42 protein-coding genes (1 of these 42 running past the window's edge) are annotated in these 57,671 nt (G+C 59.2%); 13 read left to right on the plus strand and 29 right to left on the minus strand.

The genetic code is table 11. The annotated features are described in order from the left end of the window. From BV034_RS31795 to vccB, 6 genes are all read right to left on the minus strand, one after another. Positions 1 to 2,415: autotransporter-associated beta strand repeat-containing protein (locus tag BV034_RS31795; protein ID WP_265593693.1), on the minus strand; the 2,415-nt coding region annotated here is incomplete at its 3' end. Positions 2,416 to 2,496: 81 nt separating this feature from the next. Then, on the minus strand, positions 2,497 to 10,557 hold the full coding sequence (locus BV034_RS31800; protein WP_050030969.1) for an autotransporter-associated beta strand repeat-containing protein: 8,061 nt from the start codon (positions 10,555 to 10,557) through the stop codon (positions 2,497 to 2,499). A gap of 69 nt (positions 10,558 to 10,626) precedes the next feature. Continuing rightward, positions 10,627 to 14,925, minus strand: coding sequence for a Verru_Chthon cassette protein A (vccA, locus tag BV034_RS31805; protein ID WP_050030970.1), 4,299 nt, complete (start codon positions 14,923 to 14,925; stop codon positions 10,627 to 10,629). Between the two features lie 42 nt (positions 14,926 to 14,967). Next, positions 14,968 to 15,711, minus strand: coding sequence for a Verru_Chthon cassette protein D (gene vccD, locus BV034_RS31810; protein ID WP_050030971.1), 744 nt, complete (start codon positions 15,709 to 15,711; stop codon positions 14,968 to 14,970). Continuing rightward, positions 15,684 to 16,703: a Verru_Chthon cassette protein C gene (gene vccC, locus BV034_RS31815; protein ID WP_265593694.1), complete on the minus strand. Its 1,020-nt coding sequence runs from the start codon at positions 16,701 to 16,703 to the stop codon at positions 15,684 to 15,686. Before vccC ends, vccD begins: the two co-directional genes overlap by 28 nt. Before the next feature lie 118 nt (positions 16,704 to 16,821). Beyond that, positions 16,822 to 17,355 carry a Verru_Chthon cassette protein B gene (vccB, locus tag BV034_RS31820; protein ID WP_050030973.1) on the minus strand — a complete coding sequence of 178 codons (534 nt, stop codon included), beginning with the start codon at positions 17,353 to 17,355 and terminating at the stop codon, positions 16,822 to 16,824. 610 nt (positions 17,356 to 17,965) lie between these two features. On the opposite strand from vccB, the gene BV034_RS31825 reads away from it, so the two are divergent. After that, on the plus strand, positions 17,966 to 19,246 hold the full coding sequence (locus BV034_RS31825) for a polysaccharide pyruvyl transferase family protein (protein WP_050030974.1): 1,281 nt from the start codon (positions 17,966 to 17,968) through the stop codon (positions 19,244 to 19,246). 57 nt (positions 19,247 to 19,303) lie between these two features. Here BV034_RS31825 and BV034_RS31830 read toward each other — a convergent pair whose 3' ends face one another. The 9 genes from BV034_RS31830 to BV034_RS36620 all read right to left on the minus strand — a co-directional run bounded on the left by BV034_RS31830 (position 19,304) and on the right by BV034_RS36620 (position 32,960). Continuing rightward, positions 19,304 to 20,218: a hypothetical protein gene (locus BV034_RS31830; protein WP_050030975.1), complete on the minus strand. Its 915-nt coding sequence runs from the start codon at positions 20,216 to 20,218 to the stop codon at positions 19,304 to 19,306. Positions 20,219 to 20,470: 252 nt separating this feature from the next. Next, positions 20,471 to 21,499 (minus strand): virulence RhuM family protein, encoded by a 1,029-nt coding sequence (locus BV034_RS31835; RefSeq protein WP_050030976.1) that lies wholly within the window; start codon positions 21,497 to 21,499, stop codon positions 20,471 to 20,473. 344 nt (positions 21,500 to 21,843) lie between these two features. Continuing rightward, complete coding sequence (locus BV034_RS31840) at positions 21,844 to 23,514, minus strand: DUF3987 domain-containing protein (RefSeq protein WP_265593695.1); 1,671 nt, start codon at positions 23,512 to 23,514, stop codon at positions 21,844 to 21,846. 68 nt (positions 23,515 to 23,582) lie between these two features. Beyond that, the gene (locus BV034_RS36615; RefSeq protein ID WP_050030978.1) at positions 23,583 to 24,773 is read right to left on the minus strand and encodes a hypothetical protein; all 1,191 of its coding nucleotides are present in this window, start codon (positions 24,771 to 24,773) and stop codon (positions 23,583 to 23,585) included. A gap of 492 nt (positions 24,774 to 25,265) precedes the next feature. Next, positions 25,266 to 26,111: a hypothetical protein gene (locus BV034_RS31850; protein WP_050030979.1), complete on the minus strand. Its 846-nt coding sequence runs from the start codon at positions 26,109 to 26,111 to the stop codon at positions 25,266 to 25,268. Between the two features lie 1,047 nt (positions 26,112 to 27,158). Continuing rightward, the gene (locus BV034_RS31855) at positions 27,159 to 27,605 is read right to left on the minus strand and encodes a hypothetical protein (RefSeq protein ID WP_265593696.1); all 447 of its coding nucleotides are present in this window, start codon (positions 27,603 to 27,605) and stop codon (positions 27,159 to 27,161) included. Positions 27,606 to 27,701: 96 nt separating this feature from the next. After that, positions 27,702 to 28,058: a hypothetical protein gene (locus BV034_RS31860; RefSeq protein WP_050030981.1), complete on the minus strand. Its 357-nt coding sequence runs from the start codon at positions 28,056 to 28,058 to the stop codon at positions 27,702 to 27,704. Between the two features lie 46 nt (positions 28,059 to 28,104). After that, complete coding sequence (locus BV034_RS31865) at positions 28,105 to 28,803, minus strand: hypothetical protein (protein WP_050030982.1); 699 nt, start codon at positions 28,801 to 28,803, stop codon at positions 28,105 to 28,107. A gap of 5 nt (positions 28,804 to 28,808) precedes the next feature. After that, complete coding sequence (locus BV034_RS36620; protein ID WP_265593697.1) at positions 28,809 to 32,960, minus strand: NACHT domain-containing protein; 4,152 nt, start codon at positions 32,958 to 32,960, stop codon at positions 28,809 to 28,811. 304 nt (positions 32,961 to 33,264) lie between these two features. Here BV034_RS36620 and BV034_RS31875 point away from each other — a divergent pair, with 304 nt between their 5' ends. The 4 genes from BV034_RS31875 to BV034_RS31890 all read left to right on the plus strand — a co-directional run bounded on the left by BV034_RS31875 (position 33,265) and on the right by BV034_RS31890 (position 36,856). Further along, positions 33,265 to 34,410, plus strand: coding sequence for a site-specific integrase (locus tag BV034_RS31875; protein WP_265593698.1), 1,146 nt, complete (start codon positions 33,265 to 33,267; stop codon positions 34,408 to 34,410). Next, the gene (locus tag BV034_RS31880) at positions 34,407 to 34,958 is read left to right on the plus strand and encodes a hypothetical protein (protein ID WP_050030985.1); all 552 of its coding nucleotides are present in this window, start codon (positions 34,407 to 34,409) and stop codon (positions 34,956 to 34,958) included. Before BV034_RS31875 ends, BV034_RS31880 begins: the two co-directional genes overlap by 4 nt. A gap of 126 nt (positions 34,959 to 35,084) precedes the next feature. Further along, on the plus strand, positions 35,085 to 35,339 hold the full coding sequence (locus BV034_RS31885) for a hypothetical protein (RefSeq protein WP_050030986.1): 255 nt from the start codon (positions 35,085 to 35,087) through the stop codon (positions 35,337 to 35,339). A gap of 32 nt (positions 35,340 to 35,371) precedes the next feature. Next, positions 35,372 to 36,856, plus strand: coding sequence for a hypothetical protein (locus BV034_RS31890; protein WP_050030987.1), 1,485 nt, complete (start codon positions 35,372 to 35,374; stop codon positions 36,854 to 36,856). Positions 36,857 to 36,959: 103 nt separating this feature from the next. On the opposite strand, the gene BV034_RS31895 is transcribed toward BV034_RS31890, so the two are convergent. Then, on the minus strand, positions 36,960 to 38,132 hold the full coding sequence (locus BV034_RS31895; RefSeq protein WP_050030988.1) for a zinc-dependent alcohol dehydrogenase: 1,173 nt from the start codon (positions 38,130 to 38,132) through the stop codon (positions 36,960 to 36,962). A gap of 152 nt (positions 38,133 to 38,284) precedes the next feature. Between BV034_RS31895 and BV034_RS31900 the strand changes: the two genes are divergently transcribed. Further along, positions 38,285 to 38,785, plus strand: a complete 501-nt coding sequence (locus tag BV034_RS31900; protein ID WP_050030989.1) for an SRPBCC family protein — start codon at positions 38,285 to 38,287, stop codon at positions 38,783 to 38,785. A 646-nt stretch (positions 38,786 to 39,431) separates the two neighbouring features. On the opposite strand, the gene BV034_RS31910 is transcribed toward BV034_RS31900, so the two are convergent. The 4 genes from BV034_RS31910 to BV034_RS31925 form a co-directional block, all read right to left on the minus strand. After that, on the minus strand, positions 39,432 to 40,388 hold the full coding sequence (locus BV034_RS31910) for a TIGR03885 family FMN-dependent LLM class oxidoreductase (RefSeq protein ID WP_050031004.1): 957 nt from the start codon (positions 40,386 to 40,388) through the stop codon (positions 39,432 to 39,434). A gap of 38 nt (positions 40,389 to 40,426) precedes the next feature. Further along, positions 40,427 to 40,918, minus strand: a complete 492-nt coding sequence (locus tag BV034_RS31915; protein WP_050030991.1) for a ferritin-like domain-containing protein — start codon at positions 40,916 to 40,918, stop codon at positions 40,427 to 40,429. Between the two features lie 63 nt (positions 40,919 to 40,981). After that, a complete protein-coding gene (locus BV034_RS31920; protein ID WP_050030992.1) occupies positions 40,982 to 42,811 on the minus strand; it encodes an alpha-amylase family glycosyl hydrolase in 1,830 nt (609 codons plus the stop codon). A 95-nt stretch (positions 42,812 to 42,906) separates the two neighbouring features. After that, positions 42,907 to 43,572 (minus strand): DUF6766 family protein, encoded by a 666-nt coding sequence (locus BV034_RS31925; protein WP_050030993.1) that lies wholly within the window; start codon positions 43,570 to 43,572, stop codon positions 42,907 to 42,909. A gap of 191 nt (positions 43,573 to 43,763) precedes the next feature. Between BV034_RS31925 and BV034_RS31930 the strand changes: the two genes are divergently transcribed. Continuing rightward, entirely contained in the window at positions 43,764 to 44,090 is a 327-nt protein-coding gene (locus tag BV034_RS31930) for a hypothetical protein (RefSeq protein WP_265593700.1), read from the plus strand. 38 nt (positions 44,091 to 44,128) lie between these two features. Beyond that, positions 44,129 to 45,658, plus strand: coding sequence for a hypothetical protein (locus BV034_RS31935; protein WP_050030995.1), 1,530 nt, complete (start codon positions 44,129 to 44,131; stop codon positions 45,656 to 45,658). 558 nt (positions 45,659 to 46,216) lie between these two features. On the opposite strand, the gene BV034_RS31940 is transcribed toward BV034_RS31935, so the two are convergent. Beyond that, positions 46,217 to 47,080 carry a glucose 1-dehydrogenase gene (locus BV034_RS31940; protein WP_050031005.1) on the minus strand — a complete coding sequence of 288 codons (864 nt, stop codon included), beginning with the start codon at positions 47,078 to 47,080 and terminating at the stop codon, positions 46,217 to 46,219. A 169-nt stretch (positions 47,081 to 47,249) separates the two neighbouring features. Beyond that, positions 47,250 to 47,873 carry a hypothetical protein gene (locus BV034_RS31945; protein WP_050030996.1) on the minus strand — a complete coding sequence of 208 codons (624 nt, stop codon included), beginning with the start codon at positions 47,871 to 47,873 and terminating at the stop codon, positions 47,250 to 47,252. A gap of 157 nt (positions 47,874 to 48,030) precedes the next feature. Between BV034_RS31945 and BV034_RS31950 the strand changes: the two genes are divergently transcribed. Further along, a complete protein-coding gene (locus BV034_RS31950; protein WP_050030997.1) occupies positions 48,031 to 49,566 on the plus strand; it encodes an FAD-dependent oxidoreductase in 1,536 nt (511 codons plus the stop codon). Positions 49,567 to 50,228: 662 nt separating this feature from the next. Here the strand turns inward: BV034_RS31950 and BV034_RS36920 are convergent. The 7 genes from BV034_RS36920 to BV034_RS31980 all read right to left on the minus strand — a co-directional run bounded on the left by BV034_RS36920 (position 50,229) and on the right by BV034_RS31980 (position 54,377). After that, complete coding sequence (locus tag BV034_RS36920) at positions 50,229 to 50,642, minus strand: isochorismatase family cysteine hydrolase (RefSeq protein ID WP_343123303.1); 414 nt, start codon at positions 50,640 to 50,642, stop codon at positions 50,229 to 50,231. A gap of 341 nt (positions 50,643 to 50,983) precedes the next feature. Beyond that, on the minus strand, positions 50,984 to 51,286 hold the full coding sequence (locus tag BV034_RS31960; protein ID WP_265593701.1) for a helix-turn-helix transcriptional regulator: 303 nt from the start codon (positions 51,284 to 51,286) through the stop codon (positions 50,984 to 50,986). A 214-nt stretch (positions 51,287 to 51,500) separates the two neighbouring features. After that, positions 51,501 to 51,983, minus strand: a complete 483-nt coding sequence (locus tag BV034_RS31965) for a hypothetical protein (RefSeq protein ID WP_050030999.1) — start codon at positions 51,981 to 51,983, stop codon at positions 51,501 to 51,503. A gap of 131 nt (positions 51,984 to 52,114) precedes the next feature. Continuing rightward, entirely contained in the window at positions 52,115 to 53,401 is a 1,287-nt protein-coding gene (locus tag BV034_RS31970; RefSeq protein ID WP_063768963.1) for a YihY/virulence factor BrkB family protein, read from the minus strand. A gap of 47 nt (positions 53,402 to 53,448) precedes the next feature. Then, complete coding sequence (locus tag BV034_RS31975; protein WP_038160050.1) at positions 53,449 to 53,766, minus strand: hypothetical protein; 318 nt, start codon at positions 53,764 to 53,766, stop codon at positions 53,449 to 53,451. A gap of 14 nt (positions 53,767 to 53,780) precedes the next feature. Then, positions 53,781 to 53,954, minus strand: a complete 174-nt coding sequence (locus BV034_RS36625; RefSeq protein WP_265593702.1) for a hypothetical protein — start codon at positions 53,952 to 53,954, stop codon at positions 53,781 to 53,783. A gap of 156 nt (positions 53,955 to 54,110) precedes the next feature. Further along, positions 54,111 to 54,377: an SDR family NAD(P)-dependent oxidoreductase gene (locus BV034_RS31980; RefSeq protein WP_265593703.1), complete on the minus strand. Its 267-nt coding sequence runs from the start codon at positions 54,375 to 54,377 to the stop codon at positions 54,111 to 54,113. 840 nt (positions 54,378 to 55,217) lie between these two features. On the opposite strand from BV034_RS31980, the gene BV034_RS36925 reads away from it, so the two are divergent. The 4 genes from BV034_RS36925 to BV034_RS32005 form a co-directional block, all read left to right on the plus strand. Continuing rightward, complete coding sequence (locus BV034_RS36925) at positions 55,218 to 55,577, plus strand: MOSC domain-containing protein (protein WP_343123304.1); 360 nt, start codon at positions 55,218 to 55,220, stop codon at positions 55,575 to 55,577. A gap of 174 nt (positions 55,578 to 55,751) precedes the next feature. Then, entirely contained in the window at positions 55,752 to 56,009 is a 258-nt protein-coding gene (locus BV034_RS31995) for a GlsB/YeaQ/YmgE family stress response membrane protein (RefSeq protein WP_038160054.1), read from the plus strand. Between the two features lie 46 nt (positions 56,010 to 56,055). Further along, positions 56,056 to 56,577 carry a hypothetical protein gene (locus tag BV034_RS32000; RefSeq protein WP_038160057.1) on the plus strand — a complete coding sequence of 174 codons (522 nt, stop codon included), beginning with the start codon at positions 56,056 to 56,058 and terminating at the stop codon, positions 56,575 to 56,577. Between the two features lie 109 nt (positions 56,578 to 56,686). Then, positions 56,687 to 57,671, plus strand: partial view of an aldo/keto reductase gene (locus BV034_RS32005; RefSeq protein WP_050031003.1) — the 5' portion only. Its footprint extends 143 nt past the window's final position; the window shows 985 of its 1,128 coding nt (coding positions 1-985); it begins with the start codon at positions 56,687 to 56,689; its stop codon lies off the right edge, out of view.

Below are 57,671 nucleotides of genomic sequence, written 5' to 3' on the forward strand. Positions count from 1 at the left end.
ATAGCCCAGCACCATGTTCTGCATGTAGGAGGGGGTGACGTCGTTTGCGGAAAAGATGACGTTCGTGTTTTCCCCCGGGACGATGCCGACCATGATGGACCCGCTGCGGTCTGCAGCCCAGTTGCTCTGGCCGCCTGTCAGCAGGCCGTTGGACACGGCCCAGACACTTTCCATGCCGGCAAAGCCGCCCACCCAGTAGAGCTCTGTGGGCACCTGCGACTCCACGTTCCAGAGTTCGACACCCAGGGAGTTGGCGGATTGAACCGTGTTGGTCACCAGGGCGTTGGTAAGTCCATAGAACCGGATGTTGGGCGAGAGGGTCCCCACGCCCCCGTTGGTGCTGGTGAGCAGGGTGTAGAGGTAGGTGCTCTCCGGCAAGGGACCGGAGGGAGGCAGACCGGCCTTCATCAAGACGTTGATGGTGGTGACGCCTGCGGTGGTGAGGGCCCCGCCCGCAATGGTATCCCCCACGCCGATCTCCAGGATGCCGCCTGCCTGGAGGGTGAGCGAGTTCAGGGAGAGCGTGGCTCCCGCGGTGCCAGGGGTGGCAAACCGGAACTTGCCGGCGGTGGCAACCGTGAGGTTTGCGGTGCTGCCGAGGCCTTGAGCATGCGTGACGGAAAGCCTGCCGGTGTTGACGGAGACGCTGGTCGTGTTCAGGTTGATGTTTGCCTGGCTGATGACCATGGTGCCGGTCCCGTCCATGCGGAGGTTTCCTTGAAACCCTTCAAGGTTCGAGGTGACGGTGAAGATGTCACTCCGGTTGAAGGCGAGGGTTGCGCCCATGAGGATGGAGGCTGTGCCGGAGCCAAGGGTGCCGGTGCTGCCCCCGGAGCCCACCTGCAGAGTGCCCTCGTTCACACTGGTCACGCCGGTGTAGGTGTTGGTGCCCTCCAGGATGAGGGTGCCGGTGCCGGTCTTGACCAGCCCGGTGACGGTCATGGCACCGTTGTAGATCTGGGCGACGTTCTTCAGGGTGCCGCTTTGCAGGGTCAGCGTGTCCACATTGATGTAGCCGTCCGTCATGTCCAGCGTGCCGCCGGTCAGCTCCAGCGTGCTGCGGTTGTCGCCCGTCAGCCCCTCACTGAGGTTTCCTGAAACCGTAAGGGTGCCGCCGGTGAGTTTGAGGGTCGCAGATGAGTAGCCGGCGGAGGTGCTGGTGTGGCTGCCCATGACCAGCTCCCCGGTGACGTTCAGCGTGCCTGCGGTGAGGTTGAAGACGCCCCTGCTGTTCCCATTGACGCCGCTGCTGGCGTCCTGGTTCTCTGCGATGGACAGGGTGCCCACCGTCATGGTGCCCCCTTCCATGTTGAAGGTCGCATGCACATTGTCTGCTTGCGACCCTGGCACGGTCACCGTCGTGATGTTCTGCGTCCGGGCGACGACGAGGTTGGTGACGTCAATCGTGCCTGAATTGAAGGAGAATGTGCCCAGACCATAACCGATGCCGCCGGAGGTTGCATTGGCCGCGCCCGCATTGCCAATGACAAAGGTGCCGAGCATGAAGTCGAGCGTGCCACCGCGCAGGTCCATAATGCCGTTGGGCGATGAGGAGCCACCGGCCATGAGCGGGTTGGTGCTGCCAGTGCCCCCGAGCGTGAGGTTGGCCCGCGTGGTGCCTCCGGCTTTGCCCCGGATCGTGAAGGCGGGGTTCGTGGCCGTATTCTGGAAGCCGAGGGTCATGGAGGTGCGACCAGTGGCGATGACGATGGTGTCCGCGTTGAAAGTCGTGCTCTGGCCCAGCCTGACGACGCTGCCTGAAGTGGTGCCGGTGTCGCTGGAGGCCCCCATCCGGATGAGGGTGGCGGTGACGGTGCTGGACTTGGCAAGGTTGACCGTGGCCAGGGTCTGGACAGACCCTGAGCCGATGTAAAAGTTGGTGACGTTGGCGGAGAAGGTCGCGAGTCCGGACATATCCAGATTCAGGGGGCGGCTGGCCACTGTGTTCCCCACATTGAAATCGGAGCTGGCGGCGTTGATCACCCAGGAGCCATCGCCAGTGACCTTGAGATTGGTCACTCCATCCGTGGCGGCAGCACCCCCAATGGTCGTCCCGCCCGTCTGAGTCAGGATCTGCCCCGTATTGATCTGCAGCGTATGTCCCAGCCCGGTGTTGCTGGAGTAGTTGAAGGCGAGCGAGGTGATCGAATAGCTCTGATCCACAATGCTGGAAGTGGTGCCGGCGGCCAGCACGCCTGCGGAGTTGAACGTGATCGCCTTGGCCTCGGGCGTGGTGTCAGTGCTCCAGTTCAGCAGGTTGCTCCAGTTCAGGTTCGTGGCCGAGCCGCCCGCGTCCCAGCTCTGCTGGGCCGCCGCATTGGGCACGGCACAGGAAAAGGCTGCCAGGGTGGTCACAAGGCAGGCCGCCAGCGCCCTTCTGCGCTGGCAGACGAATTTCAAGAATGATGAAAGCATTGAAAGAAGGATGGATTGGGGATTTGCGGGGAGTCCTGGACCTTTGTGGAAAAAGAACAAACGGGAGATGCTCTCCATTTTTTACCGGCGCCTGCGACGGCAGCCCAGCGCCAGCATCGCGGCCAGCATGAGCAATGCGCGGGAGGGTTCGGGCACGGCCACGGTGATGATGCCGGAGGTGTACAGGGCGCTGTAGTCCCAGTTCAGGCCGGTGCCATTGAGCACTGCATCCAGATCGGCTGTAACAAAACTCCCGCTGACGGAGGTTAGCCCGGTCCAGTCGAACAGTTTCCACGAATCGCCTGCGGCCCAAGTCGTCATCCCGTTGGTGTCCACTTGGAGGGACACATTCGAGCCAATGGTCAAGGTGCCGGTGATAGCGAGCATGTCGGACTGCCCGCCGCCCGCTCCGGCGCCTGTGAAAAGGTCGAAAGTGAGCACGCTGCCATTCTGGAAGGTGACCCCGCCAGTGCCCGCGGTGAGGCTCAGGTTGCTGATCACCGGCGTCGCGAGGGATTCGTTCCCCACAGCCAGGGTTCCCGAGATCGACATGGCGTTGGTGCTGGTGATGTTGCCGGAGGCTTCCAGCCGGGCTGCCGCCGCGACGTTCAACGAGTTCATCGTCGTGACGCCATTCAGGTAGGTCGTGCCCGCATTCAGGGCCATGGCCCCGCTGAAGGTATTGGTTCCTTCCATGTTGAGGCGGCCTGTACCTGTCTTCGTCAGGCCGTTGCCCGTCACGGACCCCTGGAGATTGAGCACTCCGGCAGCATCTGCGACATTCACCACCGCCTGGCTGTCTGCCAGGGTGAGTTGAGTGTTCAGTGTGACCGCGCCGGTGCCGTTCACCGTGATGGCGTTGGCTGCGTTTACTTTGAGTTTATTGTCCAGATCATTCAGCGCCACCGCAGTGGTGTTGTTGAACTCCAGGCTGCCCACTGCCATGTCCGCGCCCAGTCGCATGTCCGTCTGGTTGGAGGCTCCCGTGGCAGAAAAGATCACCTTGGTGCTCGCACCCGCGACTTGGCCAGTGGTCCCGGTTCCCGCGCTGTCCGTGGTCCAGTTGCTGGCGGTGCTGCCGTTTGAAATGGCCCACACGTTGGCTCCGCCCGCATAGCCCCCCTTCCAGTAGGCATCTGTCAAAGCGGTGGCGGCGGCGACGTTGAGCCAGACGGAGGTGGCGTTCGAGCCGACTCCGGTGACGGTGAAACCCGACAGGTTGTAGAAGTTGCCCAGCACATAGGAACCGCCGTTCAAACCCGATGCGGCGGAGACCACGGTATGCGTGCCTGCCGCATAGGTGGCACCCGCCACGCCGAAGACGTCCACCGTCACGGTGGCACCTGTCGTGGTGGCAGCGCCCTGCACGATGATCTGGTTGCCCAGCTCGACTCCCAGCGTGGAGCCGTTTTGCAGGGTGAACCCCGCGCCAGACTTGAGGGTGAGATTGTTGCCGGTGGCTCCTGCGGTGTAGCGGAACGCGGCACCGGTGTTCACCGTCAGGGAGGCTGTGCCTTGCAGGGCGGTGCTGCTGCGGGCCCAGAGGGTGCCCCCACTCACGGTCGTGGCGCCCGTATAGGCATTCGTGCCGGTCAGGTTCAGCGTCTTGCCCGCTCCGGTCTTGTTCAATGCGGCCAGCGCACCGTCGGCATTGATCTGGGCCACGTTCTTCAGCGTGCCTGACACGGCGTTGAAAGTGTCCACATTGATGGTACCCACAGTCATGTCCAGGGTGCCGCCATCCAAGGTGACCGTGCTCTTGTTCAGCGTCACGGTGCCCGCCCCTTCCTGTAGATTGCCGTCCACCGTGAGTGTGCCTCCCGTGAGGCTGAGCCCGGCGATGGACTCGCCGGTGCTGGTGGACGTATGAGACCCCATCGTGATGTTGCCCGTGACGTGGGCCGTGCCACCGGAGATGTTCATCTGCCCGCGGATGAAGCCATTGACGCCTCCGCTGCCGTCACGGTTTTCCGCGATCGAAAGGTTGGCCGCAACAAACGTACCGCCCCCCATGTTGATCGTGCCATGGGTCTCCGTGCCGTCATTGGGATCTGTGCCTGCACTGGCGACGTCGAGCCCCAGCCCGAGGTACACGTTGGTCGCGTCGATCCTGCCGGTGTCGAAGTTCACGATGCCAATCCCGTGGCCCAGAAGGTTGGACGCCACGGACTGGGAGACGCCCAGCACGAGGTCTGAGACCAGCCAGTCCAGGCGGGTGCCATTCATGTTGGCGGCCACGGTGGGGTTCGAGGAACCGCCGATCCGCCCGCCGTACAGGCCGGAGTTGTTGCCCAGAACCAGGGTCGCACGGCCGGTGCCGTTGGTGGCGCGGATCTTGAAGGTGGGCGTGCCGGTGAGCCCGGTGTTCATGTCCAGGTTGAAGCTGGCGCGGCCGGCACCCAGCATGATGGTGTCTGCGTTGAAGACGGTGTTTTGCCCCAGCAGGAAGGTGTTGCCGGTCTGGGGAGGAGACCCGTCAGTGCTGCTGACGACAAAGCGCGCTGCGGTGATCTGGGTGTCTTTGGCCAGAATGATGTTGAACTTGGGGAAGGTGCCTGACGCGTAGTTGATCACGTCAAAATTCCGCACGGTGGCATCGAAGCGGGCCAGGCCGGACATGTCCAGGGTGGCCACAGGGCTGCCGCCCGAGCCTGAGCCGATGATGATGTCATTGTTGTTGGACACGGCGTTGTTGATCACCAGCGCCCCTCCGCCGGAGAATCTGGCGGTGGTCTGGGCACCGGAGCTGGCAAAACCCACGGTCATGGCATTGGTGCCGGTGGCAGTGCCGGCAACCGTGAGCCTCGCCCCGCTGCTGATCACCACCTCGTTGATGGCCGCCACGTTGTTGCTGTTGAAGGCAATGCTGCGCACCGTCTGAATGCCGCCGGCGACTTCCAGGCGCCCTGCATTGCTACCCGTGCCCAAGGTCAACGCTCCCGTACCCAGGGCGCCCGTGGTGGTCACGCGCAGCGTGCCCTGGTTGATGGCCGTGCTCCCGCTGTAAGCGCTCTGCCCGCCGAGGGTCTGGGTGCCGGTGCCGGTCTTCACCACTGAGAGCACTCCTGCACCATTGCGAAGGGAGCCGTTGAATACGGCGGCGGCCTCGTTGGCCGCGCCGAGGGTGAGGGTGGCGTTGGCGCTGGAGGTGATCACAATCCCCGAGCCGTTGAGGCCGTCAATCGATTCATTGAACCCGTTGAGATCCAGCGTGCCCCCGCTGTTGACCGTCACGTCTGCAGTGTTCACGATCTGCTCTGCGGCAGCCAGTCTGACCGTGGCGGTGGATCCGCCGCTGTCGCCCACCTCAAGGTTGCCGGTGATCGCCGCCACGTTGGTGGGTTTGTCCAGCGTCACCAGGCCCTCGTAGGCCTTGAAGGTGCCCGCGTAGTCGTTGGCGAGGCTGCCGTTCAGGGTGAGCGCACCGGTGCCTGTCTTGGTGAAGGCATTTCCGCGAACCCGGCTCAGCAGGAGGCCACCGCTGCTGCCGGCCACATTGACGACGGGGGCGGCGTTGCTGAAGAAGACGCTGGCGTCGAGCGTGACGGCTCCTGCACCCGCATTGACCGTGATGGCATTGGTCCCTGTGAAAGTGAGGCTGTTGGCGACGTCTTGCAGCCATACGGCGCTGGGGGAGTTCACCGTGAGGGACGCCACGCTCATGCTGACACCGAGCGTCATGGGATCCGCCTGCTGTACGGCCCCCGCCGCGGAGAAGATGAGGTTGGTGCTGGCTCCGGGGGTCAGTGACGTATTCGTTCCTGCTGCATCTGACGCCCAGTTGCTCTTCGTGGATCCGTCAGTGATGGCCCAGACGTTGCCATCCGAGGCGCTGAATCCGCCCTTCCACCAGGCGGTGGCGAGCTCCTCCTCTGCTGACACGTCCAAGAAGACGCTCGTTGCGGTTTTGCCAATGCTGTTGACCCTGAAGTTGGTGAGGTTGTACAGCTTGCCCAGGGTGTAGGTGCCGGTGTCCAGACCACTGGCGGCGGTGATGACGTTGTAGGTGGAGTTTGTGTAGGTGGCTCCGGAGATGCCGATGACGTCCAGGGTGATGGTGCCTGCGGTGGTGGCGGCACCGGTGGAGACGATGGCGCTGCCCAGCCCCACCCCAATGGTGCTGCCGGTCGCAAGATTGAGGCTGCCGACGGTGATGTTGCTGTTGGTCGCGCCGGGGCTGTACTGGAAGGCGGCCCCCGTGGCCACGCTGAGCGAAGAGGTGGCCCCCAGGCCGCTGCTGTTTGTCACCCTGAGTGTGCCGCCATTGACGGCGGTGGTGCCGGTGTAGGAGTTGATGCCAGACAAGGTCCAGGTGCCCGTGCCGGTCTTCAAGACATTCACTGAGGGCGGGACCCCTCCGGTCCCTGGGCCGTTGATGATCGCCCCGCTGACGACGCCGTCGCTATCTCCATAGAGCTGCAAGAAGCGCCCCGCACCGGTGGTGGTGCCGCCGGAGATCTGGCCGGTGATGGTCAGGGTGCCGGACTGGGACTCGATGTTATAGTTGCTGCCGCCGGTGGTGAACGTGATGCTCCCGGCCCAGACGTTGTTTCCACTGTGGTTGCGGATGGCTGCAGCGTTGGCAGAGGCCCCCTGCCGCGCTGCCAGCACGACGTTTTCATTGACCAGGATGTCACCCGCCACCTCGAGTGTGGCGAGGTTGCTGGCATCGCCGTTGATCGTGGTGGTGCTGCCGGTGCCGAGCGCGGTGCTGCTGGTGATGCGGAGGATGCTGGCGGCGCTGCCCCCGACGGTGACGGCACCGGTGAAGGTGTTGTTGCCCGAGAGGATGACGAGTCCGTCGCCGTTCTTGTTCAAGCCCACGGCACCGGCCAGGTTCACAGAAATCACGCCGTTCTGCACGGTGTAGGTGCCCGTGGCGGTGAGGGTGGATCCTTCCCCGGTGATCTGCGCGCCGTCTGAGAGCGTGACGGCACCGACCGAGTCCGAGAAACCGTTCATGTTCCAAACGGTGGAGACGCCGCTGACGGTGACCGCACCTGCGCCAAGAGCGTTGTTGTTGGCATAGAGGATCGTCCCTCCCAGGATGTTCGTCGCGCCGGTGTAGCCGTTGGCCGTGGCACTGCCCAGGGTGAGCGTGCCGGTGCCGACCTTCGTGAGGGCGGTGGTGCTGGAGATCACTCCGGAAAAAGTGGAGCTCTTGTCTCCCGTTCCCACCGTCAGGATGCCGGTGGTCGTCCCGTTGCTGGTGACGGTGCCGGTGCCATTTAGCGCGCCGATCGTCTCGTTGTTGCCGTTGATGTTCAACGTGCTTCCGGTGTAGATGGTGACATCGACGGCGTCCGCGATCTGCTCGGCTGCGCCCAGGCTGACGATGGCGAACAGGCCGGTGGCAGACAGGGTCTGCTCACCGATGTACAGTTCACTGCCAGTGATGGCGTTGAGGCCGGCCGTCTTGGCGAGCACTGTGGTGCCCTGCTCGATACGGGTGACGCCGGTCATGGTGTTGGCCTCCAGCCCCGAAAGGGTCAGGGAGCCTGCCCCACGCTTCGTGAAGGCATTTCCTGAAACCACGCCGGACATGGTGAGGGCGCCCACACCCAGTTGCGAGCCATCCGTCATCCCGACGGTGAGCAGGGGCAGCGTGGCAGACAGGGCCACGTCCACATTCAACGTGAGGCCGCCGGTGTTGGAGGCGACATAGATGCTCGGGGTCCTGACGGTGCTGGTGGAGTCGCCTCCGGTAATGGTGAGCTTGTAAACGCCGTCATTGACCGCGACGGCGGCGGTGGCTGCTGAACCGCTGCCCTGGCCGTCAACAGAAAGAGTTTTCACCGCCACGTCTGCACCCAGACTGGTGTTGGCCATGTAGGCGGCATTTGCGCTGTCCACGGAGAAAATGACATCCATGGAGCCAACGGGGGCCAGAGGGTAGAGCACATCGCCATTGCGGACGACGGCCCAGTTGCTGCGTGCCAGAGATTGATCCAGGACGCCATTGGAGACTGCCCAGACGCTCTCAGCTCCGACGTAGCCGCCCTTCCAGTACAGGACCTCCGGCAGTTGGGCGAGAACTTCAGGCGGAAGGGCCGCCATGGTGACGGTGATGGAATTGGTCCCAATCACCGGGCTGGAGGCGACGATGGAGTTGGTCAAGCCATAGAACCGAATGTCGTAGTTCACCCCTCCAGGGAGGTTGGCCGTGGAGGTGAAGATGGTGTAAGTCCCGTCTGGGGCGAGACCTGCCCGGGAGTGCACGTCGAAGTAGATCGTCCCCGCAGCGGCCCCTACCAGTGAACCTGTCGTCATGGTGTCTCCAAACGCCACTCCCAGAGTGCCTCCGTTGGCCACGGTGATGGTGCTGGCGGCAGCCATCGTGGCTGGCGTCAGGCCGTCGGTCATAAAGTAGAACTTGCCGCTTGAGGCGACGTTCACATTCGCGGCAGAGCCCAGGGCGTTGAGATTGACGGCCGTCAGGATGCCCTGGTTGGCGACGTAGCTGGCGTTGGAGGTGGTGTTGACGGACAAGAGGCGCGTGTTCCCCAGGCCGTCCTGCTGGATGGTGCCACCAGTGCCGGTGATGATGTTGGCAAGATCATAGGTGTCCCGGCGGTTAAATGAAAGAACGCCGGTGCTCTCCACGGTCACACTCCCGGACCCGAGGTTTCCGGAAATGCTGCCCGCACCCACGGCCAGAGTGCCTACGGAGATGTTGGTGCCGCCGGTGTAACTGTTCACGCCTTCCAGCGTGAGGACGCCGGCCGTGTTCTTGATCAGCGCATCACCGCCGTTGATCTGGCCGATGTTCCTCAGGGTGCCCGTCCTGAAATCCAGGGTGTTGATCTTGTTTGTGCCATCACCGATCGCGAAGCCCATCATGTCCAGCGTGCCGCCAAAGAGATTGATGGTGGTGGCGGTGTTCCCGCCGCCATCAATGATGTCGGTATTGCTGATCAGGGTGCCACCCGTGAGCTCGAGGATGCCTTCAGAAGACCCCTTCCCCTCTTGATAGCCGAGGCTGAAGGATCCACCCGCATTCACGATGAAGGTGCCGCCACTGATGAAAATTCTGCCAGAGGCCAGGCCGACGCTCGCCGATGTGGTGGTGTTGGTCTTGCGGCCCAGCTCGACGCTGTTCGCGGTGAAGGTGCCTGCGGAAAAGTAGAGTGTGCCGGAGGCTCCGCCTGCGCCGTTGTTAGTGGTGCTGCTGGTGCCGTCGCGCCGCCCCAGAACGAGGGCACCGGCAGTGACGTTCGCCGTCACGCCGCGCAGGTCCATGATGCCCGTGGGCGTGGCGGTGGTGCCCCCAGTACCGGCAGTGCTGCCAATGGTGATGTTGGTGGTGGCGCCGGTCTTGCCGCCCAGGGTCAAGGTCCCGCCGGCTGTGGGGGCGATGAGGGTGCCGCTCGCCTTGGAGGTGCCGATGTTGAGGGTGTTGGTCCGGATGGTGTTGGTGCCGGTGCCCAGGTTGAGCAAGCTAACCACGCTCACCCCGGCATTGTTGGCGGTGTTGGCCGTGGCGCTGTTCCCGAGGTGGATGGTATTGGCCGTAATGGAGTTCGTGGTGTTGGAAAGGGTCAAGGTGCCGGCAGTGAGCGAGCCGTACCCGATTCTCAAATCACCCACATTCGCAGTGAAGGAGCCGAGCCCGGAAAGATCCAGGCTGGCGCTGTGGTTGCTGCCAGAGTTGATCGTGCCGAAGGCGAGACCAATCTCCATGTTGCCGTCTGTATTGCTGACGTTGAGCGCTCCCGGGCCGGAGAAGGCGACCGAGGTGTTCATCAGCGCGTTGCTGGCGCTGGAGCCCACCTTGAGGGAGCCGGTGCCGTTGATGGTCAAAGTCTGCGAGGCATTGATCTGCACCCGGTGGAACTGGGCGGCGTCGATCTGGTTGAAGCTGAGGGATGAAATGGTGCGACTGGCTTCCACAATGCTGGTGACCGTGGCAGCAGAGGCAGCACTGCCAGTGGCGCCGAAGGTCACGGCAGCGGTGTTGGTAGGGACACCGTCTGGATTCCAGTTGGCGGCGGTTCCCCAGTTCAAGTTGGTGGCGGCTCCTCCTGCATCCCAAGTGGCCTGTGCCAGCACCTGCCGGGGGCCAGACGTCATGCCCACGGCCAGGGCTGTGGAAAACAGAGAGGCGAGGTAACGGAGGCGGGAGGTGGTCGACCGTTGTTTCATGATAAGAGAGAGAGGGGGATTTTTAGAGGGAGCGTGGCGATGGTGGGCCCGGTGTTGACCTGGGAGCGATCAACGGTTGAAGCGCCGCACGTTGCGAATGCGCCAGGTGTAGAGGGTGTCCAGTGACTTGGCCGCGCTGAGGTTGCCACCGGTGGCCTTGGTGATGTAGTCGTAGTCGGCACTCACGTTGCCGGGCTCGGCGGGATCGTACTTCAAGGCAGGGTCATTGGGATCGATGGCGCGTTCGACCAGGGCGTCTCCCTGCTTCTCGCCTGAGACCACGTCGGTGCCGTCCACGAAGGATTCAGGATCGGTGGAGCGGGCCTTGGTGAGGGTCTGGACGAGGTAGTGTACGCGGAAGGTGTTGGAACGCGTGGTCACCCGCGGGTAGATGTTGGCATAGGGGCGCTCCATCGTGTTGTCCCCGGTGAGCTGGTGATTGCCCCAGAAGTTGCGCATGGAGGAGCGCAGCATGGTGCCTGTGTTAGAGGTGATGCCCTGGTCCTTGGGCACCAGGAACTGCTCACAGACCTCGCCAGGGTTCATGAAAAACTTCCCGGAGTCGAACTTCTCCTCCCACTGCACGAGGGTCTTCTCGGCATCGATGTAGTGACGCCAGTTGTTGTTCTGGAGAAGCTTGCTGTAGTCCTTGTAAGACGGACCTGCGGTGGTGGGGATGGCGAGCATTTCCTCAGACTTCAGGACGGCGTGCAGCCCCGTGGCCCGCTTGATGTTGGTGAAGGGGACGATGCGGTAGTTGAGGTTGATCTTGCCAGCCGTGGAGAAAGGCTCGCTGATGGGGTATGGCTGGACGACCGGCATCCAGAAGAGCTCCAGCAGCGCGTGGTCTGGCGGGGCGCCCACCATGTTGCCGCCGGTGCTGTGGTCCTTGGAGCCGAGGTGCCCGGGAGGCGCGCCGCCGCTGGCACCCGGCGTGATGTCCGGGCGGAACAGGAACGTCGTCCACTGAATGCCGGTGGAGGATGCCGAGGGAAGCGATCCGAACATGACCGGTGAGGGGATGAGCTGATTGGGCGCGGTGGTCTGGTTGACCGGGCGGCTGTTGATGTTCACACCGTCCCATGGGGCTGCGGTGAAGTAGGGCGGCACGTTGCCGTCATACACGCGCGCGCCGTCGTCTGGCTTGTTCCAATAGGCGCCGTCGGGAGCGATGCCGGTGCCATTGTCCCAGTCCCGCGTCTCCCATGGCTTGACGGTGTAGGGGTAATTGGCAGGGACGTTGGCGCGGAAGGTCGCCGAATCTCCGTTTATGGTGAAGTCGGGACGATAGTCACTGGTGGCGGGGGAGGTGGAGGTGATGTTGTTGTAGTCCGCCGCGGGCACCAGGAGGGACTGGGTGGTACCATTTCCCCAAGTAGGGGAGAACTCCTTGCCCGGCACGAACAAGGTACCCGGCTTGCCGGTCTTGTGGGGCTTGCCACCCGACTTGGTAAATGAGTGGTACTGCCCCACGGTCTGCGAGGTGGTGAGCGCGGTGCCGGAAAGCGAGGCGGGATCCCAGCCCGGATGGGGAGCGAAGAGACGTTTCGCGGCATCCACGCCGGCCGCGCCAGCGCCTTCACGCAGCCGGACATAACCGAGACGATAGTCCCCATGACGCACGACCCACGTACGGACCACGTCATTGCCATCGATAAGCTCAGGTTTGCCGAAGCGGTTGCCGCTGAAGGTGCGGGCATTCTTGTAGCGCTTGCTGAAGGTGAAGGCCAGCTCAAGGGGCTTGGTGGGGACAGGGACGACCATGTTGGCCGGAACCTCCACCTGGAGACGACGGCTGCCGTAGTCTCCATTCCGCTGGTTACCCACCTGTATCTCCAGGCAGCGATCTGTCATGACGCCTCCGCCACGAACACTGGACACGGTCATCTGGGTGGCGCTGGAAGGAACGAGGAAATACCCGCGGCTGTACTTGGCCGGGCTGGTGAGGGCGTCTGCGGCCACGTCCAGATCGTTCACCATAGTCGCGGTGGCGGCACCGTTGGTGTCGCTGTCCGCGTACATCCAGTAGCCGCCAGAGCCGCCCCAGCCGGTCCACCAGTCCCCGGTGGTGTTGCGCCCGACCAGCGGCGTTTCCACGGGCTTGATTTTGCAGAGGTACTGCAGATGGGAGACGTTGTGCAGCAGTGTGCCCCATTTGCTGCGGTAGTTCACAGGCGTGGCGGCACCGTCATCCGGCTTTTGCTTGAGGGGCGGCTCGATGATTTCCCCTCCGGGCTCGCGGGTGCCGAAGGTGGTGGTGATTCGCAGATTGTCCAACGAGGAGACGTTGAAGGAGGAGCTGGGGGCGATCATGGTGTACCCCTGACCCGGGCAGAAGCCCTCCGCCACGAAGCCGACCTGAATGGCCTTCTGACCCGGCTGGAGATTCAGCAGGGTGACGAGGTCGGGATTGGTCTTGGTGCCGGAGAGCGGGTTCTCTGCGGCAAGGATGAAGACCATGCCAAACTCGGAGACCGTGAACTCGCGACCGATGCCGGTGGTCCACACTCGATCGTTGCCATCGTCGTTGGTATTGCGCTTCAGGGTCTTGTTGTCGTCATTGAGCGGGGGGCTGTAGTAGGACATGTCCACCGCGGCCACCTGCCCCAGTGTGTCTGTGCCGATCCAGTTGGCGGAGGCCTGCGAGTAGGCATCTACAGGGACACGGGGCGAGGAGTTCTTTGTGGAGTGCGTGCTGTCGTTGGCATTGGTGCCGCGGATATACTCCAGCATCTGAATGAGGCTGGAGCCGATGTTGAAGGCCTTCGACGTAGGGGAGCCGGTGCGCTCATCATACTTCTGCGCAAAGGATTTGGCGTAGCCCAGATTGGCAAGCTTGACCTCCTCGATGAGGTACTGCGCCAGCATATTGTTGTGGATCATGCCGAACTTGTAGTAGTCACTGTCCTCCTTGTTGTAGTAGTTGGAGAAGTCGTCCATGTTGGAGGCGGCACCACTGCGGCGGAAGTGGTAGGGGTGACGCCCCAGCGTGCTGGCGTAAGCGGAGACGTTGTCGAAGGAGGTGCGCTTGTTGTTTGCTGGTTCCGGACGGTAGGCGACAGGCCAGATGGAAACCTTGGGGAAACCGGCAGGCGTGGTCTCTGGAGCCCGGCTCTCCGCGGTCATGAGGAACCGGAGGCGCTTGAGGCGGTTCGCATCGCCACCCAGGAGCGTCTGCGTCTGACGGGAGGTGAAGGCCAGTGCCGCGGCGCTGGTATCGGATGGATCGTCAAAGAGAAACTCGTCAACGGATGCATAAAGGCGGTCCGTGTCATATTCCACCGGGGTGAAATTGGGGGTATTGTTAGGGTTGGGGTTTACCAGCAGGCCTGCATTCGCATTGACCCGGGGGGTCACCGCATAGAGCTGCCGCAGCTTGTTGGCGTGGTCCGAGTTGGACGGCAGCAGGCGCTCTCCAGGATAAAAAAGGGTGCTGAGACAGGTGGTGGCTGGGTGGCCGCCGTAGCGTTGCACCTCGTTCCTTACAGGCACGTTGCGGGCAAACTCCACCTCCCGCGGGGTCACACACCGTGGTGTGTCCCAGAACATCCCTTCAGAGGCGGTGTTGATGTTGATCTTGGAAGTTTCATCGTCCGTCCAGAAGGCGATCCGGCCGACGATGGGGTTTGCGGCGCTGGCCATCTTGTGGCCGCTGAAAGGCAGGAACTTGGGCGAAGCCGCCTGGCTCATGACGCCCATGCTGCCATCTTGCAAAATATAGATCCAGCGCACCGGCATGGGCAGGCGCTGCGATGAAGCGGCTGCTCCGGGGGACTTCACCCCATTGAGGGTGCCCTTGCTGACTGCCAGCTTGGTGTCATACGAAAAGCCCTCCGGCGTGAGACTTCCGGGATAGCTGGGATTGGCGCTGTCCATCGCCCGGGGATCGATGATGGGAAAGCTGAAGTTGCCGGACTCATCCGTGCCGGGCTCATTCAAATTCGCAAACACGGCGGGCATGGTGTCCCAGTCTCCCGGGACGTCGTTCTCCAGGTTCAGGGAGGCGGGATCACTCACTCCGGCGGCGTTGAGCACCATCTCCTGGGAGCTGTAGAGCTTGTAAATGCGGGAGGAGGTGCCGGTGTTCAGACCATAGGTGCGCATGGCCCCGGGTTGGGAGATCCAGAGGGTGCCAGACTCTGTGGTGGCCTGACGCATCTGGCCGATGGCGGCATTCACCGCCATGTCCTGCAACGTCGTCAGGTCATGCGCTGCGGCGTGGCTGGAGGACGAGCGCAACTGCACCGTGGACATGTTGAAGAACAACACCACGATCACTGTGACCATGCCCACGATGATGAGTGCAGGCAGAAGGGCCGTGCCCTCCTGGCGGCGGCCCCGGATGTGCAGATGTGTTTTTGAGTTCATGAAACAAGCAGGAGCGGAGGTGAATGAGGCTGCGGTATCCGGTCAGGGGCGGAAGGTGCGAACCCGGGCGGTGGCGGGGTCGAGTTGCATGGTGGCGAAGTTGGCAGGGAGGGCAGCGCCCGTGGCTTCAGACTCCCTGATGAGCGTCAAGGACCACTTCGTCCCTGTGCCTAGGCTGGTGCGGCCGTCCGGCAGAAAGCGGAAGCTCACATAGTCGCGGGCGCGGCCGTCCGGGCCGGTGTCGGAACCGGTGATGAGTTCCGTCTTGGTGGTGTCCAGCAGGCTGGAGTAGGAGGTGGAAGGGTGAAACACCATGCCGTCGGCCAGAATGGTCGGCGCCCCCGCAGCCTTGAACTTCGGCTTGAAATTGGTGCCCGTCGGGTCCTGATAACCGGTGGCATCAGGATTGGTCTCTATGTCCACGGTGCCGAACTCCATGCTGCGCCAGTTGGACTGGTTCATGTCATTCGTAAACTTGTAGATGCGGAAGACAACGTCCCGGTTCGAGGTCATGGCCAGCTGGCGGGCGTGATCCATGGAGTTGGAGATGGACTCAAGCGCCTCCTTCATGCGGAGCGTGGACATCATGGAACTGGCTCCGCTGCCGGCTGCCACCAGCATGATGCCCATGATGGTGACTACGATGAGGATCTCAATCAGGGTGAATCCTGCCTGTCGGGCGGCGCCCTGGTGCTGCCGGAAACCGGGAGTTGCGGAGTTCGAGATGTGCACGTCGGTACAGGGGTTGGGTTCAAGGGTTAGCGCCCGACGTAGCTGCCGTTCCATCGGGCATTGCGAAGACGGATGGTGGATGAAAACACCCGGTAGTTCAGCTTGCTGGCCACGAGGGTGGATTCGAGGGTGGCAATATCGGCATCATAGTTCGCCGCCCGCTCAAACAAGCCGTCCAGCCCCAGATTGGGACGGGCCTTGCCGTTTGTTTCCTGAAGCCGGGAGGCGGAGACGTCATCAATGGCCACCAGGGTGAGGCGGATCAGCGGGGGCAGCTTGTGCCGCGTGAACTCAGACACATCCGAGCTGGCGTACTGGTAGGAGCGGGTGTCGTAGTAGTAGTTGGGAGCCAGATCGGTGGGCTTGATCGCTTTGCCGTCGTCAGTGGTGGCCTCGTTCGGGATCGTGGGAAAGATGATGCAGGCGATGACATTCTCCGCCACGGGATGAATGTTCGCGGGGTCTGCGAGGGCGGCCGTATACCATGCCTGGACACCCGCCCTGGTGGTCTGGGAGTTGAGCTTCAGGGCATACGTGCGCAACTGCTCGGCGGGCACCTGCAGCTCCTTCAACCGGAAGCGCAGCCGGGAGGGGACAGACGCGCCATTGAGGAAGACTGGCCGGGTGGAGTCATCATCGCCAAACTCCAGGAAATACCCCCAGCTGTTGAGCATGGAGGACAGACCGCGCCAGTCTTTCTGCCCGGTCAGGCCATAGGTTCCATGAAAGAACACGGCATGCCCGGTGCGGTCCCCGGTGCCGATCAGCGGGGCGGTGCCCGTGTTGGCCGGGCCGGAGACAAAATGCAGGTCTGACTGGATTTTGTAACCGTTGGGCACGCTGTTCATGTCATTCCCCGGGTACACATAGTCGTAGTAGGGGTTGATCTCGCAGGCCTCCAGCCGCCGGGTCATGGTCTCAAAGGCAGCCTGGACCTCCCGAAACTGGCTGTTGCGTGACTCTGCGATCCGCAACTGTCCCAGTGACACATTGAGCATGGAGGTGGAGGCCATGAGCACCAGGGTCAGGATGGCGATGCTCAACATGAGCTCGATCAGCGTGAAACCGGACCGCCGGGAGCACCTGCTCGTACGGGCTGTGGCTGCGGGGCAAAAGTGGGGTGGCACCTTCATGTCTGGAGCAGGAGCTGGGGTGAAAGGATGATCAGGGGGCTTTCTCAAGGTTGACGAGGAGCGTTCTGCTGATCCGGACCTCCCGTGGCACGGCCCGCCCGGCATCAATGGCGGCCTCCGCTGCGTCCAGGGAAGTCTTCCCCGAGTTACCCGGGCGTGACGCCACCATTACCACCGCCTGGCGTTGCCAGGAGTTTGCTGGCACCGTCGGCGTTGTCGTCATTTGCACCCCCGTGGTGGGCCCCAGCCTCACTCGGGCGGTATAGACAGCGTTCTCCTGCCCTTTCGCCCCGATGCATTCCATGCCCTGGTCATCCAGGTAAACATCCTTGTTTTTCCAGTCCTCCAGCTTGGTCCAGTCCGCCTGCTGGACCTCGCCCAGGAGGCGGGAAGCGATCCGCGCCGAGGTCGTGATGCTGGCCGCCTTGCCACTTGTTTCGACTGCAGCGGAGAGCAGTCCCAGCAACGGAATCATCACCGTGACAAGAATACCCACCGTGATGACAACCTCGACCAAGGTTGCACCTGTCGTCACGATGTATTTACCTCGCGTCGTGGTTACCATTTCGCTTTTCTAGCAGGCGGTAACAATTTGGGAAGAATTTGTTGCTAAAGAATTGCCTTAGTGCTTGCGAATCCGCCATTTGTATCAAAGCCGATACGCCTTTATGCGACCGATTCCCCGGGGGCTGCCACCGTCCTTGCCTGTCGAGACACACTACCCGACAGAGACCCTGCAAACCCTGAAGAAAGTGCGGTGGCAGGTGATGCCCGATTTTGACCATTGGGATTGATGTGCAGGCGAAGCGAGTTTGACCGGAAGCACTCCAAAAACTTCGTGATCGCCAGCATGAGTCAAAGCTCGCTTTGAGTCAGGTCATTGGGGAGCGCGCGCATCCTGCGTGCTGTTCGCGGCATCTTGCCGCGAACCCGAATCCATCTGCCGCGTCTTACCCCCCCCCTGATTGCCAACCTCCTCCGTTCCCGTCCCCTGAGCCTTCCGCAGGCTGCAGAAGGCAGCACGCAGGATGCGTGCGCTCCCCAGCTTCTTCCAGGCCGAAGCGCCACCTCAGGTCTTGCGTCTTGTGTCTTCAAGTCTTGTATCTCCCGCGCAGCAGGCCCATTCCGCTGGAAGACCGCCGCGCTCCGCCACGTTGAAAACTTTTGCCACTCTCATGAACACGACCCGCCGCCAATTTATCAGGACCTCCGGACTCGCCCTGGGTGCAACCGCATTGCCCGGATCCAGCTTTGCCCAGGAGGGCGCTGTGAAGAAGAAGACGGTCCTGCTGCAGTGCGGCTGGGCGGTGAAGAACATCGGTGATGTGGGGCACACGCCGGGAACGCTGCGCTTCATGGAGCAGCACCTGCCGGACACGCACTTCATCCTGTGGGCCGCGAATGTGAACCAGCCGGTGGAAGACATGCTCATGAAACGGTTCCCGCAGCTCGAGATCGTGCGAGGCAGCCTGACGCAGAAAGACGGGCCGGTGCAGCAGGCGATCGCGCGGTCAGACTTCTTCCTGCGCGGCCCCGGGATGGGACAGCCGACGGATTTCATGAAATACTGCAACAAGACAGGCAAGCCCTGGGGCCTGCAGGGGCAGTCGTACTTCGACACCATGGTGAAGGGCGAAGGCGCAGAGGAGCGCATTGCCCTGCTGAGCAGCGCGGCGTTTATCTACTGCCGGGACAGCAAGACGCTCCAGGTGCTGAAGGATGCGGGCGTGAAGACACCGGTGCTGGAGTTCGGCCCGGATGGCTGCTTCGGCGTGGATGTGAAGGATGAGGAGAAGGCGCTGGCCCGTCTGAAGAAGTACGGCCTGGAGGACAAGAAGTTCATCACCGTCCAACTTCGCACCCACAGTCCCTCCTCCCCAGGGGTGGATGACACGCGCCCGCAGAAGCTGAACCCGCTGCATCCGACAGCGGAAAACATCGCGGACGATACCCGCCGGGCGAAGGTGTACCAGGACCTCATCGCCATGTGGGTGAAGGAGACGGGCTACAAGGTGGTGATCGCCCCGGAGGTGTACAAGGAGATGGAGTACAATAAAAAATTCATCTACGACACGCTGCCGGACAACCTGAAGCCGTATGTGGTGAACTTTGATGAGTTCTGGAATGTGGATGAGGCCTGCTCCTTCTACCGGCGTGCGCACACCGTCATCTGCCATGAGCCTCACACGCCCATCATGGCCCTGGCCGTGGGCACCCCGATGATGCATACGTTCTCTGAGTTCCACTCACCGAAGTGCTGGATGTTCAAGGACATCGGCCTGGAGGAATGGGCTCCGGAGTTCGACAGCACCCCAGCGGAGAAGATGTTTGAGATCCTCATGGGCATTCACAAGGATTACGCGGGTGCGGAAGCAAAGGTGAAAAAGGCCATGGCCTATGTGGAAGAACGTGCCGCCGCCTGCATGAGCTCGGTGAAAAAAGCGTTGAACGCGTAGGACCTGAAGATTCCTCGCACCACCCCGGCGTTTTCATCCAAACAGGTTTCGAGCACCTCAAGGAACAATGAAAATCTGACCATTCCGCGGATCTTTGACCTTCTGTCCGGAGGGGTAACCCCGCACGTCGATCATGTTCTTCGAGGTCTGCTCCGTGCCTGGGAGGTACACCAGGCCCGGGGAACCTGGAACGGGGGTTGCGATCGCCGGGGCAGGAGCGGGAACAGGAGCAGAAGCAGGAGTCGGATTCGCACTACCCTTTGCCGGGGTGGGTGCCGCTCCAGGACCCTGGGCCACATGCTTTGGATCTGCTCCTCCAGCCGACGCGGGCATCTCTTGAAGCTTTGGTTTGGGAGCCGTGTTATCAACGGCCACCGCGGGCTCAGCAGGCTTTGACCGGGGTGCCTTTTCGGCGGGCTTTGCTTCAACTCGATCTTCCGTTCGATCAACGGCGGGCGCTGGGCGGGATGAAGCGATGGTGGGCCGGGGCAACGCTTTCAGATTCATTTTGCGCTCGGACATGGCGACGATTTTGAGTCCGTCGCCGATCCGCTGCACCTGCATCGTATTCTGGGTGGCCCCGGTGGCCCGACGGTCTCCATTGTTCACCTCATAGCGAATGATGAATCTCAGCGTCACTGCATCGTCCTCCTGGGCAACAATCTCAGGCTCCTCCAGCAGCTCAAAGGTTCGCTGCGGCCAGAGTTTGTAGTACCGACGCTGATCTGCCGCCACAAAGCTCTGATCCACCGTGCCGCTGTCGAAGTAGCGCACGCGGGGCGCATAGTGGCGGACCTCTTCATCGGGAGTGGGATTTTGTGCAGCACTCAGATAGCCCCGCACAAAGCGAAGCGCATCCTCACGGGGTATCTCTGCTTGAACCGGTGACGTGGAGAGGCAAACAAGCAGCGCCACCCCGGCCGCAGTGAGGGAGGAATGAAATCGGCGGGTAAAAAAATGCAGGATGTTCATAGGACCGGGTGCAAATGCGGAAAACGAAGCGCGGGGCATGGAAGAAGCAGGGAACGACTTGGAACGAGAAAAGTGACGGTGTCATTCCCCACCTGGGTTCGCTACCGACCGGCTTCTCGGCCCTCATTGAAACCTGGCGGCAACGGAAAGGAGTCTCAGCGGCGTGACAAAGAAGGGCCCCTCCATGTCCGACGGCTCGCGGTCCCCCTGGCCTTTGTCTGTGCGCCAGCTCAAGTCTGGCGTCTTGTGTCTTCAAGTCTGGTGTCTCCCGCGCAGCGGGCCGCGGCGTTTGATCTTGTTTTCAAGGGCTTTCAGGGCGGCCTCATCCTGTTCATCAGCTTCTTTGGCCTCCTGCTTTTTGCGCTGATGGTCAAACTCCAGATAAAGCTGCGAGGTTCGTTCCTCCATCTGCTCGTGACTGATGGCTCCCGGGTGGATGAGCAAGGGGAAGCCGTTGGAGGAGATGATCTGCTCCACGTTCTGTTTCCAAAAACTCATCCGGGTCTCCTGCTTGCTCTTGGCACGTAGTTCAGCCGTTTCCAGGAAGATCACGACCAGCCGGTTCAGGGTGTCGATCTCGTCCTCGGTCAGGTAGTTCTTGGCGGTGAGGATGTCCGTCTTCCGTACCTTGGCCCCCTTCCAGTGCAATAGGCCAAAGTTCGGGTCATTGCAGTCGGCCCGCGCCGTGACGATCTCGGCGGCCGTCCTGTTGGTTACGGCGTGGAGCAGCAGATTCTGCACCGTGGAGAAGAAGACCTGCGTGGCCTGGTCCGTCTTGTCGTAGTCGCTGCTCAGCGCAAAGAGGTCGCGTACCTTCTGGTAGAAGCGCTTCTCTGAGGCTCGGATGTCGCGGATGCGCTCCAGCATCTCGTCGAAGTAGTCCGGGCGACCGTCCGGATTCTTCAGCCGCTCATCGTCCATCACGAAGCCCTTGATGAGGTATTCCTTCAGGATGGTGGAGGCCCAGCGGCGAAACTGCACGCCGCGCGGCGAGCGCACCCGGTAGCCCACGGCCAGAATGGCGTCCAGATTGTAGAGCGTGACGGGACGCTGCACCTCGCGGCTGCCCTCGATTTGAACTGTCAAGGAATCCTTGACAGTTGCCGCTGGGTCCAGCTCGCCCTCCTCGAAGATGTTTTTCAGATGCAGGGAGATGTTCTGCTTCGTGGCGTCAAAGAGTTCCGCCATCTCCAGCTGAGTGAGCCAGACCGTCTGTTCATCCGCCCTCAGCCTGATTTGGCTTCGCCCGTCATCGGTCGTGTAGAGAATCAAGTCGCTCATGGGGTCGTCGGTGCTGCGGGGACTTCAGCGGGTGTCGTTATGACGGCGAATGTGAGTACCGCTGCATGTCCTGGTGGGCAAGTGCAGAGGGAGCCGATCAAGCGAGATCCACTTGCTGCCTCTGCTCCCCGATTGACCGCCCACCCTCCGGTACCCCTGCCGATTGCCAATCGGCAGCACAGCAGATTAACAATCTGCGCTCCCCAGCTTCTGTATCCAACCCGCCGCGAGCGGCATCTCAACCAGCGCCAGCGTCTCAACCAGGCGCAGCCGTCTCAACCAGCGCAGCGTCTCAACAGCCCGCTTGCGGGCCCCTCAACCAGCAGCCGCCCCGGCGGCTGCGTCTAAACGGCCCGCTTGCGGGCCCTCACCCACCGCGTCGGGTCCTCCCGGCTGCCGCCGCCGTACACCTCCACCAGCGGTCCCAGCTCGGACAGGAGCTGCTTCAGGGCCTGCTGGCTCAGGTTACGATGAAACAACGCATTCAGCCCGCTCAGGCTCATGGGTCCGTCTTTAAGCGCGGCCAGCACGCGGGCGGCGCGGGGATTGATCTCCTCTGCGGTGAAGATGAACATCGCACTGGCCTCGCAGTAGTCCCACAGCGCCAGTGCGGCCGTGAGGTGGTCGTACGCGATCGTTGAGGCCCCATCCATCAGCGCATAGAGCAGCGCCAGGCGCATGACCTGCGCCTCCGAGCGCGAGAGCACCTCGCCCGCGCGACCTGCAGGAGGCTCGCTGAGTCGCCCGTAAATCTCCCGCCAGAGCTGCCGTGCATTCTCATCCCGCCGCAGTTCGTTGCGCGCCCGCGCGGTCCGGATGGCCCGGCGCAGCTCCTGCAGGTGAGCGGTCGTGTCTGGCACCGAGCCGCCCTCCGGCAGGAGCTTGGACCGGTCCGCATGCACCCAGAGGCAGCGGTTGGCGAGCCCGTTGCTCACCTCCACCCCCGCCAGCAGGCGATGCAGCTCCGCCAGCGTGATGTGGCCGATCATCGAGATGTGCGCGTCATCCACCTCCACGCTGTCCTTCCGCCGCAGCACGGCAATGCGCTGCCCGTCCCAGGCCTGCCGCAAGAGGGCAGAGACGGTGCTCCCCTCCCGCCGTATCACCTGCAACACCTGGGCAAACTCCCCCTCCAGCAGCAGCAGACGCCGGTCCCCACCCGGCTCGAACACCTGGGCGATCCCCTCCCCGGAGACCACGCCGGATTTCACCCGCTTCGCCAGCCAGTCCGCATCCAGATCCTGCAAGACATGCCGCACCTGCTGCCAGGACGTGCCCTTGCGCGCCTTCGCCGTGCGACCCGTGACGATCGCAAACAGATTCCCCCGATGCTTCGCGCTATCCGCCACGAAATACGGCGAGGGACCGATGAGATTACCCACCCCCGCGAGCAGTTGCACCAGCAACGCCGCCGGGTCCGCCTCCGTACACGGCAGGATGGTGCGCACCAGATCCCCCAGCGGACCATGCAGGGCCGTCTCCGGGAATTCCGGGCCGGAACGCGCCGTCGGCTGGGACCCATCAGAAGCGGCTTCCTCTGCGGTGGCGCCGATGACCTCTGCCCCTGCCGCAACCGCAGCCACCGCCCCCTGGGGCGAGCCCTCACGCTTCCCCTTCATCGCTGGCCAGGAGGCCGGAGTTCCCGCAAACAACACCTCCTTCTCCGAACCCGCGCCCGGCTCCGCCACCACCCCACACGATGCGTCGATTTCGTTCTTTTCGTGCATTTCGTACTTCGTTTGCACTCCCCCAGCCCCCAAGCCCGGCCCCAGCTCCGCCACCACCCCACGCGATGCGTCGATTTCGTTCTTTTCGTGCATTTCGTACTTCGTTCGCACTTCTCCAGCCGCCACCCCCGGCCCCGGCTCCGCCGCCTCCCCATGCGATGCGTCGATTTCGTTCTTTTCGTGCATTTCGTACTTCGTTCGCACTCCTCCAGCCGCCAACCCCGGCCCCGCCGCCACCTGCCCCTGTCCCAGTTCTTCCTGCCCTGCTGTCTCGTGTCGTAGTTTCATGTGTTTGAGTCGATTCATCTTCCATTCGTCCCCAGCAGGTTGTTTCACCCAACCCGCATTCCTAATTCCTAATTCCTAATTTCCCCAAAGAACGCCCCATGCCGCTCCGCGTCCCCCACCACCTCCCCCAGGTCCTTGCACTGGGGTGGCGGCATCAGCACATCCACCCTGGCCCCGGCGGCCTGAAGCTCGCCCCACCACACGCCGCAGGCATGCAGCCCGGCGGGATCGCGATCGGGAACGATGCGCACCAGCCGCCCCTTCAGGCTGGCCAGCAGTTCAGGGTCGCGGGCAAAGCGGGAGCTGGCGCTGGTCGCCGCCAGGGGGCTCCAGCCCAGGCCTGACACCGCAAGCTCCAGGGCGGCCACCGCCTCCAGCAGCCCCGCCGCGCCCTCCACCAGCAGCACGTGGGTGTCGTTTCCCATCACCCACCGGTGCCCCAGAAACGCCCCCTGGCAGCCGGGGAGGTTGTAGCTCTTGCACCGGGAGCCGTCGATCCGCTCGATCGGTTGACCATCGAACCGCCGCAGCTGCACAAAGCTGCCATCCCCAATGGCAAAGCAGTCCGCCCCGCCGTAGCGGACCCCTTTGAGGAACCCGCCCCGGGCGCAATCCGCCACCGCCCGCTCCGGCAGCCTCCGCAGCCGCGCCACCGTACGGATGCCCGCCGGGCGCAGCGGCAGGAAGGCAGGCCAGGTGGCACGCAGCCTGGCCCTCCTCTCCTCCGGCTCCTCCTCACCCCGCCGGGGTTCGTTTTCATATTTCCTCGAACCCCGCCATAGGGCTTCCTTCCCTTCCACCTCCCTCTCCTCCTTCTCCTCCCTGCTCTCTCCTCTCTCTCCAGGAGAGACGAAAGGCTGGCCCTTTCTCTGGCCAGCGTCTGTGTGTCCAGCGCGACGGGGGCGATAACGATGAGGCTCCCACTCGCGTTCCTGGTAGAGCAAGTGACCGCGCTCGCGATTCGGGTGCGGCGTGGTGCTGGCGCTGCGCAGCTTGTGGCGCAGATCACGCTCCGTCCACGGCGGCTGGCAGCCCTGGTTCCACTGCAGCAGCAGCGGCAGGGACTCCTCCGGATCCAGATCAAAGCCCCACACCAGCGCCGAGGCCGCCTTGAACGTCGTGGCATGCCCGCTCTGGCCCGACACCGCCACCGGCATCTTGCTCAAGTACAACGCCGCGCGATCCAGCGCCGACATCCGCCTGTCCCTGTCCATCGCCCTGTCGGCGGCCCATTCCCCTTCCCCATCCTGTCTGTGCATGCGCAGGACAGTGCGCCAATCTCCCCATCCCGTCCTCCCCCGCCCTTTGTGCTGTTGCCGGGGTAATTAGATTGGAGAAACAAGTTGAATCGTTTGTTGGAAATCGGACGGGGTGCTACCCGGGAATCAGTGCGTCAGTCCGTCAGTAGGCAGTGCGTCAAGGTGTTGAAACCGAAGCTGTACGGAGTACAGGCTTCAGCCTGCGCGGGCCACAGAAGACACCCAAACCAAGCGGTCAAACTTCAGTTTGCCTCAGGCCGTCCATCACCGCGCGGGCAAACTGAAGTTTGTACTACGAACAGAGCCCCGCCAGCCACATCAGCAGCCCTCCTTTGTGCCTTCGTGCCTTTGTGTGAGCATAGAGAAGCTCTGCTCAGGGTCTTGCGTCTTGTGTCTACCTGCTTCGCTGGGCTTGCTTTGTTGACTCGCACAGGCTGAGGCCTGAACTCCCTACTGGCGCGGGCCCAACGCCTTGACGCACTGCCCACTGACCTACTGACGCACTGGTTTGCCCGCGAAGCGGGCCCTCCCGTTCCTCCACGCCGTCAGAAACGCGGGGAACCCCACCGGCACCTGCCCAAGGAGCTTCGCCGCCTGGGTGAAGCGATGGTAGGCCGTCTCACCATTGGCTGGACATTCCCAGAACCGCAGGGGCAGCCACAGGCGGAGCAGCCAGTCTGACGTGCTGCGCTGGTAGCGCTCGGGCTTGCGCAGGGCCTGCTCCAGCTCCCGCCCCAGATCGATCGCGAACTGCACCCGCCCGGCCTCATGCCGCGCCTGGATGTCGCTCGCATAGTAGGCCAGCGCGTTCTTCGGTGGGAACCCATCGCGCAACCGCTCCCGCACCCGGTGCAGCAACCGTTTGTCCATCGCCTTCTCTGCATCCCCCTCCCGCGCCGCCGCCCGGGCAGAGCGCCCCACCTGCGAGACCACCTGGCACTCGCGGAGGGTCAGCCGATGCACATGCAGCACCAGCCCCGTCAGCGACTGTGAAGAAGCCGCCGCCGAAGCCGCATCCTCGGCCTCAGCAGCTGCATCAGGCGGGCACCAGCAATACCCCGCCACGTACCGCGGCCAGGGCTCCCGTCCTCTTTCACCTTCTCCGCGCGCCAGCCGCTCCTGCACCAGCCCATCCAGCATCTCGCAATCCGCCAGCCCCTGCTGCAGCCGCGCCCGCGCCACCGCCAGCACCCACGGGGCCGAGAGCCCAAGCTCCCTGCTCCGCCCCTTCTCCTCCTCCCGGCAGAGCCGCCGCAGCCCCCACACCACCTGCGCCATCCGCCCCCTCACCTCCCGCATCTCTCGCGGGCTCTCCCTCGCGCCGTCGGCGTCTCCCATCCCTTCCCCCACCCCCCAAGGCCAAGGCAAGATCCACGCCCCGCTCTCCGACCAGATCCGGGCCGTAGCAGGCAGAGATGAAGATAGCGATGAAGCTGGCGACGAGGATCCCATAAGCCCAAAAACGATCCCCTAACCAGCCCCAGCCCACTCCTAAAGCCAAGTAAAACCGCCCTTTCCAAGCCATGAACTTCGTACCCCCTGCCCCCTGGTACCCAATTCCCCCTGGGTCTCCTCCCACGCGCCAGCTCTAGTCTGAAGTCTGAAGTCTGAAGTCTGGTGTCTGGCAGTCTGACGTCTCCTGCAAAGCAGGCGCAGCTCAAGTCTGGTGTCTTGTGTCTTCTAGTCTGGCGTCTCCCGCGCAGCGGGCTCTGCCAAGCAAAACCGCCCTTTTGCCCCCTCCAAAACCCCGAAAGTCATAAGCCCCTCATCCTCAACACTGGTGAATTTTCCGTACGAAGTACGAAAAGAACGAAATGCACGAAATCGAGGCTTGGCGGCAGACTGACCCGCTGCGCGGGAGACAGAAGACTGCCAGAAACCAGACGCCAGACTTGAGCTCTCGCAAAGGAGCACACGCCCGCCGGAGCGATCATTGAGGAGCGCACGCATCCTGCGTGCTGTTCGCGGCATCTTGCCGCGAACGTCGTTCGATTTGTCCCCTGACCCCAATTCCTCCAGGGTCTCAAGACATCAGCAGGGCGGTTTGAGGAACTTGAGACTGCAAAAGCGTCCGCGCCAGGGTTGGAGTACCGTCCCGCATGCGGGACGGAATCACCCAACAGACGTCCCACGACGCTGCCATCCGCTCCAACACCCAACCACCCCGGGCTGTAGGGCGAGCGCTCCTCTTGCCACGCCAACCCCTGCCCCATCCCCCCAGCTCCTGTCTGAAGTCACGCGTCACCCGCTCCATCGCTACCAGAAGCGGATTCCATCTCAATTCAGGACGCAGTGCGTCAAAAAAGAGAGCTCAGTCATAACCCCCTCATCCTCAACACTGGTGAATTTTCCGTACGAAGTACGAAAAGAACGAAATGCACGAAATCAACGCATCTCCAGCCTGGCCGTGCCGGACCGGTACAATCCTCCCGGCAGCGACTCCAGAAACTGGGCTGCGTTCTGCGGATGATTCAGCCGCTGGGAGGCCCTGTACACCCTCGCCTCCTCTTCATGCCCTTTCTGCTCCACGACGAGGACCGAGTCTCTATCCGGCCCCTCCGGATGAGCTCCGCAATCTTGAAACCTGAGCAGTACAGGTACTGGCGATTCTTCTCGTACTGCCCTCCGATCTTCTCCCCCAGCCACCCGCCATAACAGTTCCTCCATGTCCGGCGCCACCTTGGGATCTGTTGCCGATGCCTTCAGCACGGAGACCTCTGTTAGGTCCAGGCGCTTCTCCCTGGTCTGCCAATAGGCGAGCCCAGCGAGCAGGAGTGCTGCCGCGACGGCTCCCACGCAGGCCCATCGAAGTGTCTTCGTTGTTTTCGTCATCGGTGTGTTTCCTAATGCCTCCCCCAAGAGTGTGCCCGCCGAGGAATTCGCCGATCCTCTGTCATTGAACAGCAACTGCACCGCCCCATCCAGGATTCAAATCCCCCTGGCCGAGATTCGAATCGACGCGCCAGGGAACAGTTGGCGAGCTTTCCTCGGGCTCAGGCGAACTCTGTTGAGCAGCAGCCCGGCATCCAACCAACTCTCGACAAACGGATCAACCAGTCCCGGCGGTAGCAACATCACGTTGTAGAGGATGGCACCACGGTCCACTCCCACCGACCACCCCTCCGCCACTAGTTTCCTGGCCGCTTCGACCTCAACCAACCGCTCCTCAATTAGAAAATCGGAGTGCCTCAGCACCCCGCTCCTCACGACGTAGATGATGACGCAGCAAAGCACTCCGCAGAAGAATCCTGAGAGGTAGAGACCAAGATGGAAGACGCTGGTCATGAGGCGAGCTGCATCACTAAGCCACACATACAACAAATTCCTCCGACTAGCCGAGCACGTATTGTTTGCTTGTGCTTAGTAACTCCAATAAAGAAACCCTTAGGGATCGATACCTTCCTAGAAATAGATCGTATCCCACACAACACCAGTTCCCTTTATCAATCTTACTCCAACACTGCTCCGCCCATTCCATAAGCTGATGTTCAGCATCCTCCAACCCACTGCCTCGAATGAGCCAAGGCAGCGTAATCCATTCATCAGTGGATTCGGTACGCGTAAGCTCTTCAATCAACAGTCTCGTCAATCTAACGTCCTGAAAGCAACGACGCAAGATGAACCAACGCACGTCGCTGTGAAAGTATCTTCTGCTTGCTTCACTTTGTAGCTTTAGCCACTGTCGCAACCAGATAACAAACTCCTCTGGCTCAGAATACATTGCCACCAGAAGCTCATATCTTTCGGCCCCGTCGTCTGGACTATTTTTGACCTCGCTCCACAACTTCTTTAGAACATCTGAAGTCGGCCATCCTCGAGCAAGTGTTACCATCGCAGTGTGCGCCCCCCACTCTCCGCCTATGACGAAAGTTTCCAACTCCTTTTGAATGCTCGCATTGATTGCCCCATATTTTGCCAGCACGCGACTCGCTTCGTGCGCATCAAGAGAATTCTCCGATGAACTGCCCTCTCGAAGCCCCATCGCCTTGAAACAGGCCTCAATCCATCCCGGCGTTTGCTCCTCCGCCATACAGGTTAAATCCCCCCCCTCTTGAGAGCATTCTCGCTGCGCGCATTAATTTCCGAGACTAGGTCTTTTTTTCCTAAGTCGCGCGCAACTCTTCGCAACCCTTCAAGGTCGTCCTCGTCTCCAAACCAAGTCCATAGCCTATCTCCGAATCTAGCGGCCAAACGCTGCCAGTTCATCACCATATACTGCACCAATTCGGGACGCTCATCGGATTGGTAAGGGGAAATGTGCATTCCGCGACCGATGCGCCTATTCCAAACCTGATCCAGTTTGTCAATATCTCCAAGTGCCATAAGCCCTGCAATACCCGCCTTGTTCCGCTCGTCCATCTCAGGCCCCAGCACCACCGCTTCTTCTTCAAAGTAGTCTGCAAGTTGTCCGAGTTCCTTGGATCCAGCAATCATTGCCTCGGCAATTGCTATTGCACCGACCACCTTTGGGTTCTCTGATGACTCACCTTTGAATGCTTCCGCTACCCGGCGAAAATTGGGATCAAAAATTGCTCTTTGACGACACTGGTGCGCAATTTGCAGCCGCAGCACGTCAGGAAGACATCGACTCAGTCCCAGCGCCCGGTCCATAAGCATAGGATCATCCTTACAAGAGTGCATGATCGCACTCCACGGACAATCTACGCGATCCACGATCTCTTTGGCCGAGTCCCTAACTCTTGGATGATCTCCGAAGTGTCTAATAAGGCTACCTAACATGTATCGCGCGTTGACCGCGTTGTTTTCGCTTCCAATCCAACCGAATGCTGCATCAACAACCTCATCGTCGAACTCCTTCATCCGCATGGTCGCTAAAGCATCCAAAATGGCTTTCCCAATTGGAAACCGTTCCAACCCGATCTGGTTCTTCAAGGCATCGATTAACTTTTGCCTCCCGCAGGCCTTGTCGCCTTCAGTGGTAGCCATGACAATGGCAAATACTCGCATCAATGACTCATCTTCCGCTATTTTTCCTAACACTGTGGCCACAATCCCATCAGTCTCACCCCAGACGCAGAGGAGAGTTCTGGCGGCATCTGCCGCCCTTGAGTCTTTTGACGTTACCCAGCTTGCAAGAACTTGCTTCGACGCCTCTGTTTTTAACAATCCCGCTGCTAAAGCACATGTCCTACTGTGGTGTTCCAGATTGCGATTCAAGTAGGCTTGGCATGCCTGTGCCAAACTTGGATGACCTGAAAAACCGCGAAGGAATTCATCAGTTTTCACCGAATGGTCGAACTCAGGGTAGCCCCTACCAAATTCAAGCGCTAGAGCACTCGCCACGTCGTCATCCCCCGGGAAACCTTTGATTGCGATTCTAATCGCTACACTTCTTCGAAACGCTTTTTCCGGATTGCGAGAGATCGCAAGGCTATCTATAACTTTCTGTTTCAATTCAGCGTCCAGCGCCCATCCTTTCACAGCAGCTTCTACAATCACGTCATCCAGATAATATGTATCGCTATTCTCTAAAAGCTGACGTTTCGCATGTAAGTCATGCAATTCTGCATTCACCATTCCGAGCACCGAAGGTAGAATAATTTCCGGCATCCGAGATTCCACTCCGGTTCGGAACACTTCGACAGCCTCTTTGTGGCTGCTCCACCCATATGCCAAGCATAGGATTTTAGCTCCCAGCACTTCAGTGGATGAAGGTTCTGCCAATTGTTCAACAATCTTTTGCCTCCATTTCACACAGCCTTCGCAGTGACGTGCAAATAGTCTAGCTGCGCTAATCCGAATGAAGATAGACTCGTGATTCACAAATCGCCAAAGTGCCTCATCAACGCCGTCGCCATCTGACCACTCGGCCAGTTCGTCATAGATGTAAATGTCTGATGGCTTTGGCACCCAGTGGCGCATGCGCTCCAAAAGCAAGTTGTAGGCAATTGTCCCCGACTGGGCAGACAAAGCCCTGCTTAGAAGAGATTCTCGAAGAGGCATCCATGTGCCCGATTCGATTTCGTCCAAAACGGATTCGACAATCTCCTTTTTCAAAGCTGGAGACATTTTTACTTGGGAAAACACCACCTCAGCGGTGAGCACCTTTGAATAGAACTCATCTCGCCATTTGGTTTTTGGATGCTTCAAAGCTCGCACCATTTGGTCCGTTTCAGTGACCCGCACGTTTCTCTGTATGAGAAAAAGCAACACCTGATGCCAAACAGGGTTGCTTGCATGTGTCGAACAATGCTGAATTTGCACCTCTATCGGAAGGCCTGAAAGGTACTCCGCCGAAAGCAACTCTTGAAATATTCTATGCACAAACTGCACATCTCCTCCTGGAGAAGCTTCAGCAAGCACCCCGATTATCTGGTCTGATATCGGAAGCATCTTTCGGGCTTGTTCCCGGGCATCATGAAGGGACATTCCTTCGACCAATTGAAAATATTCTGAGAAACACTTTTCCGCCTGCGTCCGCTCCAGAGAGAATCCATCCTGAGAAGAATGAATAGTCCACGCAAGACAGGCTAGAGCGCCTCGGCGTACAGGAGAAGAGATTGCATTGAATGCCGAGTTAGGCGCAGAAATCGCCACCCTCTTGCTGGGATGATTATCCAGAAGTTCTTTAAGGAGATCTTCGCAAGCAGACAATCGTGAGCCCGGAAGTATTTGATTCCGCACCCAGAGGGACATTATCCCAATCAACATCAATGGAATGCCTGATATTTCTCCTAAGGAACGCTCAGACCGAAGCTGATGACTGAACTTTTCAGCTTCAATCTCAATTGCATGATGACTAACCTCTTGACGAATCAATCGGAGGATCTTGATCGCAAGCTCGCTTTGTTGATCTACCGAAAGTGAGCGCAAGCTCCCCTGTCTCCAGACACCCGACAGGCCGTCCAACCTTTGATAGCCCAAAGGTCTAGCCGTGACAAAGCAACTGGTCGGATGTTGACTCAGGAAACCCTGCAGCGCCAATAGTGCTTCTCTAGCCCGATCAGCATCGGACCACTCATCCAACCCATCAATCAGAAGCAACAATCGCTCATCAGCTATGGCCTGCCTGAAGAGTTGCTCAAGTTCACTATCGCCACCGTACTTTCTCAACCAAGCAACTCCAGCATTTGCAAGTGAGTCTCCCGCAGATATACGAGCGCTTACAAATGCGAATGGCAGCCAAACAGGAAGACGATCTCCGAATTGCCTGGCGATTGCGCGCAACTGTGGCCGCTCAGAGAGGAGATCAAGGGCAACAATGCGCAAGAGCGAGCTTTTCCCAGACCCTGGATCACCAAGAATTACTCCTCGATTGGTGCTGGCGATAAATGACTCTGCGTCCATTTCTACCAGCCCTTCGGAAGCAACTGTCTGCCTTGTAGCGAGTAGGTCAGATTTGCTTTCCTCCGAACTATCTTTCCAATCTTTATTTTCTCTGTTAGAGCCTCGCCCAGACTCTCCCATAGAGTGAACACGACACGCTATGGTTGGCATAACCCATCGCTCAGCCAACGGAAGCACCGCCGAGTGATCAATCGAGTTCGCAAGAGATCTTGTGAGAATTGAATCCGCTTGTTCAAACACCCCTGTGTAGAGCTTAAGTAGCTGAGATCGAAATCGAGAGACCTCAGATGGATCCAAACTAGACCTGAGTTTTTCAGCGACCTCCTTGCCGCAACACGCCTCAACCCAGTGTCGCCCAAAGAAACTACAGACTATTTCAGGATGATTGACCAACAATGTAGTCAACTGAACACACCCCTTCAATTCGAACTCTATCCCATGCTTACGAAGAGCATCGGCAGCCGCAATTTCTGCATCAGCCAGTTGCGTCGGCTCCGTTTTAGCTGACGTCACGATGACAAATCGATCGGTTCTCTCAACCAATCCCCCATCTAGAAATGCTCTTACTGCACCGTCAATGTCGGCAGGCCCAAATGACTTGTAACGCTTGCACTGCCACACTTCCATTTTTGATCTACCTGCAAACCTTGCATAGAGATCTATACCTTCCTGTTTTTGGCCCGGAACGCCATATTCTTGGCAGTGTATGGTGTCCGTTGATGCGGCGAGAAGCCTGACTGACAGCCTTTGTAGATTTTCGAATGACAGAGCACCTAACGGAAGTTCGTGAGCTTGCGGTGGCGCGACAGGTAAAGGGATGGAATCTAGCTGACCAGGGACATAAAGACATGTAGGCAGCGGGGATCCTGGCAGCAGCATGCCGAATTCATGCCCTTCCGATGGACAAGGGCAATCACATTTTTTTCGAAGACGCACTGGATGCCGAAGTCACACTTTACCAATGTAGTCTTGGAGCCACGGTGAACTATTGTTCGCGGGTCAAAGAAACCGATTCTTCAATGAGTTCGGTGCACTTGTGAAGGTGGAGGCGAGGGCGGGAATTGAACCCGCGCTTCGCCAAGGGGTGTTTAAGCACGTCATATATCGTTCATTTTCAACGAAACAAGATCACATTGAATCTAGTTGAACAAAGCTGATGTTGCCACTATGGTTGCCACTATTTATGGCATCCCTACGTAGAAAGGAACGCTCCCCATTCTGGTTCGCCTGCTTCATTCTCCCGGACGGTCGGAGGGTTCAGCGGTCCACCAAAGAGACCCGTCGCAAGGTCGCTCAGACAATGGCCGACGAGTGGGAGGTGCTGGCCAAACAGAAGGCCAAGGCCAAGCAGGCGCATCAAGTCATCTCTGACATTTACAAAAGCGCTCACGGGGAAGACCTCCCATCTTCGACCACCCGGACCTTCCTGGAGGGCTGGCTGGCCCGCCGGAAGGGGGAAGTGAAGCCCGCCAGCTACTCCAACTACAGTGCCCGGGTTCGCGATTTCTTGAGGTGGCTGGGGAAAGGAGGCGACGACGCCATCGGGCAACTGGCCCAAAGCTCGTTCGTCAAATACAGAGACGACGTGGCCCAGAGGCTCAGCGTCACCACGGCGAACCAAGCCGTCAAACTGTTGCGCTCCATGTTCGAAGACGCCCGCCGGGATGGGTACCTGCCCGAGAATCCCGTTCGGGATGTTCGTCCGCTCAAGTCGGCCGAAGAGCGAGTCAAAAGGAGGCCCTTTACCATTTCAGAGCTGCAAGCTGTCCTGTCAGTGGCAGATGACGAATGGCGTTCAATGGTGTTGTTCGGAATTTACACCGGCCAACGCATTGCGGACCTGGCTCGTCTTCGGTGGGCAAATCTGGATCTCCTTCAAGGGGAGATCCGTCTCCAGACTGCCAAAACCGGCAGGGTCGTCATCATCCCTTTGGCTGAGCCCCTTCAGCGGCATATTGCCTCACTCACGGCTGGCGAGGCGGACGCCTTCATCCACCCCCGAGCAGCCAGCCACGTAAAGGTCGCCACGGGTCAGGCTGCGGCCCTTTCGCGTCAGTTCGGCGACATTCTGGCCGCGGCAGGTTTGCGGCAGGTTACCAGCCACGAAGCTCAGAAACAGGGTCGATCCGGACGACATGAAATCGCCCCGCTGTCATTCCACTCCCTTCGCCACACCGCTACGAGCCTGATGAAGAACGCCGGCGTGTCGCCAGCCATCGTTCAAGACATCATCGGGCACGACTCGGCAGAGATCTCCGCCCACTACACCCACGTGGACAGTCCCTCCAAACGAAAAGCCCTCAGCAGCCTCCCAGACCTCAATCCATGAAGAAAAGTACCTCCCGGATGGTTGAGAAACCGCGACCACAGCTAGACACCGGGTACCCCGCTGTTGGCGAGCTCGCATTGCTAGCTGCCCAGTTGTTGGGTAAATCCGACGCTCTAGACGTGAATGCCGCTGCGGAGAAAGCGCTTTCCCTATGGCGGGCCTCAGCTATGGCCATCTACGCAGCCAAAGAAGCGGAGGTCAACTTTCCCGCTGTGGTCTACGAAGACTGGTACATCCAAGCGAAGAAGGCTGCAGACGACCGGTACATCTACCCGAGCACCGGCAAAACGTTGACCTTTAGGGAGGCGGCAAAGACCCTCTACGAAGAGGATGAGCCCAATTCCATGAAGCTGCTAGCAGCACTCGTCCGCAAGAATGGGCAAAAGGCCTCCCAACGGGTGACGGTCAACCAATTTCGATCGTGGGCAGTATGGCGGGAAGTCGAACGACTCGAAATCCAGGAAGCAACAAAGAGCAAATGGGGTCGGGAGATGGCTGCTAAACGAGAGGAAAAGAAAAAGACCAAGGTGAACAAAAATAAACTTTGACGACAAGAATCTCTCCCCCTCAACGCGCAAAGAACGGGAACAGACGACTCCAGCAACGGCTCCACAACGAAATATCGACTGCGTCCAACGACAACCCAACGGGAAGTCAGTTTGCTACCGTGGTTCGTGAACACGGTTCAAGACAACTCCAAACTCTCCACCGACGCCCTCCCAGAGTGGGCAAGGCCCACAGACATCACCCGTCTCTTTGGAATCAAGCGAGGTACGCTTTGGGCGCTCATGTCCTCAGGCGACATTCGCAGCGTGTCGCTACGGAAGAAGCATCAGCTCAAGGGCACACGTCTTGTGAATATGCAGTCCGTTCGCGACTTCATTGAGGCCCAGACGCCCGGCAATGAGAAGCGCAGCGAGGGACTTTGAGGCTTCTAGACACGAACACTGCAACTTCACCCATGAAGGCCTCACCTGCCACCTCGATTTCCCGGAGAGTGCCTCGCCCGAAGCGAGAGAAGCGCATCAACCACCTTACGCCCGCCATGGCCATGGAGCAGGGCAAAGGCTATGTGGTCCTGCCCAGTGACGCCGTCTCTTCTCTCGACCCTTTCTCCTACAAGCTGCTGGCCGTACTGCTGAACCGCAGCAGTGATTTCCAGTGGAACCGGGGGTATCTCCGCCGCGCGGCCAAAATTTCTGACTACCGAGTACGGGACGCCCTGCTGGCGCTCAAGGCAACAGGTTACGTAAAGACGGAGCACCGTACGACCGATGGCGGCACCAAGATGGCCGGGCAGAAGTGGTGGGTGACCGCCATCCCGTTCGTCTTTGCCAAAACAGCTGATTCCGAAGCCGTTTCCCGTGTTGTCGAAATCCGTCAAGACGGGGAGCATCACGACAAATGTATTGTATATCATAACGTAACCACACCCTTACCCTCTCCGTGCCGGAGAGGGGACCAGGAAAGCTTCTCACCGGGAGAAGAGTTGGAAACGATGCCGGAGGCAGCGGATCCGGTGGCCAGTACAACGGTACCGGATGACCGGGACGCTTTGACAGTGCTCCCGGTGGATCCCGATAACGCGATGGAGACTCAGACGCCGGACAACCTTTGCGGCATTTCCCCGGTCATCTTCAATTCAATTGATTCAGATAACATTGACACTGAATTCCTTACAGCCCCCTCGAATTCGGACGTTTCACCTGTCATTTCCCACTCGTTGCCAGAGTCTCTGCGCCCCTCCCGAAACTGGGGCGACGATACTCGTGCTGCGTTCCAGTGGGTCCTCAACTCCCAGTTCGCGGAGGAATTCCGCAAGATCCTCGGCAACGGATTTGCCTGGGACATGGCCTCGGCCAGGATGTTTTACCGTCGGTTCCGAGCTGGAACCATCCGCCCCGTCGACATCTACACGATGCAGGGGATGGGCCTTTCCCAGATCCGTGAAGTGTGTGCGGTGGCGGCGACTTCCCTCACGATGCTGTGCCGTCGCTGGGAGTCGATCATCAACCGCTTCGCTGCGGACGAGAACAAGATGTGGCAGTATCACCACGACCTGGTCATGCGGACGATGTCCCGTGTGCATGGTACAGGTCTTTGGGAGGAGGTGGGAACCCATCAAGCTGAAGGTACGGACCTTCCAGTGGAGCCGAACGTGTTCATGCTGCATGCGTTTGATGGTGCTGATCCGGAATGGACCTACCGCCAGCTGGAGCGCTGGCTCGATAATGATCCGGCTCGTTTGGCTGCGACGCTGTCGTGTGCGTGCCCTGCCCAGGCGGTGGTCCTCCTGGATCCGGCCTGCTCGCCGCCCGAGGTCATCCGCATGGCCCGCGGCATTGTTCTGCCAGACCTCATCAAGCTGTGCGCCTTGTCGGAAACCGTGGACCGCAACACCTTTCAGTCGCTGGCCGAAGTGGTCCAGCAAATTGAAGCCCTTTGATACTTTGGAATGATCGGGGGTTCGATCCCCTCCCTGCTCACTCCTATATTTCATGAGGCTCCGCGCATCTAAAGTCAAAACCTAGTCCGTGTTGCCCCCGAAATCATGGACTCAGCACAACCTTCATGCAGCCATCCTGCTTGTCCCGGAACATCTTGTAGGCATCCGGTGCCTTCTCCAGCGGCAGACGGTGAGTGATCACAAAGGAGGGGTCGATCTCCCCATTTTCAATGCGGGAGAGCAAGGGGCGGAGATAGCGCTGGACGTGAGTCTGTCCCATCTTGAACGTCAGCCCCTTGTTCACTGCGGCCCCGAAGGGGATTTTGTCCAGCAGCCCTACATAGACACCAGGGATGGAGATGGTGCCCGCCTTCCGACAGCATCGGATGGCCTGTCGAAGCACGTGAGGTCGGTCCGTGCCCAGCATGACTGCCGCTTTGGCCTTGTCGAGAATTGCATCGAAGCTGCCCGTACCATGCGCTTCGGTGCCCACGGCATCAACGCAGCGGTCCGGTCCCCGTCCGTCGGTCATGCTCATAAGACGTTCGTAAATGTCATCGTTGTCGAAATTGAGCGTTTCCGCCTTGCCGTGAGTCGCTGCCATCGCGAGTCGCTCAGGCACCCGGTCGATGGCAATCACGCGGCCCGCCCCCATGATCCAGCAACTCTGAATGACAAATTGACCGACTGGACCACAGCCCCAAACCGCAACGGTATCACCGGGCTCAATCTCTGCATTCTCCGCAGCCATGTAACCTGTGGGGAAGATGTCCGAGAGGAAGAGCACCTTGTCGTCCGGAAGGTCGGACTCAATCTTCACCGGCCCCACATCTGCATAGGGCACACGCAAGTACTCCGCCTGACCACCGGCAAAGCCCCCCAACATATGCGAATAGCCAAAGAGCCCCGCGGGAGATTGCCCCATTGCCTTGCGGGCGATTTCCGCATTGGGATTAGAGGTGTCGCAACAGGAGTAGAGGCCTTTGCTGCAGAAGAAGCAGCTCCCACAGGAGATGGTGAAAGGCACCACCACCCGATCGCCTGGACGAAGCTTCTTCACCGCGGCCCCCACCTCGACCACCACGCCCATGGGCTCATGCCCAAGGATGTCTCCAGCCTCCATGGTAGGCATGAAACCATCGAACAAATGCAGATCTGAACCGCAAATGGCCGTGGCTGTTATCTTAATGATCGCGTCAGTAGGATCGATAATTTTTGGGTCTGGAACTGAATCCACCCGTACATCCGACTTTCCATGCCAACAAAGTGCCTTCATATCCTCGTGATCGCCGACGCTTCTCCAAGCGGCCCGAATTCATTGCCCGCCCGATAGGCACCTCATCCGGATAACTTACGGTCCAAACTCGTCCACCCCACGATACTCACGACAGAGGAGAATAGTCTCCTGACATTCAATCCCCAATTCATATGGAGACCATTACGAGAAACATCGAGATAGGCCGATCCCTGCGCACCGTGTACAATCAGTGGACCCAGTTCGAAGACTTCCCCCACTTCATGGAGGGCGTGAAGTCGGTGCGGCAGATCAATGACAAGCTGTTGCAGTGGGAAGCGGAGATTGCCGGCAAGACCAAAATCTGGGAGGCAGAAATCTACGAACAAGTGCCGGATCAGGTAATTGCCTGGCGCAGCACCAGCGGTACGGAGAACAGCGGAGAAGTCAGGTTCGAGGCAGTAAATCCCGGGCGTACACGGGTGGCTCTGACTCTCAACTACGATCCCGAAGGTTTCGTTGAAAACCTCGGTGACTTCCTCGGGCTCGTCTCCGCAAGGATCTCCGGCGATCTGAAACGTTTCGAATCCTACATCGAGGGCAAAAGTCCGCCCCCAGAAGGCTGGCGGGGCGAGATCGACGACGGTCAGGTTCAATCGCAGACGTCGCCCACTGTGCACCCCTCCGGCCCCTAGCTGCGATAGGGATGGCTTTGCCCCTATTCGCGGCATTCAGGACTCCTCCGGGTGTCGGAGTAGGGCCGCTCGCACCACCTTATCCAACTCCCGTAGATCAAACGGCTTTCTCAAGTGCTTCGCAAAGCCGGCTGCAGAGGCGTCTGCTTCATCCTGTTTCGTCGCGGCAGCACTCATGGCCACAGCGTACACCGGAGCCTGTGCCTCAGCCATCTCTCTCAAAAGATCCCACCCGTGACCATCTGGCAGGTTCCTGTCACAAATAAGAACATCCCAGCGACACTTTTCAAGGTTGGTTCGAGCATCCTGCAGATCACATGCGACGGCTACCCTGTGCCCCATCCTGTTAAGATATCGATCGAGCACGCCCCGAATGTCAGCATGATCTTCCACCAGTAAAATCTGGAGGCGCCTCGATGGAAAATGTTCATCCATGTGTTGAGACTAGATTGCTCACGTATCCGGACAATTCCCCCAATTGAGGGCCCGTAGGAGCAATCCTTCGGCCGGTTGCGAAGAAGCCCTCTTCCTCCAACCGCAACAATCGGTGCCTCTTGTACCAGACATCATGCCTTCCATGGACGAGTTTGAAATCTATATTCCGCTTCCGAAGGTCGATGGCACCGCAGTCCCCTCGATCATCCCACTACAGAAAGGCGGGGAGTACCTTTTCCCCAAACACATCGATAAACTCCTCCTGGTTCCTGCCAATGTTGTGTAGCACGATCTTGGTGAATCCAGCATCGATGTCATTCTGAACCCACTCCCTGTGTTGCTCCAGGCTGTCTGAAATCCGGATCATATCGTCCATGTCCTCAGGACGCACATGTTTGCCGATGGCGTCGAATTCCGCTGGGGTGCGAAGTTCTGCCAGGACATTGTTCTGAAATGCCACACTCCGCCATTGCTGATGGGCATTAAGACGCGCCTCCTGCTTCGTCGGCGCATAGGAAAGGCCGCTTTTGAGGTAAAGGGGTTTGCCTGCGCCACCTCCTCGATGAAAGGCCTCGACCATCTTCCGCAATTCCTCGGGGGGCTTAGAGACCGTAATGAGTCCATCGGCCCACGAGCCCATCCATTCAGCAGTGGCTTCGGTGATGGCGGCCCCGATGAGAAGTGGCGTCTGCCGCGGCAGCGTATAGAGCTTCGCCTCTTCCACCGTAACCAAGCCTCGATGCGTGACCGTATCGCCCGCCCAAAGAGCGCGAATGATGTCCGCGCATTCCTTTAGCCTTGCATTGCGGATGTCTTTTAGGGGCCACGGCTGCCCGGTGATCTTTTCATTAAGAGCCTCTCCGCTGCCTATCGCCAGCCAATAGCGCCCTTCGTACATCTCAGAAAGCGTCGCGGCGGCTTGGGCGACAACAGCGGGATGATATCGATAGCCGGGGCAACAGATCATCGCACCGGGCAGAGAAGTCGCCTGCAACGCAGCTCCCATCCAAGCCCAGGAGAAACCGGCCTGCCCCTGAGCCTCGCTCCAAGGATGAAAATGGTCCGAACTGAAGAACCCGTTGAATCCTGCCTTCTCCGCCTTCTGCACCCACCTCAGAAGCGCGCTGGGGGCAAATTGCTCATGCGAAGCATGATAACTGATCTCCAGGTCGCTCTGAGGGGTGGTGCTCACACGTGCGGATCGGATCAGGCAGCTGCGGACACGTTGATTTCCGACAAGGCAAGATCCGTCAGTTTCTTGTCGGTCGCGCCTTCTTCATCCAGCGTTTTCTGTAGGATCTTCTGTCCTTCTTTATCGCCAATGATTTCTGCCAGCGACCGGGCCGTGCCGTACCCTGCGATTTCGTAGTGCTCCACCTTCTGAGCAGCCCCGATGAGTCCGACATCCAGGATCTCTGGATCGGCTTCCTCTTCAATCAGCTCCTTGCCTTCCTCAATGAGACCCTCCATGGCTTTGCACTTTGGTCCCCGGGTAGTTTGTTTGTGACTGGCCAGGAGCTTCTCCAGACGCACGGCATGCTCCCGAGTTTCCTCCAGGTGAAGTTCGAATCCGGCGCGCAGCTTTTCATTGGTCGACGCCTTGGCCATTTTGGGCAGGGCCTTGATCAGCTGCTGCTCCGCGCTGTAGAGGTCCTTTAACTGGTGAATATAGAGATCTGTAAGGGTTTCTAGTTTCATACGTGGCAGATTCGGAGTCACTTCATTTGCCGGACGTAGATTATCCAAGGCAGTTACGCCCGGTCACATCTGCCAGCGGTCCCGCCATTTCGCGGCACCTGTTTCCGGCACGGTACGGCGACGTGGGGAGCGGTGCTCCCGCTTGGCGTCATCAAGGTTGTCCGAATTCAGTACGACGTATTTGTAGGCAAGGGGCCTCCCACAGGACTCCTCAAAAGCAATCTCGCCGAACCATGTGTTGTTGTTGACGCATTCAAGGTACTGAATGTGCTGCAAGTCCCACTCCCCTAATTCAGAACAGTCTCCCACGATGCCCACCCGGTCTCCAGGCTTCGTGAGGATACCGTCTACCTGGACATTGACCATCACGCGGGCTTTGAACGGCTTGCCCCTTATTGTGAAGACCAGCGCTTCCAGACTGTTCACGTGAAGCTTTGCGCGTCCCCCGTCCACCACCAGCTTCTTCCCCGTGAGGATACATTCATACGAGCCGTCAGGCATCTCCAGATCGTGCAGGAAAAGATCGCGAGCCACTCCACGATTGAGGACTACCATGCACCTGGAATCGCGGTAACGACGAAGGAACACGTACACATCCCTTTCGACGAGTTTCGGCCATACACCTCCCCATTGCACCGCAGAGTTGGACTTGCGTTCTGCACCGAGTATCCGGGTGATGCGACGTGCCTCCGTGTCCTCCCAGTCTTTCATCATGGGTCGATTGTACGGGTCACCACCCCCCTCCAAGTTCGAGTAGAGATATTGCTCGCATCCGTAGTACAAGCAGGGAATGCCTCTCACCGTCAGCAGGAGCACAAGCGCCAGATGGAGCCACTCTCGTTCAGGATTCAAGGACTGGAACCTGGGCATGTCATGATTCTCGATGAAAGTGACCAGCTCCGTGGCGCTGCGGTAGCGTTCATCCATGCCCAGTATCTCCTGCACCAGGTGAAAACCCTCTTCATTGCGCTCTCCCAAACAGTCTCGAATCGCGTGGCACAGGGCGAAATCCAGCAGGCACATTCCATCCTCGTTGGCATACTCCATGGCCCTCGCATTGTCCGGATGGCTGTCAATCCACTCACCAAACACGAAGACATCGGGCTTGAACGTGTGCATGTCGGTGACGAACTCCTGCCAGAACCACAGCGGCATGTGTTTGACAGTATCGATCCTCAGCGCATCCACTCCGCGGCTGAGCCATAGTTTGATCGCCTCCTTGATGTAGCGGCGATACCGGATGTTGTTCTCGTTGAAGGTCGCCAGCCCCGCGACATCTTTGTTTTGAATCTGCCATTCGTCCTGCCAGTCCGTCACATCCCCATAGTGATGGTACCAATGATCCACGTCATTTTCGTGATCGGCAACAAGCCTGCCGTCATCATATAGCTTGCCTTTCCCTTCCGTCGTTGATGGAGAACTGTGATTGCAGACGATGTCGAGCACGAACTTCATCCCTCTTTCGTGCAGTTCTGCCAGCAGGCGGTCAAAAAGGGTGTGTTTGCATTGGAAGAGGGAGCATTCGTCGGGATCATTGAGCCAGCGGGCATTGATGCGTTTAAAGTCACGGGTCCAATAACCGTGAATGGGCGCGCGGAGCTTCCCGCACTCCAAGGCTTCCACCTGCTCAAAGAGCGGGGTGAGCCAGATGGCCGTCACGCCCGTTTTCTGAAGGTAGTCCAGCTTGTCGAGCACCCCCTGAAGATCCCCACCCCAATACTTGTCCCAGTCTTGGTGGGAGGGATCGTTGAGCTCGTGATTACCAGCTAAATTACTGGGATTCCCGTCGTAGAAGCGGTCAACGACGATGAAATAAATCACCTCCCCACGAAAATCAATTTCCTCCGGGGTGAGTGGCGTTAGCTGCGCTGCGTCAAGTTCCGGCGTGTTCATAATAAGAGTTTACCTTCGCGTGGTCCCCAATGGGGCAGGCCCTTTCCCGTCAGAAGCCTGCGTGTTCTGATCGCATCCACCAGAGACCTTGGCCCTCACTCCCCGGTGTCCGAGTGCGGCGCATCCACCGGCTTGGACTCGGGAGAACCACGTTGCCTCAGATAGATGCTCAGGCAGACCATGCTGAGGATGGCGAGGAACTCGCTTTGCCAGTTCTGGAAGGATTCAAACCAAAACCTGCTGCTGCGCAGATACTCCGCCACCCGCATCTCAGGCTCCCCATGCTGCCTGAGTTCCTCATTGTAGTTCGCGCACCCGCTTACCGCGTGCAGGGCGAAGCAAAACAGGAACAGCACCACGAATGCGAGCGTAAGGGAGTGCTCATACACTTTCAGGATCCATCCGCCCTGCCGCACCGGCCAGGGCGCATTGGCCTTGTGTTTGGAAAGCCGGGGATCCCGATCCACTTCCTCCACCCTGTCTGGGTCCTTGGACTCAGAAGACCCCTTTTGAAACAGGAAGACGGTGACAAACACATAGACGGCCATTTGCAGGAATTCGGACTCCCAGTTTTCCGATGTAGCCTCCAGAAAATGAGATCCCGTCAAATACTCACCCATCGATTCGGCGCTCTCTCCATGACGAACTTTGTCTTTGTTTGACTCGCGGTAACCCGTCAACACCTGACCTGCAGCCAAGGTCGCGGCGAAGAGCAGGAACAGAGCAAGCGACAGACCGTTGTCCTTGAGAAAGCGCTTCATGCCAGCAGTTCGCCCAAAGTAGTCACAGCGGCTGCAACCATTCTTCGGAAGCAGCAGCCTGTTAGCTGAACTCCCTGATTGAGGCATCGTGGAGCACTACGGTCCACCCTCTGAGCAGCATTTCGCGATCCTGGTGTGATATGACTGCGGCTCCAGCCGTCTCAGAAACCATTTCGCCCCATCCCATCACCATGCCTGACGTAGGACTCTTCACCGCCACGGAACCTGTTTCGAGCGACACTCCCGTGATCATCAAGTTCAGTGTCGAAGTCGGGGGGCTCCCCGTCTATCAGGAGAGCTACGATGTAGACACCCTTCGCGAGGAGGACAAGGCCGACCCCGACAAGAGCGCCGCTCTCTGGCTCCGCAGGTTGCGATGCGTGCTGGAGTCCCGAGACCGTCCCGGCTTCAGTGCCGCACTGACAAGCTGTCTCGCCACAGGCATGTGCGGGGATCATGGCCAGAGCCCCGGTCAAAAAGTGATCGACCCTCTGGGCATTCCCACGGAAGATTCCTAGAACCCATCTGCATAAAATAACCTACATCTTGAAAGCTCATGAAAACCCTTTTGGTCCAGGCCACCTTTGTGACCTTCATTACCCTCGCCCTGCCGGCCGTCATCTGGGCTCAGAAAAAGACTGACTCTCATCCTCCGGATGCTGTTGAGGACGCACAGACGCCCCGTCAGGCAGACAAGACAAGAGTGGAGCAGAAGAAAACCGCTCACGATGCCGATGACAAATTCAAGGCGGACAAAGCAGCGCCTGCTTCCTCCGCCATCGCGACGCAACCTGATGGGGGGCAAATTCTGGGATTCGACTTTTACAGAGACCCTCTGAATGCAAAAGTTCCCCAGCAGACCTTTGGCGAGATCATGCAGGCTGACAAAGCAACCAAGTCTGCGGTGATGGAAGCTCAGGCGAAGCTTCTGGCCAAGAGATATGACTTGAATCCCAAGTTCGATCCTGTCGCCAAGATGTCCCGGGGCAAACCTGTGCCCCTGGGCCCCACCGCCCGCCTGGCTGAGGGAGTGAGTTGGGACAAATTGAACGAGGCTGCACCCGGGGACATCCGGAAGGCAGGGACGTTCCCTTACCCCGCCCTGCCACACCCGAAGCATGTGGCAGGCGGGCAGGTGTTCCCGGCCATGCAGACAGTCATTTTTCCACGATTGCAGCGGTTTGACGTGGATTTCGATCTGCCGGATGCGTTTCTGCCGGAGTTTCCTCCCGCCATCTTCCTGCAAAACCGACCGGAACTGGGAGATGTGTCACGGGGAGAAGTGGTCTCCATCAACAACTACTACAAGCTCTTCAAGGACTTGCTCACCCCCGTGCAACTGGATGGCCTCCGCCTCTTGCTGACGCCACTTCCTCAAGAAGAGTTCAATCCCACCGATGACCGCAAGACAGAGCAACCCAGCTTGGGGGTAACCTGTCTGGACTGCCATGTGAACGGACATACCACGGCCCAGTTTCACCTCAGCCCAGACATCCGGCCTCAGCAGAGAAGGCCCCGGCTTGATACCGTCAGTCTGCGAGGCCTGTTCAACCAGCAGGTCCATGGCTCCAAGAGGAGTCTCCGTTCCGTTGAAGACTTCACCGAGTTTGAGCAGCGCACCGCTTACTTTAATGGGGACCCCATCCATGCTTTCAAAAAGGGGGCGATGATTCTTGATCGAGTCCAGGTGAGTCACATGGCGCAGATGCAAAACATGTTCGACTTCCCGCCCGCTCCGAAGCTGGACCCCGCCACGGGTAGGTTGGATCGTTCCAAGGCCACAGATAGTGAGTCACGTGGTGAAGACTTGTTTTTTGGCAAGGCCAAATGCGCCACCTGCCACACGCCTCCCTCCTACCTGGATCATCAATACCATGATCTCATGGTTGAACGGTTTACCGACAGCCCGGCCCTTGGCCCCATCAAGACCTTTACTCTTCGCGGAATCAAGGACAGCCCACCTTATCTGCATGATGGCCGCTGCCTGACTCTAGAGGACACGGTGGAGTTCTTTAATCTGGTGCTACAGCTCAAGTTAAACTCGAGTGAGAAAGCAGACCTTTCCGCGTTTTTGAAGGCGCTATAACAGGGAGGCTTCCGGCCCGCCCATTGTTGAGCGGCTAAACAGGCTTCAATCTGATTGTTCAGCAACCGAAGATATTGCATCCAGCAAGTTGCCTGCATCCCAGAAGGATTTATACTCATTCAGTGTCTCTGAAGCAACACAGAGTCGTCAGACTGATCAACTATAAGAATTGCCCCTCACAACCGTTTTGCTAAAATGTCCTGATGTAGGCGTTCGAATTGACGTACGTGGACGGCACGGTGCTCAAATGCTTCGCTGAAAGAGTGCGCGAAACGGCACGATCCTTGGTCTTGATGGCACTCGATGGATCCGAGTCCGTGTATGACAAGAAGACAGTCTGCTGTTGGGAGGAGGTGCCTCTGGAGACGACGTTGCCCGCTGAGGCGAATTAGGAGTTTGTTCCTTTTCCAACCTTTCGAATTGTTCACGCGTTTTACTTCCGGCTCCAGATGGGCTTCAGCTCCAAAGGTGAATGTCAGCGATTGGGTGAGGCTGCTCCACCTCGTCGCCAACAAGTGGCGAAGTAGTGGTTCGCACCCAAAACGTATTCGCACCCCCTCATCCATTTACGATTTCTCCGCCATTGGGGTGAAGCACTTGCCCTGTCATGTAGGATGAGTCTTTTGATGCGAGAAAGACATAGCACGGCGCCACCTCATTGGGCTCCCCTGCCCTTCCCAGAGGGACATCGGAGCCAAAGGATGCTACCTTCTCCGCCTCAAAGGTCGAAGGGATGAGGGGTGTCCAGATCGGCCCCGGAGCCACCGCGTTCACCCGGATGCCTTGTTTGACCAAGGCATGCGCCAGAGATCTGGTGAAGGTCACAATGGCCCCTTTGGTGGCAGAATAGTCCAGCAGCGTCGGGCTGCCCCGGTATGCCGTGACTGAAGTCGTGTTGATAATGGCTGCGCCAGACTTGAGATGCGGCAACGCGGCTTTGCACAGATGAAACATGGAAAAAATGTTGGTGCGAAAGGTGCGCTCCAACTGCTCAGTGCTGATGTCGGCAAGGGACTTCTGGGGATGCTGTTCACCCGCGTTGTTCACCACAATGTCCAGGTGCCCATAATGGTTGAGGGTCTCTTCCACCAAGCGTTGGCACACGTGCTCATCGCCGATATCGCCCGCCACGAGATGGACTCGTTGCCCCAGTTCACGCACCTTCTCTGCAGTCGTCTGGGCATCTTTTTCCTCATTCAGGTAGCTGATCACCAGACTGGCCCCCTCTGCCGCGAAGGCGAGCGCCACAGCCCGTCCGATCCCGCTATCCCCTCCCGTGATGATGGCGACCTTGTGGTGAAGTTTTGGCACACAGGCTTCTGCTACGGGGTCGGCCTTCGGAAAGGGCTTCATTTCAGACTCCACACCGGGTTGTTGATCTTGATGCTGCGCGGGGCGAAGCGGCTTTTCATCCTGTTGCATCTGGGCCATAAGAGAGAAGGGTTCGAGGGTAGAATCAGTGTGCAAAAGCGCGCCATTCCTGGATCGTACCAGGGCTTGATAGTCGTGGAGAACAAGACTGCCTGATGGCCGGTTCAGGCGGGCTCATGGAATGGAAACGCAGAAACCCGGTCACTTCAGACACCAGGGCCTACGTCTTCTCAGCCAGTTGCTGGATCAGCCCGTAAGCGGCGAGTTGATTGCCGTTTTTCCATGCAGAGAGGGCCGTCCTCGCCTTTCTCCGCAGCAGGGTATCCTGCATGGGTGCTACCTTCTTTCTCTTCGCAGGCTCTGATGCCACCTTCTTGCGGACTCTGGGTGATTCGGCCTTAGTTTCCTTTTTGGCAGACCTTGCCTGGGGAGGCAGGTGAATGATATTTTGCGGCAGCAGTTCCTCACTCCCCTTCCGTTCGGTGACGGTCTTGAAAGATTGGACCTGTCGAGTTTTCACCAATGCGGGGGCCACCTTTTTGAGGCGTCGGCGGGGGGCCAGAGGCAACTCTTTCAGCAAGCGGTAGTCGATTCCCACCACTCGCTTCCCCGCGACATTCTTCAGACTCTTCGGAAACACCAGGATTTGCCCATCGAGGTTCTTGCCCAAGCCCACCTCACCCCAATCTTTCTTGGTGCCCGTGCGGGGTTGCATGAGCGTCATCACGCGATGCTGGGCGACGAGCTTGCGTAGGGCCGCGTCCCTGGAGGGGGTCTTCCATGGGAGATACACCTCCGGCTTGCCTGCATCTTTCACCACCTCCGTGAATCTGACAATGTTCATTTGGTAACGGCCTTCTGCCGAAAAGGGAATCGGAACCCATCATCTCACTGCGGCTGCCCCTTAACCCAGCATCGGGCCACTTACGGCTCCCTCCGTGTCTTGCCCTTCCACGATCCAGTGAGAGAACACATCTGTACGCCCCCATTGCCCCCTCCTCATGAAAACCAAATCCTACTGGCTGTCCCTCCCTCCCCGCACGCATGCCACCCCTTTAAACGGCGACAAGGAAGTGGACGTGCTGGTGATCGGCGGAGGAGTCACTGGCCTGACTACGGCGCTTCTTCTCGCCAAGTCGGGACTGCACATTGCCGTGGTGGAACGTCAAACCATCGGCAGCGGTGACAGTGGTCACACCACTGCGCATCTCACCTACATGACAGACACCCGGCTCTCTGAGCTGGTGACCAGGGTAGGAAAGGATCACGCGCTGGCGTCATGGGATGCGGGGGCCCATGCCATGCAGATCATTCATGATCTAGTGCAGGAATATCGCCTATCCTGCGAATTCCGGGTGGTTCCCGGCTTTCTGGCGCTCGCCGAGGATGCCTCCAGAGATGACGAGAGGAAGACATTGCGGGATGAAGCCACCATGATGATCGAACATGGATTCGAAGCCTCCTTTGAGGAACGGGTCCCCGTCACAGGGAATTGCGGCATCCGGATGGGCAACCAGATGAAGTTTCATCCCGTGAAGTATCTCCGGGCTCTAGCCCACCAGGCCGCGGCGCTGGGAGTGGGAATCTATGAACATACGGAAGTGGCGTCCTTTAAAGAGGATCCCCGGAAGGCGGTACTGACCAACGGCCATACCATTCGCTACGACAAGGTGGTGATTGCCACCCACATGCCTCTTCAAGGAAACACGGGAACGCTGGGGGCACTGTTCTTCCAGACCAAGTTGTACGCTTACTCCACCTATGCGATCGCCGCCACGATCCCCTCAGGCGCATTTCCTGAATTCATCTGGTCTGATACGGCGGATCCCTTTAACTACGTACGTGTGGATAAGGGAGCAGAAGCGGACGTGGTTGTGCTGGGAGGTCAAGATCACAAGACGGGCCAGAAATTGGACACGGACGCCTGCTACCGCCGCCTTGAGGATACCCTGTCGCGATGGATGCCCGATGCCGTGTCAACCTATCGGTGGTCCGGCCAAGTCATCGAGACGCCCGACGGATTGCCCTACATAGGGACCGTGGATGAACATCAGTATGTGGCCACCGGCTTTTCCGGGAACGGCTACACCTTTGGCACACTGGCTGGGGCCATCATTCATGACGCCATCACGGAAACCAAGAACCCCTGGGCGGATCTCTTCTCCCCTGCACGTAAGAAACTCTCCGGCGCATGGGACTATCTCAAAGAGAATGCGGACTACCCCTACTATCTGCTGAAGGGCTTCGCTGCCTCCCTTGGAGGCTCATCCAACCAACCAATGGGCAAAGGAGAAGGCAAAGTTTCTCGCCGGGGTGGCAAACGAATCGCCATGTGCTGCGATCAACAAGGGCAAGTGCACACTGTATCCTCCGTCTGTCCGCACCTTGGCTGTATTGTGGGCTGGAATGCTGCAGACCAGACGTGGGACTGCCCCTGCCACGGGTCGCGGTTTCACAAAGACGGCAGCCTTCTGGCAGGGCCCGCAGAAAAGGGTTTGGACGCAATCGCAGCCAGCGACACAGGCCAGACCCACTAGCGCTGGTTTTGCCCGGGCGAGCGCCACCGGGAAAGGTCGTGGCGTTTTTTCTTCGTCCACCAGAGCTCTGGAGAGCGGGATGGCTCGCCATTTTTCCTACCACATGGGTACCCCTGCTCTCTGTACTCTGATACCGGCATCCGGCACGATCCTGACTATTCGTAGATCAAAGTCGATGTCATACTGAACCTTTACTAATCACCTTTGGGCTTCATGGCCCGGTAGTCCTGAAGGCGGAAGTATCACTTGTCATCTCTTCAGACCGATCCACAGACCGCCATGAAGTCCATCCGCTCTGACACTGGATAACGTGATCAGACAACTTGCGAGACACGGTCACCCTCGCCGCGGCTCCGAGATCCTGCCACGCAAGAAGTCTTCGTCAGCTGCCAGCCACTCTACTTTCATCCAGCGCAACAGAGGGAATGCAAATTGTAGAAGCCGAACACATGGAAACCAGGGGTGGAAAAATCAGCTTCACCAATCAGCAAGAATGCCGCGTGTTTCGACGCCATGAAGTCAACTTGGGAGATGAATGCCAGACCCGGGAAAGAGCCGAAGCTGTTCATACTGAATTTCAGATGGACTCGTCACCACATCCCCCAGTGACACTCACAGGTCTCCTGCGAGGTTAAGACGCCCCGAGTGATACGCATGTGACGTCATATGCTGGCTCGCCGCCCTCTGCGCGATGAAAATTCCACTTTTTCACCAGGAACCAGCTCTGCTTTCAGAAACCGTTTCATGTGTTCCAACGCCAGACGGGTGTCAGAGCGCTTCTCAGAGGCCACGCAGTCCGGTGGCACCACTATTTTATAGTCCCTCATGTAGGCGTCATTGGCAGTGTAAAGAACACAGAGATTCGCTGCAAATCCTGTGAGCACGAGCCGCGTTACGCCCAGATGCACCAGCAAGACGTGCAAGGTAGTGGAGTAAAAGCCAGAGTGCTTGGGCTTGAGCACAAAATAGTCGTGGTCCCCCGGGGTGAGAAGACGGACAATCGACGCTCCCGGAGCGGGCGGACTTGCGCTGGCAATGCTCCACCTGCCGCCGGAAGTCTGACTGCCACATGCCAAAATTGTCGTTCACATAGATCACAGGCACTTTTTTCTTTAGCGCCCTAGCTTTCAGCAAAGCAATGTGTTTGGCCGCCGGCAGCGCAGTTTTCACCAAGCTCCGCCCTCCGGGAAAGGCCATGTCATTGATCACATCGATGAGCACAAGCGCCCAGCCTCGCGCCTTTCTGGAAGTGAGGTGAGCCTCGGCCCGGGTGGTCTTCATAGGAAGGAAAAATCGAGGAGTGCGCGGGATCGTGCTCTCACGCCACCCTCTTCCACGAAATCGGAGCTGCCCGGGCAGGAGCGTTGGTGCAAACGAGCACTCGGTGCGCTGAGACGACCCTCCACCTGGGCAGGCCTCAAGAGGCCAAGACTCGCTCCCGCCCTTCCACAGCGAAGTTAACAAGCTCCTCAGCCGAGCGGAGATCCAGCCTCGTCATGATGTTGGCACGGTGGGTCTCCATGGTCTTGCTGCCAAGCCCGAGTCGCTCCGCTATTTGCTTCGTGGCATATCCTCTCGAGGGCCATTGGAACACCTCCATCTCACGATGGGTGAGGCCAGAAAGATGTTCCCGATCAAAGGCGGCATGACACTCAGCATGTTCCAGAGCGTGCAACAGGTGGGCGACCATCTTGGGAAGCAGGAAATATTCCCTTTTCAAGGTCTGCACTGCTCCAACAATCAGGCTTGGCGGCTACAAATGGAGCGGAGTGGCTTCAGCAAAAAAGCGCACCCACGTCGCACTTCTATACGACGCGGCCCGCAGCATCCGTGAGACACAAACAACAAGCCGACGCGCCCATCCTGATCCCTCGCGACGATCCTTCCCACCTGGCTTTTCGCCGCAATATCCCGGATCTCCCCATCAGGCTGATTCAGAGTAGCGGACGGTTTTGATTTCCCACGTTGGGACCTGGGGCTTCGTCTATCGGGCGGGGCATGAGATGCTGCTCAGCGAACTTCAGCACAAATTGAATGAAAAACGGAGTCGCGGTTTTGAGGACCACTCCGGCCAAATAGGAGACCATGCCTACCTTGGGTTTCGCAGAATCCTCTGCCCGCACCTGAGGCATACCTCTCTTTACGCTCTCCCGACGGTGATTTAGGATCTGCTCTCCTTCATCCGGTGCCGCCCGGATCTTGCCCTGGGAACTACGCTGCATGAGCACCGCCACGGCCACACCGATGGCCGCGACACCGAGCAGCGCAGACCAGGTGTGTTCCTGCGCGAATTTCTTGACTGCTTTTTTGGGGTTGAGTCCATTGCGCACCCATTGCGCTTCCGCACTTATTTCACGCCGTCCGGCCTGGAGCGTGGCAAGGGCCTGCTGTTTCAGTGCGGTTTTCCCTTCAGCCATAACCGGTCCTTCCTAAATTGGTTGATGGTTTCTCTGAACCACGCGCCCTTCACGGCACGTTTCCACATGAGCAGAGCTCCGCCAAGCGTCGCCAGCGCATGAACCCCGCCCGAGATCGCAACCGCCTTGATCTAGCTCCAATCAAGGTACGAAATCAACATGCCCACCAGGGCCGTGGCCAGCATCGACCACGCTACGAAGAGGGTCACCGCGCACAGGGCTGCCACGATCAGGAGATACGCCGCCTGGGAAACGGCTTCCTTGGCCTCGATGCTCAGCAGCAAGCCACGGCCCTCAAGGTATTTCAACACGGGATCCAGCAGACGGTGGGAGAAGACGGAGTCACCTGGCTTTCCCCTCGCCGATATCATCGGAGGACGGCCGGCAGCTGGCCGAACCGATACCCCATCCCTGGCAACCATGCCCGGATCGTAGCAAGGCATCGGGGCATCTCCGGACAACGTTGTTCCCTTCATCTCTTCCTTCGCAGAATCTGACTTGGGCACCTTGACCTCCTCCACCCTGCGGGCCTCGGGTGCCGGTTCAATCACCCGCCCCCGCACTGAGGCATAGGCCTGGGTGAACTCTGCGCCAAACAGAAGAATACAGGAGGCATAATACACCCACAATAAGAGCAGCACGACCGAGCCTGCCGACCCATAGGCGTCTGCTGTGCTTTCCCTGCCCAAATACCACGCCAGCGCAAACTTGCCGAGCTCGAAAAGAACGGCGGTCATGAGCGATCCAATCCAGACGTCCCTCCAGCGGATGCGTACATCCGGGAGAAACTTGAAGAGGAACGCAAAGAGGGTGGTCGCCATGGCCAGGGAGATGACGGAAGTAAGGATCGTCCACACCCAGGCGGGCAACTCCATCACGTTCTCCATGCTCTTGCTCAACGTAGCTAGGAATGAGCTTGCCAGAAGAGAAACCAGCAGCAGAAGGCCGATGACCAGCACCATGCCAAAGTTGAGAAACTTTGATCGGATGAAGAAACCCCACCCAGCTCCCTTCTTTATTTCAACATCCCAGATGGTATTGAGAGCATCTTTCAACTGACCAAGTACCCCGGAGGCACCCATCAGCAGGGTGGCCGCTCCCACGAGCGCAGCCACCACCCCACTCGAGGGCTTGGAGGCACTCTCCACCATGGTTTGCACACCTGCCGCGGCCTGCTTCCCCACGTATCCCTCAATGGTCCTGTAGAGCTCGCCCGTCGCCGCTTCATCGTCCAGCACCAGTCCCGCGATCGCCAGGGCGATGATGAGCAAAGGGGCGATGGAGAACACGGAGTAGTAAGCCAGGGCCGCACTCAGGCGCAGGGCGTTGTCTTTACTCCAGTCGTTGACCGTGGCTTTCAACAGCCCGGCCCAGCCTTTTATTCCCGCCGGAGCCATGGTGGATGGGATGGTGTCCATACATTGTGCGCAGCCTCGCTCAGAGTTCCCACGACCCTGTTTCACTCTCAGGGCGTGGCATGATTCGAATCACTCCATTTGCTCATCCAGGTCTCCACACACTCCACAAGGTCCGCGACCAAGATCCCGTTGTAGGAAGCTTCGGGAGAGACATCTGCGGAATGGTCTTTCAGCGCCATCCAGACTACCTCCAGAAACTGATCGGAGCACTTCAGCAAGACGTCGGAAGGCGGCCCGTCTGCGGGCGATTCAATCGAGACCGATGTCCGGGCATCCTTAAGCAGCACTCCGGTATCCGGTGCCACCTCGGCGAGCATCAGTTGAACAGCCTCCACTTCCCTGCTTGGAACGACAAAGGGGTTCATGGGAATGTGCCTCATCAGTCACCTTTGTCTCCCTGGCCCTTGTCCGCTTTTGTCCGGGCCTTTCGCCGGCGGTCCGACGAGAGGGACCGGCCCACGTCGTCTGATTCGGAGAACTGTCCTTGCGAGTTCCGGCGCACATACCGCTTGTCGCCGCTGTGGGGTTCAATGAGGTGACGTTTCGAGTTCATACCCAGAGTTCGCACATCGATTCACGGCGGGCGTATGGAGTTACCATCAGGTCAACGGACCACTCCATGACCATTGCATCGACCCAACCCCCCCTCGCTGCAAGCCCTCCGCGCATTCCCTGAACTGGCCATCAGGCCAAACCATGGTGCCGATACTCATTCACCTGTGGTTGGGCCGGGGCACAGAGCGATCACGGAAAGGCCGGTGCCTTCCAGCTCTAGAGACAGCCCTTCAGTCCATGAGAGCACAAAGGCCTTCGTGGCATGGTACACGTTGAGCAGCGGCCCTGCTTCAAAGCCCGCCACAGAGGCAGTGTTCAAGATCCGCCCTTCACCGCGCTCGACCATTGCTGGCAGAAAGGTGTGGGTGAGGCGCAGCACCGACCCGTGACAAGAGCAATGGGCTGCGCATTCATGCTCCACTATGGCGAAGGGCTCCGCAGCGGTTGTACTCCTGACCTACGGTTCAGGTGGAGGTCCCCGATGTCCTTCCATCTCTTGAGCCCTATGATGCGCCATCAACTCTGCGGCTGGGGAGCATCGCCTTCAGAAGCCAGGAGAGCAACGGGATCCGGCTGACTCGTGTTGACACCCATCCGGTAGTAGAGAGGACAATGTGCCGAGACACTGCGGGCGCACAGGGCAAGCGCACTAGCGTGCAGGGCGAATGCCGCCAAGCCCCGTGAGCGTAGGCCTATCGCAAACAGGGCTCCAGAAATCGCCATCGTCATAGCGCGCTCGTTGCTGCCGACGTTTTTATCGAGCTGCCTACCAAGCTCGACCACTGCGGGAGCTTCTGCAAAGGGTTGGTAAGTGAGGGACATATACCTTCAGATCGAGCCTCCATTTACCTAGGCCTCAAAAATTTGCATGCGAACACCACCTTTGGAGGACGGTCTATTCAACGACGAAGACAGCCGACCCGAGTCCTTCACTCAAGAGTCATTTCTTCGTCTCTCAGTATGATTCACAACGGAATCACTGCACCCATCCCGGCCGTGGCGGACACATAACCCGATCCTTTGGCATGCGCATCAAGCGCGAATTCATGAATGAGCCAGTCATCCCACTTGGCCACGTTACCCATGCCTTATGCCTGTTCGTCCTGCCACCCCGAAGAAGTCTGAATCCCCGCCTTGGGATGGCGGTGGCATCTTGCGACACATCTACATCTCAAAAGGCCACGACTACTGGAGACGTCAGGGTGAGGGTCGGCTACAGCATGGGATTCTGGAGGTTTCTGAAATCGAATGCATTGCAGGAATGGGCCTCAAAGGGGACCGCTACTTTGGCTATCGTCCCTCATACAAAGGTCAGGTCACTTTCTTCGATCTCAAAACCCTGCAGGAGATAGGGGACCTCTTCAAGCTCCCCAAGTTGCCAGCCTCCGTCTTCCGGCGAAACCTGATTGTTGAAGGACTCGATCTCCGGGCCTGCCTTGGCAGACGCTTTATCTTTCAAGGAGTCCTCTTCGAGGGAAGCCAGGAGTGCAAACCCTGTCATTGGATGGACCGCGCCGTAGCCCCCGGGACTGAAACCTTTATGAAAGCGCAGTTCCGCGGCGGATTGAGGGCGAAGATTCTTGAGAACGGCGTGCTTCATGTGGTCCCCCTCTGTGCCTGATCTGCACCCCCCTGTGGGCAACGATTCGAAACTGCACCACCGAAACATAATGGCGGTTCAATGAGCCTACTCCAGATTCATCCCGCGTAAAAAATAATGTAGGCGCGGGGCACCATAACACCCCGATCTCATGGCGCTGGACCCAATCCAGCCCAAATTCAAACACTCAAAAATATGTCATTCATCTGGATGTTGATCATCGGCCTTATCGTCGGAGCAGTCGCCAAGCTCCTGATGCCTGGAAAAGATCCCGGCGGCATCTTTGTCACCATGGTGATCGGTGTCGTGGGCGCACTCGTCGCTGGCTTCCTGGGCCGCTCGCTCGGCTGGTACAACGAAGGGGAGCCCGTGGGGTTCATCGCCTCCGTCATCGGTTCTATTCTCCTGTTGATCATCTACCGGCTGATTACCGGCCGCAGCCGGGTTGCGTAGCCCCGGAGGAAAAATCAGAACTAACCATCTACTGGAAAAAAATCCCATGAGCACTTCACAATCACAAAGCCAGAATCAGTTCGACCGCGACCGCAACGAAGATCCCATCACGGGTGAGCCTGGCGCCCATCCCATCGGCACGGGCGTCGGAGCGGCAGGAGGTGCGGCAGCCGGCGCTGCCATTGGCTCAGCCGCGGGCCCGGTGGGCGTGGCCGTGGGTGGCGTGATCGGCGCCGTGGCAGGTGGCCTCGCAGGCAAAGGGGTCGCAGAAGCGGTGGATCCCACTGTTGAAGACGCCTACTGGACCGAGAACTACCGCAGTCAGGACTATGTGGACGCCGATGCCACCTACGATGATCTGGGACCAGCTTACCGGACCGGATACGAAAGCTATCGCTCGGGCAAGTATACGTCATACAACGAGGCGGAGACCGATCTCGAACGAAACTGGGACTCCGTGAAAGGAAAGTCCCGGCTCGCCTGGGACAAAGCCAGACACGCCTCACGAGCCGCCTGGGACAGAGTGGAACGAGCCCTGCCAGGTGATGCAGATCGTGACGGCAAATAAGCCACCCTCGCACTACAAAACCCGCAGTTTGCACTGCGGGTTTTCATCTTTTTCAGAGTGTATAGCCGGATGACCGAGATAAACCCTCTCCGAGGCACTGATCCCCATCATGAAATCACAGAACACCACCCGACGTAATTTCCTTGCCACCACGGCCCTCGGCTCCGCTGCCATGGTGGCCACAGCCAGTGCTCAAGCAGCCTCTGGCGCTGCGTCCACCCAGAGCACACATTATCGGCCACCCCATCGTTTTGGCCTTGGTGGGGTCGCGATTGGCAACGGATTCAAGCCCACCTCTGACTCGCAAGCAGAAGAAACTTTGGCAGCAGCATGGGCCAGTGGCGTGCGCTACTTCGACACCTCCCCATGGTATGGTCTCGGCCTGAGCGAACGCCGCTTCGGCCACTTCCTGCACAACCAAAAGCGTGAAGACTACGTGATATCGACCAAGGTGGGCCGCCTGCTGAAAGCCGGGAAGCCAAGCGACAAGCTGTTGTGGAAGGAACCCTCCCCGTTCGTCCACACCTATGACTACACCGCCGACGGAGTCCGCCGTTCCATCGAGGACAGTCTGCAACGGCTCGGCGTAGAGAGCATCGACATCGTCTTCATTCACGACCTATCTCCTGACAATGGCGATCTGGGAGAACGCTGGACAGAGCAATTCAACATCGCCGCGAAAGGCGCAATGCCTGCATTGACCAAGATGCGCGAGGAGGGTCTCGTCAAAGCATGGGGCTTGGGTGTCAACACGATCGAGCCCGCGCTCGCCACGCTGAAGGTGGCCGATCCCGACATCTTCCTCTCCGCCACACAATACTCGCTGATGCATCACGAGGATGCCCTCAATCGGCTTTTCCCTGCCTGTGATGCCCGCGGAGTTTCCATCGTAGTGGGAGCACCGTTAAACGCAGGCTTCCTGGCTGGCTTGGATCGCTATGACTATAGCGGAAAGATGCCCGAGGGCTTCAAGGAGAAACGTGCCCGCATTAGCGCCCTTGCCAACAAACATGGTACCGACCTGCGCACCGCTGCCCTGCAGTTTACGGCCGCTCCACCTACCGTATCCGCCACCATCCCCGGGGCACGCAGCG

The sequence above is a fragment of the Verrucomicrobium sp. BvORR034 genome (assembly GCF_000739635.1).
GTDB lineage: Bacteria > Verrucomicrobiota > Verrucomicrobiia > Verrucomicrobiales > Verrucomicrobiaceae > Verrucomicrobium.

What these genes read in the sequence shown, in the direction of transcription:
- BV034_RS31800 (WP_050030969.1), bottom strand. Translation starts at nt 10,557, where the DNA reads ATGAAACAACGGTCGACCACCTCCCGCCTCCGTTACCTCGCCTCTCTG.
- vccA (WP_050030970.1), bottom strand. Translation starts at nt 14,925, where the DNA reads ATGAACTCAAAAACACATCTGCACATCCGGGGCCGCCGCCAGGAGGGC.
- vccD (WP_050030971.1), bottom strand. Translation starts at nt 15,711, where the DNA reads ATGGAACGGCAGCTACGTCGGGCGCTAACCCTTGAACCCAACCCCTGT.
- vccC (WP_265593694.1), bottom strand. Translation starts at nt 16,703, where the DNA reads ATGTTGAGCATCGCCATCCTGACCCTGGTGCTCATGGCCTCCACCTCC.
- vccB (WP_050030973.1), bottom strand. Translation starts at nt 17,355, where the DNA reads ATGGTAACCACGACGCGAGGTAAATACATCGTGACGACAGGTGCAACC.
- BV034_RS31825 (WP_050030974.1), top strand. Translation starts at nt 17,966, where the DNA reads ATGAACACGACCCGCCGCCAATTTATCAGGACCTCCGGACTCGCCCTG.
- BV034_RS31830 (WP_050030975.1), bottom strand. Translation starts at nt 20,218, where the DNA reads ATGAACATCCTGCATTTTTTTACCCGCCGATTTCATTCCTCCCTCACT.
- BV034_RS31835 (WP_050030976.1), bottom strand. Translation starts at nt 21,499, where the DNA reads ATGAGCGACTTGATTCTCTACACGACCGATGACGGGCGAAGCCAAATC.
- BV034_RS31840 (WP_265593695.1), bottom strand. Translation starts at nt 23,514, where the DNA reads ATGAAACTACGACACGAGACAGCAGGGCAGGAAGAACTGGGACAGGGG.
- BV034_RS36615 (WP_050030978.1), bottom strand. Translation starts at nt 24,773, where the DNA reads ATGCACAGACAGGATGGGGAAGGGGAATGGGCCGCCGACAGGGCGATG.
- BV034_RS31850 (WP_050030979.1), bottom strand. Translation starts at nt 26,111, where the DNA reads ATGGGAGACGCCGACGGCGCGAGGGAGAGCCCGCGAGAGATGCGGGAG.
- BV034_RS31855 (WP_265593696.1), bottom strand. Translation starts at nt 27,605, where the DNA reads ATGACGAAAACAACGAAGACACTTCGATGGGCCTGCGTGGGAGCCGTC.
- BV034_RS31860 (WP_050030981.1), bottom strand. Translation starts at nt 28,058, where the DNA reads ATGACCAGCGTCTTCCATCTTGGTCTCTACCTCTCAGGATTCTTCTGC.
- BV034_RS31865 (WP_050030982.1), bottom strand. Translation starts at nt 28,803, where the DNA reads ATGGCGGAGGAGCAAACGCCGGGATGGATTGAGGCCTGTTTCAAGGCG.
- BV034_RS36620 (WP_265593697.1), bottom strand. Translation starts at nt 32,960, where the DNA reads ATGCTGCTGCCAGGATCCCCGCTGCCTACATGTCTTTATGTCCCTGGT.
- BV034_RS31875 (WP_265593698.1), top strand. Translation starts at nt 33,265, where the DNA reads ATGGCATCCCTACGTAGAAAGGAACGCTCCCCATTCTGGTTCGCCTGC.
- BV034_RS31880 (WP_050030985.1), top strand. Translation starts at nt 34,407, where the DNA reads ATGAAGAAAAGTACCTCCCGGATGGTTGAGAAACCGCGACCACAGCTA.
- BV034_RS31890 (WP_050030987.1), top strand. Translation starts at nt 35,372, where the DNA reads ATGAAGGCCTCACCTGCCACCTCGATTTCCCGGAGAGTGCCTCGCCCG.
- BV034_RS31895 (WP_050030988.1), bottom strand. Translation starts at nt 38,132, where the DNA reads ATGAAGGCACTTTGTTGGCATGGAAAGTCGGATGTACGGGTGGATTCA.
- BV034_RS31900 (WP_050030989.1), top strand. Translation starts at nt 38,285, where the DNA reads ATGGAGACCATTACGAGAAACATCGAGATAGGCCGATCCCTGCGCACC.
- BV034_RS31915 (WP_050030991.1), bottom strand. Translation starts at nt 40,918, where the DNA reads ATGAAACTAGAAACCCTTACAGATCTCTATATTCACCAGTTAAAGGAC.
- BV034_RS31920 (WP_050030992.1), bottom strand. Translation starts at nt 42,811, where the DNA reads ATGAACACGCCGGAACTTGACGCAGCGCAGCTAACGCCACTCACCCCG.
- BV034_RS31925 (WP_050030993.1), bottom strand. Translation starts at nt 43,572, where the DNA reads ATGAAGCGCTTTCTCAAGGACAACGGTCTGTCGCTTGCTCTGTTCCTG.
- BV034_RS31930 (WP_265593700.1), top strand. Translation starts at nt 43,764, where the DNA reads ATGCCTGACGTAGGACTCTTCACCGCCACGGAACCTGTTTCGAGCGAC.
- BV034_RS31935 (WP_050030995.1), top strand. Translation starts at nt 44,129, where the DNA reads ATGAAAACCCTTTTGGTCCAGGCCACCTTTGTGACCTTCATTACCCTC.
- BV034_RS31940 (WP_050031005.1), bottom strand. Translation starts at nt 47,080, where the DNA reads ATGCAACAGGATGAAAAGCCGCTTCGCCCCGCGCAGCATCAAGATCAA.
- BV034_RS31945 (WP_050030996.1), bottom strand. Translation starts at nt 47,873, where the DNA reads ATGAACATTGTCAGATTCACGGAGGTGGTGAAAGATGCAGGCAAGCCG.
- BV034_RS31950 (WP_050030997.1), top strand. Translation starts at nt 48,031, where the DNA reads ATGAAAACCAAATCCTACTGGCTGTCCCTCCCTCCCCGCACGCATGCC.
- BV034_RS31965 (WP_050030999.1), bottom strand. Translation starts at nt 51,983, where the DNA reads ATGGCTGAAGGGAAAACCGCACTGAAACAGCAGGCCCTTGCCACGCTC.
- BV034_RS31970 (WP_063768963.1), bottom strand. Translation starts at nt 53,401, where the DNA reads ATGGACACCATCCCATCCACCATGGCTCCGGCGGGAATAAAAGGCTGG.
- BV034_RS31975 (WP_038160050.1), bottom strand. Translation starts at nt 53,766, where the DNA reads ATGAACCCCTTTGTCGTTCCAAGCAGGGAAGTGGAGGCTGTTCAACTG.
- BV034_RS36625 (WP_265593702.1), bottom strand. Translation starts at nt 53,954, where the DNA reads ATGAACTCGAAACGTCACCTCATTGAACCCCACAGCGGCGACAAGCGG.
- BV034_RS36925 (WP_343123304.1), top strand. Translation starts at nt 55,218, where the DNA reads ATGGGCCTCAAAGGGGACCGCTACTTTGGCTATCGTCCCTCATACAAA.
- BV034_RS31995 (WP_038160054.1), top strand. Translation starts at nt 55,752, where the DNA reads ATGTCATTCATCTGGATGTTGATCATCGGCCTTATCGTCGGAGCAGTC.
- BV034_RS32000 (WP_038160057.1), top strand. Translation starts at nt 56,056, where the DNA reads ATGAGCACTTCACAATCACAAAGCCAGAATCAGTTCGACCGCGACCGC.